The sequence below is a fragment of the Cognatiluteimonas telluris genome, from assembly GCF_011320095.1.
Taxonomy (GTDB): Bacteria; Pseudomonadota; Gammaproteobacteria; order Xanthomonadales; family Xanthomonadaceae; genus Cognatiluteimonas; species Cognatiluteimonas telluris.
The window spans coordinates 173015-218307 of the sequence record NZ_JAANOY010000003.1; the positions used below are offsets into that span (position 1 = coordinate 173015).

Genomic DNA, 45293 nt, shown 5'->3' on the forward strand with positions numbered 1-45293 from the left:
CTACAGCGCCTTCCTGCAGCACCTGGGCATCGCTTCGCTCAACATCGGCTTCAGCGGGGAGGAGGACCAGGACGGCGTCTACCACTCGCGCTACGACACGTTCGAACACTACGTGCGTTTTGGCGACCCGGGATTCGCCTACGGCGTGGCGCTGTCGAAGGTGGCCGGGCACACCGTGCTGCGCATGGCCGATGCGGACCTGTTGCCGCTGCGGTTTGTCGATTTCAGCGACACGCTCGATCGCTATGTCGCGGACCTGCACCAGGCCATCGATTCCACGCGCACGCAGACCGGGCAGCGCGACGCGTTGATCGATGCGGGCGCCTACCGGCTGGCCGCCGATCCCACCCGTCCCGTTGGGCCACCGGTGCGTGACGCCGAGGTTCCGGTCATCGATCTTGCGCCGCTCGATGCGGCGGCCACGCGGCTCGATCGCAGCGCCAAGGCATTCCAGGCGGCCTATGACGCCCGCATGGCGACGCCGGGACGGATGACGCCCGCGCAGCAGCAGGCGGTCGATGCGGCGATGGCGCGGATGGAGCAGGGATTGACCGACCCAAGTGGCTTGCCCGGCCGTGGCTGGTACAAGCACATGATCTACGCGCCCGGGCTGTTGACCGGCTACGGGGTCAAGACCGTGCCGGGCGTGCGCGAGGCAATCGAGCAGCGGCGCTGGGACGAGGCCGGTCGCTATGCGGTCGTCACCGCCCGGGTGCTGGACGGGTATCGCACGCAGCTGGATCGGCTGACGGCATTGCTGGAACAGTAGATGCATCGCGGCGGTCGGCGGCCATGACGTATCCTTCCCGCCGTGTCCGCATCACGACGGGGCAACGCCGGCTGGCGTAAAAGCATGCGTACACCGGCTGCAGGAAACCGCCATGGGAAACGACCACGAGCAACGACGCGCCGACACGATTCCGGCACTCGATCGCAGCACGACGGGCAACTCGCCCAATTCGCGTAGCGGCAAGATCGAAGACACCCTGGACCGCGATGCCAGGCGAGCGGACCGGATGCTCGGCAGCGTTGACGAAGGCGGGGAGAGGCACCGCGGAGATCCCGTCGGCTGATCCAATCGCCCGATCCCGTCGCCCGATCCCCTCGGGTGAGGGCGGCTGATCACGTTGGCTGATCTGCGGCGGCGGTAGAAGGCTCGGGCGCCCGGTACCCCGCGAGCGAGCCGTTCCGCGCCGCTCCCACCACCGGACGTCGTTGGACAACCGCCGGGTTGGCCCGCGCGCACCGCCGATCGGCCTGCAGCCCAGGTTCAAGGCAAAGGTGCGAAGATGCGCCCCGTTTGGCGCCGCACCCTGCCGCGCCGCGCCTGCTGCGAATTCCCTTGAAAACTCCCCTCGGCCTCCAGGCGCTGATCGACGACGGCGTCATCGATGACGTGCTGCGTCCGCTCAAGAGCGGCAAGGAGGCAGCCGTCTACGTGGTGCGCAGCGGCGGCGAAGTGCGTTGCGCCAAGGTCTACAAAGACATGGCCCAGCGCAGTTTCCAGCAGCGCGTCCAGTACCAGGAAGGCCGTAAGGTGCGTGGCAGCCGCGAGGCGCGCGCCATCGGCAAGGCCAGCAAGTACGGCCGCAGGCAGCAGGAAACCGCCTGGAAGAACACCGAAGTCGATGCGCTCTACCAGCTGCGCGACGCGGGCGTGCGGGTGCCCGAGCCCTTCGGCTATTTCCATGGGGTGCTGGTGATGGAACTGGTGACCGATGCGGAAGGATTTTCCGCGCCGCGCCTGGGCGAGGTGGAGCTCGATCCAGGGCAGGCGCGCGAGTTCCACCAGGTGCTGATCCGACAGGTGGTGCGCATGCTGTGCTGCGGGCTGATCCATGGCGACCTGTCGGCGTACAACGTGCTGGTCGGAAGCGATGGCCCGGTCGTGATCGACTTTCCGCAGGTCGTCAGTGCCGGTGGCAACAATGCCGCGCGCACCATGCTGCTGCGCGATGTCAACAACCTCACGGCGAACCTCGGGCGATGGGCCCCGGAATTGCTGGACACCTGGTACGGCGAAGAGATGTGGGCGCTGTTCGAAGCCGGGGTGCTGCAGCCGGAGACCGGGTTGACCGGGCGTTTCACCCCCGATGCGCGGATCGTCGACCTGGATGGCGTGCGCGATGCGATCAACGACGCGCGCCAGGAAGCGTTGATCCGGCAGCAGGGCCGCGAAGCGGCAGCCGAAGCCGACTGATCGCCACACCGTGGCTCGCGTCGGCCAACCGGTACTGCAACAAGGCATCGAAGGCACCGCCGCAGGCGCGTGCGGGTGCTACATTCGCCCCCCTGCGCGACCGGCGCGGACCGCGGGCGATACGATGGCGAACGACGATTCCAACTATCCGATCGGCACCCCCGGCGTTCCCTGGGGCACGCATGAGGTCGCGCAGTGGCGGGCGGGGCAGGTCCGTCGGCGCAGTTACCAGGGCGAGGTCCTGGACGCGATCGAACGCCTGCGTTCGCGCTTCGAGGTCGAGGCGTATGGCGAGCTGGACTACGGCGCCGACGGGCGCTATCCGCTCTTCTCGGTCCGCAGCCGCGACTGGAACGACGACCTTCCAGTCGCGTTGGTCACCGGCGGCGTGCACGGCTACGAAACCAGCGGCGTGCAGGGCGCGCTGCAGTTCCTCGACCGGCATGCGGCCGACTACGCCGGGCGCATCCGCCTGCTGGTGGCGCCCTGCATCAGCCCCTGGGGCTACGAGCGCATCCATCGCTGGAATCCGGATGCCATCGATCCCAATCGCTCCTTCCGGCGCGAGAGTCCTGCGCGCGAGTCGGCCGCACTGCTGGACCTGGTCGCTCCGCTGCGCGATCGAATCCTGTTGCACATGGACCTGCACGAGACCACCGACAGCGACGAAACCGAATTCCGCCCCGCGCTCGCGGCAAGGGAGGGCGAGGCATTCCTGCCGGAAGGCATTCCCGACGGTTTCTACCTGTGCGCCGACAGTGCCAATCCGCAACCGGAATTCCAGCAGGCAGTCATCGCCGCGGTGGCCAGGGTCACCCACATCGCACCCGCGGACGAGAAGGGCGAGATCATCGGTTCGCCGGTCGTCGCGCCGGGCGTGATCGAATACGACTACGCGCAGCTGGGGCTGTGCGCCGGGATCACGCCGGCCAGGTACACGACGACCACCGAGGTGTATCCCGACAGCCCGCGGGCGACACCGGAGCAGTGCAACGCGGCGCAGGTGGCCGCGGTGCGCGCGGCGATCGAATACGCACTGGGCCGCGGGCGGTGACTTCGGCGCGACGGCCGCACGCTCGCGGGGACATGCCAGTGCCGCCCGGGCCGGCGAAGCGCCCCCGACCAGGCCGAACGCCTACTTCGCCAGCGCCTCCACGGCGTCCAGCGTCTGGGTGACGTGCTGTTTGGGATCGAGGTTGGAATAGACGTGGACGATCGTGCCCGACGGCGCGATCACGTACGACGTGCGGTCCGACCAGCCGGGCTTCAACGTGAGCAGTGCGTCGTATTGCCCGGCGATCTTCGCGCCCACATCGGCAGCGACCGCGAACTTGCCGCTGCAGTGCTCGGTTTCCTTCGAGAAGTCGGCGAGTTGCTCGGTATTGCCGGCAGTCACGCCGATGACCGTCGCATGCTGGGCCCGGAACTTTTCGATCGCCTGCGAGAACAGGTGCGCCTCGATGTTGCAACCGGCGGTGTGTGCGGCGGGGAAGAAGTAAACGACGACCGGTCCCTGCTTCAATGCATCGGCCAGGTTGAAGGTGAACGGCTTGCCGGCGAGATAGGCAGGCGCGCTGAACTCCGGGGCCTGCGCGCCGACCTTCAGTGCGGCGTGCGCCGGAAGCGCGCACAGGGCGGCCAGCATCGTGGCAAGGGCGATGGTGTTGAACCTGGATGTCATGGCGTTGCTCCGTGGGGCTGGAGGCCTTATACACCCGGCGTAGGCGCGTCGCGTCACGGACAAGTCGCATCCGCGTGATAATCGGCCGATGACGACCCTCCTCCAGCGCAGCGCCCGGGCGCTGCTGGCCAGCATCGTGCTGGCAATTTCGAGCCTCCCCGCGGCACGCGCGGCCGACGCGCCGTCCGCCCACACCATCGTGCTGGTCCGGCACGGGAACTACGTCGACGATCCACGCGCCGATCCCCGCCTGGGCCCCGGGCTGTCGCCGCTCGGCGTCGCCCAGGCGCAGCTGGTGGGCGCGCGGCTGGCGGGATTGCCGGTGCGGTTCGATGCCATGCTCGTCAGCCCGCTGCAACGGGCGCGCGACACCGCCGCGCTGATCGCCGTGGGTTTCCCGGGACGGCATTTCGACATCATCGACGACCTGGCCGAATGCACCCCACCGACGCGACGGCACGAGGTCATCGCGAACGAGACGCCGGAGGACCTGGCCGCCTGCGCGGCGCAGCTGGACCGTGTGTTCGCCCGGTATTTCAAGCCTGTTGCCGGGCACGAGCGGACCGACCTCATGGTCTGCCACGGCAATGTCATCCGCTATCTGGTGACGCGCGCGTTGGGGGTGGACACCAGTGCATGGCTGGAGATGTCGCCCGGCCACGCCAGCATCACCCGCATCCGGGTCGAGGCGGATGGGCGCTTCAAGGTGCTGTCGGTCGGCGATGTCGGGCACATTCCGCCGGCCCTGCGCACCGGGTCCACCGGCGATCCCGAGCGCAGCCTGGCGATCCCCGCGCTGCCCCTGGGCGCGCCGGATGGCGGGCGGGGTGCCGCGCCCGGTGTCGCCACCGCGTTCTGAGCTTCGATCCCGGGGAAGCCGATGCCACGACTCCAGCGCCTCATCGCGGTCGCCTGCCTCTGCATGGCGTGGGCCACGGGTGCGCATGCCGGCGACGACGACGCGCCGGCGGGCACCGTGTACACCGGGCGGCTGGGCGCGCAGCCGATCGTGCTGGCGCTCGATCCGGTCGCCGACGACGCCGTGAGCGGCCGCTATTTCTACGTCCGCCACCACGCGGACCTCGTGCTGAGCGGGCCGGCCGGCGACCCTGACCACCTGCACCTGCTCGAAGGCAGCGATGCGGAGCCCGGCAGCAGTCCGCACCTGGATCTCACCCGGCAGGATGACGGCGGCTGGCGCGGGACCTGGCAGGGTCCGCACGGCAAGCCCTTGCCCCTGATCCTGCATCCGGCCGCGGCACCGCCCATCGCCGGCGACGCCGCACCGTACCTGCGCCAGCGTGCGCGCACGAATGCCTACGACGCCTGGCGCCTGTCGGGCCTGGGCCTGCGGCGCGGTGCGCGCAGCACGTTCATGGGACACACGCTGCAATGGTGGCGACAACCCGAATCGAAGATCGAGCTGTTCCAGATCCTCGACGGGTATCCGGCCGCACGCCGCGACCGCATCAACGCAGTGCTGTTGGATCGCCTTTGGAGTGAGGTGAGCGCGTATTACGACTGCATGGCCACGACCGGGCCGCTGGGCGGCGACTACACGCAGACTGTGACGCCAAGGCTGCTCTCGCCATCGCTGGTCAGCATCAGCGTGTTCACCGAATACGACTGCGGCGGCGCGCATCCGGATTTCGGCGACTCGCCGATCAACCTCGATGCGCGCGATGCCCGCGCGTTGACGCTGGAGGATGTGCTCTGGGTCGGGAAGGGCCATCCGTTCCGCTACACCGACGACCTGGAGCAGGATCCCGCGCAACCAGCGGCGGCGACGGCGGTAGACGCGGATTTCGACACGTTCTCCGACTATCGCGAAAAATTTCTCGCGCCGTGGCTGGCCGCTCGCCTGGCCGCGTTGTATCCCGGCCAGGTGGCCGGCGAAGGCGATGGCGACGACTGCGGATACGACGATCCGTCCATATGGCAGTTTCCCGACTGGTACCTCACGCCCGATGGGATCTTCTTCACGCCGTCGGTCCCGCGCGCCGCCCGCGTTTGCGAGGCCAACGACGACTGGTCGCTGCTCCCGTACGCCGAGGTCAAAACGCATCCGGGCGGCGTGGCACTGTCGCTGCCCTGACCGATCCGGGTGCCCGCGCGTCGCAAGGGCGGCTCAGCCGCGAGCCCTGCAGGCCGCTGCAGCGGAGGCGAAGGGTTCAATGCGTCGAAGCCGCGCAGCCATCCGTGCGGGCTGTTGCACGCGCTTTGATCTGGATTTCCGGCCGACACGTTAGGCTGCGCGACCCACCGGATCACCCGACGCCATGACCGACCAACCAGCAGCACCCGCCGGCAATGCAGGGCACGCCATGATCTACAGGATCGTGAGCCCCGAGCATGTCTGTCCCTTCGGCGAGCGTGCGCTGGCCCTGCTGCAGGGAGCGGGCTTCGAGGTGGACGACCGCTGGCTGGAGACGCGCGCGCAGGCCGATGCGTTCATGGCCGAGCAGGGCGTGAGCACCACGCCGCTGGTGTTCGTCGATGGCGAGTGCGTCGGAGGTTGCGACGACCTCGTGCGATGGCTCGGCCCGCGCGAATAATCGCACCACCGCTGCACACCACACGCACCGACGACGGATACCCCCACGCAATGTCGCATCTGTTCGATCCTCTGACCCTCGGCGACCTTACCCTCAGGAACCGCATCGCGGTGTCACCGATGTGCGAGTACTCGGCGGTCGATGGCCTGCCGGGCGACTGGCACCTGGTGCACCTGGGCAGCCGCGCCGTCGGCGGCGCCGGCCTGGTGTTCACCGAGGCCACGGCGGTGTCGCCGGAAGGCCGCATCTCGGCCGGCGACACCGGCCTGTGGAATGCGGCGCAGCAGGTGGCGTGGGCGCGCATCGCCGCGTTCATCGCCGGGCAGGGCGCGGCGCCGGGCATCCAGCTCGCGCACGCCGGCCGCAAGGGCAGCACGCACGTGCCCTGGCGTGGTGGCAAGACATTGCCGATCGAGGAAGGTGGCTGGACGCCGGTGGCGCCCAGTGCGATTGCGTTCGCCGACGACTATCCATCGCCGGCGGCCCTGGATTCGGCCGGCATCGCGAAAGTCGTCTCCGACTTCGCCGCCGCGACCGTGCGCGCGCGCGAGGCCGGCTTCGCGGTGATCGAGATCCATGCCGCGCACGGTTACCTCTTCCATGAATTCCTCTCGCCGCTGTCGAACCGGCGCGAGGACGGGTACGGCGGTTCGCTCGCCAATCGTGCGCGCCTGCTGCGCGAAGTGGTGGCGGCCGTGCGCGCTGCCTGGCCGCGCCCGGCGCCGCTGGTGGTGCGGGTATCGGCCACCGATTGGGTTGATGGCGGCTGGGATATCGACGAGTGCGTCGAGCTGTGCCGCTGGTTGCGGCAGGACGGCGTCGACCTGATCGATTGTTCCAGTGGCGGCAACGTCCCGCACGCGTCGATCCCGGTGGCGCCGGACTACCAGGTGCCTTTCGCCGCGCGCATCCGCCGTGAGGCCGGCATCGCGACCGGGGCAGTGGGGCTGATCACCGATGCGCGCCAAGCCGATGCGATCATCGCCCGCGGCGACGCCGACCTGGTGCTGTTGGCACGCGAACTGCTGCGCGATCCTTATTTTCCGCGACGTGCGGCTGCGGAGCTGGCGGTCCAGCTTGTGGCGCCGCAGCAATACGCGCGGGCATGGTGAGCCCCGCGGCGCGTCTTTGGCGCGGCATGGCCTGGAAGCGGTGACGGGGCCGGCACGGCTTGGGATATAGTGCGCCCCCTCCGGGCACGCCGTCCGATGGTGGCCCTGTCGCCTGTCTCGCGTAACCCGGGCCGAGCCATCACCCCAGGGGAAAATCCATGTTCATCTCCAAGCGCCTGGCTGCGCTGGTGCTGCTGTCCTGCGCATTGTGGTTCACGCCGACCGGCGCCCGCGGCGCGGAAAGTTTCGACAACTGCACCGGCTATATCGACTCGCTGCCCGCCACGATCACCACGCAGGGCACCTGGTGCATGCGCAAGGATCTCGCCACTTCGATCAACATGGGCAACGCGGTCACGATCGCAACCAACAACGTGATCATCGATTGCAACGACTACAAGATCGGTGGCCTGGGCGGCGGATTGGGGACCAGCGCGGCCGGCATCGTGTCGGTGCAGAACAGCAACATCACGATCCGGCACTGCAACGTCCGCGGCTTCAAGGTCGGGATTTCGCTGGGCTATGACCCGGGAGGTGCCGCATTGACGGCCGGCGATGTCATTGAAGACAACCGGCTCGACGGCAATACCCTGGTCGGCATCCTGGTTCAGTCAGACGGCGCGACGGTTCGCCGCAATGCCGTGGTCGATACCGGTGGAAGCACCTTCGCGACCGAAGCGATTGGAATCTCGGCGACGTCCGGCGTTGACATCGTCGACAACCTGATCGACGGGGTTTCGCCGACCGATGCCTCCGAGGCGTCGACCTACGGCATCTTCGCCATGGACAGCCAGGGCACCGCGATCTCTGGCAACCGGATCCGCAACGTCATCGCCAACAGCACGGCCTTCGGGATCGGACTGGCATCGGACACCGCGGGGGTCGCGGTTCTCGACAACGTCATCTACCTTCCCGACGGGACCGGAACCGGCATCGTTTGCTTCGATCCCCAGAACAGCGACGTGGTGGTCCGCAACCTCATGACCGGCCCGGGGACCGGACTGTCGAACTGCCGCGACGGCGGCGGCAATATCGGCGGTTGATGGCTTCCGGAGGCATGGCTTGAAGTTCCCTGGGGCGATTGACGGCGGCATGCATCGCTGAGTCGCGCGCTGGCATGTCGTAGGACAGCGTCAGAAGGTCGACATGGTCGGCCGGGATCGCACGGCAGCCCCGGGGCCGGTCCTGCGCGATCGGATCGCCCACCGCGGGGACGGCGGCGACCGGCGGCGCGCCACCGGCCGGCACTGCAGGCTGGGACGGCGTCGCGTCGGGCAGCGCCAGCGCAGCAGCGAGCGTCCAAGACAGCATCCGGCACCGTCACCGGGGAAGATCACATCCGGCAGTCGAGGGCGAACACGCTCGCCGGAAACCGCCCGGCCCACACCCGGTTGGCGGGCGCGTCAGTGCAGGTTCACGTGGGCGACGTTGTCCCTGGCGTCCTGTTTCGGATCGCCGCCCAGCAGGATCCGGATCCCGGCCAGCAGGCTGCCCGTGTTGCGCCAGATTTCGGCATGGGCTGGATCGAAACGCAGCAATGCCAGCCTGGGGTCGTCCTTGCCGCCCTCGTACCAGGCGGCGGCGAATGGATTCCACAGCCGGTCGATCGTCGCCCGGTCCTGGTCCAGGGCCAGGCGGCCTTCGATGCTGGCGAACAGGTCGTGGTCCTTGGCCACGTAGGCGACGACGGCGCCGTCGCCGCGGTCGAGTTCGCGCACCAGCGCGTTGTCCGTCGCGGTGAAGAACCACAGCGGCCCGCTGTCGCCTTCGACCTGCGCCGTCATCGGGCGCAGGTGGCCCCGTTCGGCGCCGCCAAGCCCGAGCATGACCGTGCGATCGTCGCCCAGTCCCTTCCACAACGCCCGCTGCAGATCCTGTTCCGTCTCGACGGTCATCGCCTTCTCCCAGCCCAAACAGGCTGGCAGCGTAGGCCGCCAATGCGGAACATCGCGTCAACATGCACGCCGCACGGCGCCGTGAATTGCCGGATCAGCGCTCGAACCACGCGCCGCTATCGGCGAGGCCGGCTTGCATCGAGCGCAGCGAGCGCGTGTCGGCATTGACGATCCGCAACCCGTACCTGGGTTGCGTCAGCGACGGGTCCAGGAAATCGCGGCGCGTCGCAAGCACGTGGACGTTGTCCTTGGACCACTGCGCGGCGATGTAGGCATGGTTGGCCGTGCGTGAAATCGTCAGCATCCGCAGGTTGGAGCCGTCGGCATTGATCACGTACAGCGGTTCGTAATGGCAGCTGCAGCTTCCGGCCGTGTCGTAGACCTCGCCGGTGAACGCGATGCGCCGACCATCCGGCGACCAGCGCGGGGAATACCCCGTCCCGAGCTCCATGCTGGCCCCGGTGGCGAAGTCGACCCGGGTCATGGTTTCGGCATACGGGTAGAAATTCGCGTACACGCCCTGGCGGCCATCAGCGGAAAATTCCAGCCGCTTGGGCTCGTCCACCACGCGATCGTCGAGCACCGTCGCCGCACCGGTCGTCGCATCGACGCGATACGCCAGCGAGCGCCACGTGGGTTCCAGGCTGCCGGTGTAGTAGCCGGCCTGCACGAACATCGCCTTGCCATCGCGCGACCACGCCGGTCGCTGCAGTTGCGCCGGGCGCGGTGGGCAGAACAGATCGCGGTGGTGGCCGTTTTCCTCGATGACCGCCAGGCAATTGCGATCGCTGTAGTTGGCGATGTAGCCGATGCGGTTGGTCGGCCCCCAGACCGGCAGCACGAAACTGCCGGCGGTGAAGGTCAGGCGGGTGACGTGTTTCGTGCGCGGATCGAGCGTGAACAGGTTGAACCGCGTGTCCCCGCGGCGCGACCGGGTGACTCCGTGCTCGAAGACGATGCACGTTCCATCGGGCGACCAGCTCGCGCTGTCGTCGATGGTGGCATCGCCGAGCTTGGTCAGCGCCAGGCTGCGGCTGCCCGATCCGGCCAGCAGGAGACTGCTGCTTTGCAGCGTCCCGTCGGCGTTGACCTTCGGTTGGCTGAAGACGATCCGGCTGATCCCGGCCGCCTGCGCCGGCCATGCGGATCCAGCCAGCGCCGCGGCAGCGGCGAAGACCAACGCAATGGCGTTGCGGGCGAATGGCATGTGCATGGCGGTTTTCCCCTGCGTGATGGACAACACGATTTGTCGCGTCGCATCGTTGCCGCGCCATGGCTCACGATCAGGTGAAAAACGCCGGGGAAAATGCGTTTGGGCGCAACCGCCGATGACTCGTTCACGCGATTGCGCGTGCGCACGGTGAAGCCATCGGGCACGGTGCGTGCATCGTGATGCGCGTTGGATGCGATGGCTGCATCTCCACCTTCACCCTGGAGTCATGACGCTGACCAGGCGACAGCTCCGGCGTTTGCGTATGCTCGTCGCGCGCGTTCATCATCGGTCGGCGGCGTGGCTGGCCATCCGCTGACTGCGCGCTCACGAACGCGCTGGCATGTTCGGCCAGTGCACATCATCCAGCCGCCCATCGCGAGCGAGGCCTGCCCATGAACCTTTGCCTGAAAGTGTCCGCGGCGGCGTTCGCCGTATTGCTGGCCGGTTGCGTGAGTTACCCGGGAGACCCGGGCTACGGTGGCTACCCGGGCAACGGCTATCCGCCGGCCAACGGATACCCCAACGGCTATCCGCCACCCAACGGTTATCCCGGCGGCTATCCGCCACCCAACGGCTATCCGCCTGGCGACGCCTATCGCGGCGCCACCATCCGTTGCGAATCCACCGACAACAACACGCGGCATTGCGCGGTAGGTACCCGCGGGGGCGTGTACCTGAGCCGGCAACTGTCCGATTCGCCCTGCACGCAGGGACGCACGTGGGGCTATGACAATCGCGGCATCTGGGTGACCGGTGGCTGCCGCGCCGAATTCGTCGTCGGCGCCGGCGGCTATCCGCCCTACGGCGCGGGGCCCTACGGTGGTGGCGTCGGCAATGGCGGCGGCCAGGTCGTGCGCTGCGAATCGCAGGACGGGCACTCACGCCATTGCGATGCGCCGGTCTATCGCGGCGTGCAGTTGCAGCGGACGTTGTCCGATTCGGCCTGCATCGAAGGCCGCACCTGGGGCTGGGATCGCACCGGCATCTGGGTCGACCGCGGCTGCCGGGCGGAATTCCGCGTCTACTGACGGCCCATTGAATCCGGGCGCCGGAATCACCGGCGCCCGTGCAACTCAGTCGGCGGCATCGCGCACGTCGTCGGCAGCCTTGCCGACTTCGCGCTGTACCTTGCCGGCGTTCTTTTCGATGTTGCCCGAAAGCTCCTTCGAGCGATCGCCGGTGACCTTGCCGACGCCTTCCTTGACCGCGCCCTTGAGTTCGTGCGAAGCGCCGTCCTTTCGGTTGTTGTCCATGGGGTTCTCCTGTTAGCCGGGATCGGCAGTGACAGCTTTACGCCATGCCGGGTTGCCGCATCGTGAGCAGTCGCCTCCGAGACGCGCAGCCGGATGCCCGCATCGCGCATTCATGCGAGCATTGCGCCCTCTGAAGGCAAGGATCTCCCATGCGCGCGTCGATGACCGGAAGTTGTGCGTTGTTCATGTACCTGCTCGTTGCGCCGCCATTGGCGCGCGCGCAAACCGCCCCCGCGCATGCGCATGCAGCGCCCAGCGCGGCGACCGCCACGCTGGCATCGGCCGAAGCATTCTCCAAGGCCCATCCGCGCAACGCCGATGGCTGGGTGGCGCTGGCGCGTGCACGCTTGATGGCCGGCAAAGCCGAGCCGGCGATCGCCGCTGCGCAGAAGGCCACCCAGCTCGCGCCGGGCAATGCGCAGGCGTTCTTCATGCTGGGCAACGCGTACGGCATGCGCATCGGGCAGGTAGGCATGTTGTCGAAGATGAGCATCGCGCCGAAGCTGCGCGATGCCTTCGAGCGCACGGTGCAACTCGATCCGGGTCAACTGGAGGCGCGCGGCGACCTGATTTCGTATTACCTGCAGGCGCCGTCGATGCTCGGTGGCGGTATCGAGAAGGCGCGCGCGCAGGCGGTCGAGATCGGCAAGCGCGATGCCGCGCAGGGCCTGCTGGCGCGGGCCGGCATCGCCCGCTTCGAGCACAAGGCCGACCTTGCGCTCTCGCTGTACCGCAACGCGCTTGCCGCAAAGCCGCACGATCGCGATACCCGGCTGGCCGTGATCATGGGCTACGAGCAGATGGAGCGGTGGGCGGATGCCTTCGGCCTGCTGCATGCCTGGACCGTCGAGGATCCGTCCACGGGCGCCGCTTGGTACCAGACTGGCCGCGCATCGGCCTTGTCCGGGTTGCATGCGGACGAAGGCATCGCCGCACTTCAGCGCTACCTGGCGATGCCGCACGCCGCCGACGACGTCGACAACAAGCATGCGCTGTATCGCATGGGGCAGATCCAGGCCAGGGCCGGCCGCAAGGCCGACGCCCGTGCCAGCTGGCAGCAGGCGCTGAAGCTGGATCCGGACTTCACCGAAGCGCGAGAGGCGTTGGCGGCCTCGTAAGGAACGCGGGCTTGTGCAAAGCCGGCGGCGTCGCGTCGTGACGCGCGCTCAGCGGAACACCAGCACCAGCATAAGCACGACGTTCACCAGCAGCAGCGGCAACGCGGTCGGTACCTGCGCGCGGATCACGCCGTTGGGATCGTCGAGCTCGAGCAGCGCGGCGGGAACCAGGTTGAAGTTGGCCGCCATTGGCGTGAGCAGCGTGCCGCAGTAGCCGGTCAGCATGCCCAGCGATCCGAGGATCGCCGGATCGGCGCCATGGCGCTGGATCAGCAGTGGTAGTCCAATGCCCGCGGTCATCACCGGGAACGCCGCGAACGCATTGCCCATGATCACGGTGAACAACACCATCCCCGACGCGTAGGCCAGCAGGCAGGCGACGCGGCTGTCGGTCGGGATCACTGCCGAGACCAGCGCGGCGACGGCGTCGCCCACGCCACTGGCGGCGAAGACACCACCCAGCGTGGCCAGCACCAGCGGCAGCAACGCGGCCCAGCCCATGGTGTCGAGCAGGCGACGGCCTTCCGAGGGTGCGGCCAGCAGCGGCTCGCGGGTCACTAGGATCGCCGCGGCCGCCGCGATCACGCTGGCCAGCGCGAGGCCGATCAGGGTCGCGCTGCCTTCGCCGAGCAATGGTCGTCCCGCCAGCGTCAACGCCGGTCCCGCGATCGCCACCAGCACCGTCAGCAATGGGATCAACAGCGCCGGCACGAACAGCCAATGTCCCAGCCGCAGCGCGGAAGCCTGGCGTTGTGCTGCGGGTGCTTCCTCGTGCGACGCGCGGCGCATCCGCACCGCGAGCAGCGCCAATGCGATCACGCCGATGCCGGCCAGTTGCGCCGGTCGCGGATCGCCAGACTTGCTCGCGGCAAGGATCGCGTCGCCACCGGCGAACAGCAACGCCAGCACCGCCCAGAACCCGGCATGCATCCAGCGCCGTTCGCGCGCGTTGCGCCACGCGGCGTACAGCAGGAAGGCCGCGAGCAGCCAGTAGAAGACGCCGATGTCCAATGGCAACAGGCGCATCAGGAGCCCGCGTTGCCGCGTTTGCGCAGCAGCGCGCGCTGGAACAGCACGATCCGGATCGCATGGATCACGAACGCCGCGATCGCCGTCGGCAACGCCCATAGCGCGATGTGCAGCGGCTCGAGCACGATGCCGTTCTGGGCGAAGAAGCCCTGGATCAGCAGCACCGCACCCAAGGCGACGAAGACATCCTCGCCGAAGAACAGGCCGACGTTGTCGGTGGCCGCATCCAGCGCCAGCAGGCGTTGGCGCTCCTGCTGATCGATCGCGCCGAAGGTCTTCACCGCGGCGGCTTCGCTCATCGGCGCCAGCAGGGGCCGCACCGTCTGCGCCGGGCCGGCGACGTTGGTCAAACCGAGCATGCTCAGCAGCTGGCGCAAGCCGAGGTAACCGATCAGCAGGCGCGCCAGGGTCATGCCGCGCAGGCGCAGGATCCAGCCATGGACATGCTCGCGCAGCCCCGCGCGCTCGAGCACGCCGATCGCCGGCAGCGTCAGCACGAACAGCAGCAGCGCGCGATTGGAGACGAAGCTTTCGCCCAGCAACGCCAGTAACGCGCCGACCGACTTGCCCGCGAGCAGGCCGCTGGCCAGGCCCGCGGCGACGACCACCGCGACCGGATTGAAGCGGATGACGAAGCCGATGACGACGATCGCGATGCCCAGCAGCGGCCAGTAGTTCATTGCGCATGCCCCGGCGCGCGGATGTCGACGCCTTCGTCTCCCAGCGCGGCGCGCAGCGCGGTGGCGAAGGCGACCGCATCGACGCGGTCGCCATGCAGGCACAGTGTGTCCGCGCGCAGTGGCACGCGCTGGCCATCGCGCGCGATCACGTCGCCCTCGCGCAGCAGGCGCCGCACCTGCGCCAGCGATGCATCGAGATCCTCGATCATCGCGCCGGGCGTTCCACGCGGCGCCAGGCGGCCATCGGCCTCGTAGGCGCGCTCGGCGAACACCTCGTGCGCGACCCGGAGTCCCTGCGCGCTGCCTGATTCGGTCAGGTGCGATCCCGACAGACCGAATAGGATCAATGCCGGGTCGACATCCCGCACCGCGGATGCGATCGCATCGGCAACAGCACGGTCGCGCGCGGCGACGTTGTACAGCGCCCCATGCGGCTTGACGTGGTGGAGCGTGGCGCCGGATTCGTTGCAGGCCGCCTGGAGCGCCCGGACCTGGCGGATCACGGATGCATGGATTTCGTCCATCGACAGCGCCAGCTCGCGCCGCCCGAAGTGCGCCCGGTCCTCATAGGAAGGATGCGCGCCGATCGCCACGCCGTGTCGCTGGCACAGCGCGACCGTTTCGCGCATCGACCCGGCATCGCCCGCGTGTCCTCCGCAGGCGATGCTGGCCGAGCTGACCAGCGGCACGATGGCCGCGTCGTTGCCGCAGCCTTCGCCAAGGTCGCAGTTGAAATCCAGCCGGACCACGGCGACGGCGGGTCAGGGCGCCGGTGCCGGCGCCGTCCCGGTACTGGCCGGCATCGGCGCCGCGACGGTGGACGCGGCCGCCGGTGCGCTGCTGGCATTCGCGGCGGGCGCAGCGGGGGCGGGGGCGGTCCACAGCTTGGTCTCGGGCTTGCCACCGAGCATCTGCGCGCGCACCAGCGGGATCGGCGGACCGCCGTAGCTGAGGAACTGGTCGTGGAAGGCCTTCCAGCCTTCGCGGCCGCCGTGGGTCTTCGTCCAGTCCTCGCGCAGCTGCATGATCATCAGCTTGCCCAGGGTGTAGTTGAGATAGGCCGGGTCGTAGGTGCCGCGCGCCGCCTGCTGGCTGGCGTTGCCCGGATCCTGGAAGGCCTTGTCCTTGAACATCTGCTCGGACTGGGCGACGGTCATGCCGCCGGTATGCAGCCCGATCGCGGAGATGAAGCGCACGTCGCGCAGCAGCGCTTCGCTGAGCTGGCCGATATGCGTTTCCGGCGTCGCGCCGCCCAGCCCGGCGTCGAACATCATCTCCTCGGTGTAATGCGCCCAACCTTCGGCATAGGCGTAGCCGACGTACAGCTGGCCGAACTTCCACTGCGCGCGGTTGGCGTGCAGGAACTGCAGGAAGTGGCCCGGCCAGACTTCATGCGCCGAGGTGAACAGAAGCACCGACTTGCCCGGGATGTAGGCCTGCTGCTCGGCCTTCGGCCAGGTCGGATCCGGCGGCGCGATGTAGTACACCGACGGCAGATTCTTCTCGTACGGGCCGGGAATCTCGATGTAGGCGAAGTTCCAGCGGTTGAACGGCGGCGCTTCCTCGACCTTGGCCTGCTCGGTGCCCGGGATCGTCACCAGGTCCTTGTCGACGATGAACTGCCGCAGTCCCGCGAGTTGCGCGCGCGCGCCTTCGACCGCGCCGCCCTCGGGCTTGTCGGCATTGACCTTGGCCACGCAGTCGGTGAGCGATTTGCCCGCCGCGTACTGGTCGCAGGCGGCCTTCAACGCATCGAGGTTGCGCTGCAGGTCGGCTTCACCGGCGGCCTTGAGCTGGTCCAGCGGCATGTCGACCAGTTCGGTCGCGTGCAGCATCTTCGAGAATTTCCCGGCGCCCAGCGCGAAGGCCTGCGTCTGCGTCGGCTTCTGCGCCTTCAGCCAGTCGGCCAGGTCCTGGGTCGCCTTGATCGCGGCGGCATTGCTGGCGCGGAAGCGCGCCTGCAGGGCGTCATCCTTGACCCCGGCGAAGATGCCGGGCACGTCGTTCTTGAAGAACGTCGCGTAGCCGCCGAACGAATTCACGCCAAGGTCGATGTAGGTCGCCGGGAGCGGCGGCTTGAGGTTGGCCTTGATCTGCTCGATCGCCTTGGGCAGCGCCTCCTGGTAGGTCACGAAGGCCGCCATGCGCTGCGGCAGCGGCGCGTACGGACGCGTCAGGTACATGCTCGGCGAGAGGTCGCCGGTGTAGAAGGCCGGGTTGCTGTAGGCGAAGCCCGAATCCTCCAGCCAGAACAGCTGGCCGTCGATCACGGCCAACACGTAGTCGCGCTGGAAGCGGCCGTTGGCATCGAGCGCGTCGTCGCCGAAGCCGGCGAACTTGTCGCGTTGCGCGTGCAGCCAGGTGGCGGTGGCCTTCAGGCCTTCGGGGCTGTAGTCGGGCAGCTTGCCGTCGAACTCGTGCTTGCCGGCGTTGGCGGCGAACACCGGATTGTGTTCGAACGCGCCCTGGATGAAGGCGTCGACGGCGGTGTCGAGCGCCGCCTGCTGGTTGGCGGTGGCCGTCGTTTTGGGCGGCGTGGCGGCGGGGGAGGCGGTGTCGGCGGAAGGCTTGCAGCCGGCGGCGGCGAGCGCCGTGGCGACGAGGACGGACAGCGTGGCGACGCGGGCGATGCGCATGCGGACGGCTCCGTGGGGCGAAACGCCGAGCCTAGGCGCTGGGCCCGGTGCGCGCAACGCACCTTGGTCACGATGCGGGAGCGTCCCTCGGCAGGAATCCCCGGTAGGAGCGGCTTCAGCCGTGAGCTCTTTCCACACCTGGGATTCCCACAGAGCTCGCGCCTGAAGGCGCTCCTACGAAGGGCGCTGTGCCGCGCGCGCGGCGATCGCCAGCGCGATCCGCGCCAAGCGCTGGGCCTGCGCACGCCGCGCCTGCCACGCGTCCTCGCGCGAGCAGGCTTCGAAGCGCAGGCGATCGCCGGGGCGCAGTTGCGCCAGCCGCGGCCAGTCGGCCTGGATCGCGTGCGCGATGCGCGGATAGCCGCCGTGGGTCTGCGCATCGGCGAGCAGCACGATCGGCTGGCCGTCGGGCGGCAGCTGGATGGTGCCCGGCGCGACCGGTTCGGAAATGCGTTCGCGCAGGTCGGCTGGTCGTAGCGGTGCCTCGCCGGTCGAAGCCCGCGTCGTCGTCGGCTCAAGGCGCAGTCCCTGGCGATTGCTGTCCGCGGTCACGCGCCATTCGCGTGCGAACAGGCCGTCCTTCGGGACGCAGGCATCCGCACCGGCGATGGCGTGGATCCGCGCGGGTTGCCCGAACGCAAGGTCCGGTGATCGATCGATCCACCAGCGCGCGACGTCCATGCCATCGGCATCGCGGATGTTCATGGCGACACCGGCGTCGCCGATGTCGAGCACATCGCCGGCAACGAGCGCGCGCCCGTCGATGCCACCAAATCCGCCGCGAAGATCCGTGCTGAGGCTGTCCATCCGCCGCGGCGCGCGAAAGCCGCCCGAGATCGCGAGCCAGGCGCGCGCGCAGCGACGACAGCCGCCGATGGCCACGGTTGCACCCGCCGGCACCGTCACCCGCCGCCAACCGGCGACGGCCGTGCCATCGATGCGCAGGTCGAAGTCGCCGCCGCACAAGGCGATCCGCGCTGCCTGCGACAGCCGCAACTTCGGCCCCGACAGGGTGATTTCCAGCGTCGCCGCAGCGACCGGATTACCGACCAGCAGGTTCGCGATCGCGCTCGAATACGGATCCAGCGCACCGGCCACGCCGACGCCGAGCGCGCGGCTGCCGACGCGGCCGCGATCCTGCAGCGTGGTCAGCGCGCCGGGCGCCAGCACGAGCACGCTCATGACGCACTGTCGATTGCGACGAAACGCACGCGGTCGCCGGCCGCGAGCAGCGACGGCGCCGCGCGCAACGGATCGAACAGCGAAAGTTCCGTGCGCCCGATGATCCGCCAGCCGCCTGGTCCGCGTCGCGGATAGATGCCGGTCTGCATTCCGGCGATGCCGACACTGCCGGCAGCGACCTCGCGCCGCGGCGTCGCCAGCCGCGGCATCGCCAGCGCCGGATCCAGCCCGAGCAGGTAGGGGAACCCCGGCGCGAAACCAAGCATCGCCACCGTGTATTCGCGGCCGGCATGGCGCGCGATGACCGCGTCGGGCGACAGTCCGGCATGCGCGGCCAGCGCGTCGAGGTCGGGTCCGTCGCTGCCGCCGTAGTGGACGGGGATTTCCAGCAGGCGGCTGGTTTCCGGCACGCGTGCGTCATCGGGCAGTCGTGCCTGCAGCCAGTCGCGCGCCACCTGCAGCGGATCGCGCGCGGGGGTGACGGCGACATCGACGAAGACCGCCAGGCTGGCGTACGCCGGAACGATGTCGACCAGCCAGTTTGGGCGTTGCGCGCCGATGCGATGGGCGAAGGCCTGCACGCGTGCGTTGCTGTCCGGGTCGATGGTGTCGCCGAAACGCAGCAGCAGCGCCTGCTCGCCGAGCGCTTCGATCGTCGGCGCAACCCGGGGCGTCGCGCGCGCGGATGGCGACTGCGACGGCGCGGGCGATGCGGCCGCGGCCGATGCAGGCGGGCGGCGCCCGGAGGTCATCAACGCGCGGGCACGCCCTGTAGCGGCGCGCGTGGATCCGCGACGTCCTGCAGCGTGGCCTGCAGCAATCCGATCCGCTCCACCAGCGCCTCGGGCGTGTACGGGCGCGCGGCGACCCGGCCCCAGACCGGCGACGGCCACGCCGGGTCGTGTTCGAAACGCGCGATCACGTGTACGTGCAGCTGCGGCACCAGGTTGCCCAGCGCGGCAATGTTGAGTTTGTGCGGGCGGAAGGCATCGCGCAGCGCGTGCGAGGCGCGGTCGATCTCGTCGGTGAGCGCATGCCGCTGCGCGTGGTCGAGGTCGAGCATTTCGCGCGCCGCAGCCACCCGCGGTACCAGTACCAGCCAGGGATAGTTGGCATCGTCCATCAACCGCAGGTCGCACAGGCCGAAAACCGCGACCGGATGGGTGTCGGCGGCCAGTTGCGGATGCAGCTCATAGCGGACGATGGCGTGGCGACGGCTCATGGCGGGCTCCGGGTCGGCGGCCGGGATCAGTGCAGGGCGCGATCAAAGAAGGCGAGGGTGCGCGTATGCGCCAGCCGCGCGCTGTCGGCATCGAATACCTTGGGATCGACCTCGCGATCGAACGCATGCCCGGTCGGATAGACGTGCACCTCGGCGTCGGGCAGCTTCTGCCGATGCAGCTCGACATCGCCTGGCGAAATGCTGCCGTCGCGCTCGCCGAAGTGGAACTGAATCGGCGCCCGCAGCGGCTCGTCCAGGAAGGCGACGTTGCGCGCGCCGTAGTAACTCACCGCCGGCAAGCCAAGCCGCAGGTTGGCGAGCAGCGCCACCGTGCCGCCCCAGCAGAAGCCGACCACGCCCACGCGCAGGCTTTCCTGCTGCAGCAGCCGCGCGGCGGCCGAGGTCACCGTGATCGCGCGTTCGAGTCCCAGTGCGGTGATCAGGTCCCTGCCACGGGCGACGCCGTCGGCGTCGTAGCCCAGCTCGACGCCGCGTTCGACCGGATCGAAATACGCCGGTGCGAGTGCGACGAAGCCTTCGGCGGCAAAGCGGTCGACGACGCCCCGCATGTGCGCATTCACCCCGAAGATTTCCTGCACCACCACCAGCGCGCCGCGTGGCGCGCCGATCGGGTCGGCCCGCCACCCACTGACGCTGCCCAGCGGCGTATCGAAGGCGATATCGCGGCCCATGGCGGTGTCCTCGCGGCGTCGGTTCAGGAACCGGGATTCTAGCGCCGCGGCACACGCTTATAATTCGCGCCCGCCACGCGCCCGCCACCCATGTCCCCGCACGCCACCACGGCCGAGTTCGCCGACGCCCCGACCGCAGACCGTGCCCCAGCCACGAGTGGCACTGCCGCCAACCCGAAAGTCGGCTTCGTCAGCCTCGGCTGCCCGAAGGCATTGGTGGATTCCGAGCGCATCCTCACCCAGCTCAGGGTCGAGGGTTACGACCTGGTGCAGAGCTACGACGCCGCCGACGTGGTCGTGGTCAACACCTGCGGCTTCATCGACTCGGCGGTGGCCGAATCGCTGGATGCGATCGGCGAGGCGATGGCGGAGAATGGCAAGGTCATCGTCACCGGTTGCCTGGGCAAGCGCGCCGATGTCATCCGCCAGGCGCATCCGGGCGTGTTGTCGATCAGCGGCCCGCAGGACTACGGCAGCGTGATGTCCGCCGTGCATGCCGCACTGCCGCCCGCGCACGATCCGTTCACCAGCCTGCTCCCGCGTCGCGCGAGCGACGACAACGACGTCGGCATCAAGCTCACGCCGAAGCACTACGCCTACCTGAAGATTTCCGAAGGCTGCAACCACCGCTGCAGCTTCTGCATCATCCCGTCGATGCGCGGCGACCTGGTGTCGCGCCCGGTCGCGGACGTGCTGCGCGAGGCCGAGAAGCTGGCGATGAACGGCGTGCGCGAATTGCTGGTCGTCTCCCAGGACACCTCCGCCTATGGCGTGGACACCCGCTATGCCGAAGGCAGCTGGCGCGGCAACACCTACCAGGCGCGGATGCGCTCGCTGTGCGAGGGCCTGTCCGCGCTCGGGCTGTGGACGCGGCTGCATTACGTGTATCCGTATCCGCATGTCGACGACGTCATCCCGCTGATGGCCGATGGCCGCCTGCTGCCATACCTGGACATCCCGTTCCAGCACGCCAGCCCGCGCATCCTCAAGCTGATGAAGCGGCCCGGCGCGGTCGACCGCACGCTCGAGCGCATCCAGCGCTGGCGCGTGCTGTGTCCCGACATCACCATCCGCTCGACCTTCATCGTCGGTTTCCCGGGCGAGACCGAGGACGAGTTCGAGCAGCTGCTCGACTTCCTCGACGAAGCGCAGCTCGACCGCGTGGGCGCCTTCGCCTATTCGCCGGTGGAGGGCGCCAGTGCCAACGCGCTGCCCGATCCGGTGCCCGAGGCCGTGAAGCAGGAGCGCCTGGCGCGCTTCATGGCCCGGCAGGCGGCGATCTCCGAGGCGAAGCTCGCGGCGAAGGTCGGCAGCATCCAGCGCTGCCTGGTCGATGCGATCGACGGTGACCTGGCCATCGCGCGCTCGCAAGCCGATGCGCCCGAGATCGATGGCCTGGTGCAGATCCAGAACGGACTGGAAGCGGGGCTGGTGCCGGGCCAGTTCATCGACGTCGAGATCCTCGGCAGCGACGAACACGACCTGTATGGCGAGGCGCTGGTCGCGCAGATTCCCTGAGCGTCGGTAACCGCGTGGTCGCGTGGCCTGGGGCGGCCCTGGCCTGGGCCGCGATGCCCCCGACTGCCCAGCGGCGGTTCGCCGCCGTCACGTCGCGCATCCGGGTCGCCTGGACGCCCGCCATGGACGCGTGCCGCCGCCGTCCGCCGGCCTGCCACGGAGTGGGAGCCGCCCGATTCGGGGCGTACCCTGCGCGGGGCGGAGGAGGGCTGTATCGATGGCATCGATGTCGATCGGGTTGGAACCTGTCGCGGTGGACCGCGCCGAGCCGGACACGGCCGCCGGGTCGGAAGGCGTCGGCCGCTTCGAATGGCGCACCGTCCTGCGACACCGCCTTCCGCTGCGGGTGATGCACTGGATCAACCTGCTGTGCATGCTGGTGCTGGTCGGCAGCGGGCTGCAGGTCTTCAACGCGCACCCGGCGCTGTACTGGGGCGCGCAATCGACGTTTGCCGCGCCCGTGTTCGCCACCACCGCCGTGCGCGGGCCCGATGGTCGCGCCAGCGGCATCACCACCGTGGGCGACCATCGCTTCGACACCACCGGCGTGCTGGGCGTGTCGCGGCGCGCGGACGGCATGCGCGTGAAGCGCGGTTTTCCGGAATGGGCGACGATCCCCGGGCCGCGCTCGCTGGCGCTGGGGCGGCGCTGGCATTTCTTCTTCGCCTGGCTGTGGGTGATCAACGGCGCGTGTTTCCTGCTGTGGTCGCTGGCCAGCCGCCATCTGTCCCGTGACCTGGCGATGCAGGCGCGCGACTGGCGCGGCATCGGCCGCTCGATCGTCGAACACCTGCGCTTCCACCATCCGGTGGGCGAGGAAGCCACGCACTACAACCCGCTGCAGAAGCTCGCCTACCTGGGCGTGATCTTCGTGCTCGCGCCGTTGGCGGTGCTGACCGGCTTGTCGATGTCGCCTCAACTGGCCAGCCTGCTGGGCTGGTGGCTGCAACTGGTGGGCGGGCGGCAGTCCGCGCGCACGATCCACTTCATCGTGATGTCGCTGTTCGTCGCCTTCACCGTGGTGCATGTGTTGATGGTGGTTTACGCCGGGCCGATCAACGAGATGCGCTCGATGCTCAGCGGGCGCTTCCGCGTGCGGGTTCCGCGCGGCGAAGGAGCAGGCCATGAATGATGCTGTCGTGCCGTCGCGCCGGCGGCTGCTGCGCGCGGCCATCGCAGGCACCGGCATGGGCCTGCTGGCCGGCTGCGACGCGCTGTCGCGCAACGCCGCTTTCGTCGACGTGCTCAGCCTGGCCGAGCCCCTGAGCCAGCGCGTGCAGCGCGGCCTGAGCGGGCAGCGGCTGGCGGCGGAATTTCCCGAGTCGATGATCTCGCCGGTGTTCCGCCCCAACGGCTCGATCGATCCGCGCACGCCCGAGTACCTGGCGCTCAAGGCCGAAGGGTTCCGCAATTACCGCCTGCAGGTCGCCGGGTTGGTCGAGCGGCCACTGGAGTTTTCGCTCGACGCACTGCGCGCATTGCCCACGCGCACCCAGGTCACGCGCCACGACTGCGTCGAAGGCTGGAGCGTGATCGGCAAGTGGAGCGGGGTGCCGCTGGCGCACCTGCTGGGCCTGGCCCGGCTGAAGCCGGGAGCGCGCTACGTGGTCTTCCACTGCTTCGACGACCTCACCGGCGACGGCTCGCGCTATTACGAAAGCGTCGACCTGCTCGATGCCTTCCATCCGCAGACGATCGTCGCCCACAGCCTCAACGGCGCGCCCCTGCCGGTCGCCAACGGCGCGCCGGTGCGGCTGCGGATCGAGCGCAAGCTCGGTTACAAGCAGCCCAAATACGTGCGCCTGATCGAAGTGGTCGATGGCTATCGCCGGTTCGGCGGCGGGCAGGGTGGGTACTGGGAGGACCTGGGCTACGACTGGTACGGCGGCATCTGACTCGCGCGCGGCGACGGTGCCGTCGCGCCGGGTCTGCTACATGTGGCTCGACTGCAGGAGCGGACCGTGCACAAGACCCATGCCTTCACCCGCCTTGCGAAGGGCGCCGCGCGCTTCACCGGGCGACCGTCGTGCTTCGGCCTGGCGGCGCTGGCGATCGTCGCCTGGGTGGTGACCGGTCCGCTCTTCGGCTTCAGCAACACTTGGCAACTGGTGATCAACACCGGCACCACGATCATCACGTTCCTGATGGTGTTCCTGATCCAGAACACCCAGAACCGCGACACCGAGGCGATGCAGATCAAGCTCGACGAGCTGATCCGCGCCACCCGCGGCGCCAACAACCGCCTGCTCGACCTGGAGGAACTGGAGGATCGCGAGCTGGAAGCCTTTCGCAGCAGCTACGAGTCGCTGGCCGAATCCGCGCGCCAGGCCGGGGGCGAGGAGCTGCGCTCCGGCAGCCCGGATGTGTCCGTCCCGCCGGAACGGGGATAGTCCACCGACACGATCACGAACCGCGCCGGACCCGCCGGCAGCGTCGCCTCGAAGTCGTCGTCGACCCGCTTGCGCAGCATCGCGCGCGCCAGCGGCGAGTCGATGCTGATCCAGCCGCGGCGCGCATCGGTTTCGTCCGGCCCGACGATGCGGTGCGACGCGCACGCGCCGCTGGCGAGATCCTCGACCTCCACCTGCGCGCCGAAGAACACCGCGCCCGGATCCGACGGCGGCGCGTCCACCACGCGCAGCGTGGCGAGCCGCTTGCTCAGGTAACGCACGCGCCGGTCGATGCCGCCCAGCTGCTTCTTGCGATAGGTGTATTCGGCGTTCTCCGAGCGGTCGCCTTCCGCCGCCGCGGCGGCCAATGCCTTCACCACCTCCGGCCGTTGCACGCGCCACAGGTCGTCGAGCTCGGCTTTCAGGCGCGCATGGCCTTCGGGCGTGATCAGCGCGGTGCTCGATTCGGCAGGGGGGCGCCAGCGACTCATGCGACAACATCGGCCTCGGGCCGGTGTTATCGCAGAGTCCAACCCACCGCTCAAGCAGTTGCGCTTCGGCGCGCAGCCGCAGCCGGCGAGCTCAGGGCCGGGTGGCTTCCTGCACGAGTTCGGCCGCGGTGCTTGGTCCGGACACGTAGGTGTCGGTGTGCGAGGCCATCAACTCACGCAGTTCGAGCCCGGATTTCATGCCAGTCGACTGTCCCTGCGCGCGCGCGGCGGCATCGGCTTTCGCGCGCATCGCATCGTCCATGGCGGGGGCGATGGCGATGTAGTCCCAGCTGTCGCCGTCCAGGTGCCGGTACCACTGCGTCGGCGGCGCTCCGGCGCTGGCGGCCGCCGCTTCCTGCGCCGCCATCCATTTCAGGAAGGCCAGGTGCTCGCCCGGGGCGATGCGATAGATGCCGACGATCGAGGTCCTGGGCGCCGCCTGTGCCAGCACGGTCGGAATGCCACCCGCCATGGCGGCGACCGCCACCAGCGTGCACAACATGCGATTGAAACGGGACATCACAGGCTCCAGGCGCCCACGGCGCGTGACCGGGCCCTTGAAGAGCGTCGTCGGATCCCGGTTGTCCGGTGCCGGCGCTGCCGGCGGCCAGCCGCCGTGCGCAAGGAGCAACGCCGCTGCCGGCCTCCAGCGGCCACGGCCTTCGCGACCGGACGCGCGCTAGCGCCTGCCGCCGAAGATGCCGCCCAGCACCCCGCGCAGGATCTGGCGCCCGACCTGGCTGCCGACGGTGCGCGCGGCCTGCTTGGCCATCGACTCCACCATGCCCTGGCGGCGGCTGGTGCCGAAGACGGCGTCGCGCATGGATTGTCCCAATCCACGGTCTTCCGCAGGCCGCCGAGCGGGCGCGGGCGGGTTGCCCTGGCTTGCGCGCGGGGGGGCGTCGCCATGCCCTGCGGCCACAGCTGCGTCGGCATGGCGCGCCTGCAGCATTTCGGCCGCCGATGCGCGATCCACCGCGGTGTCGTATTTGGCCCCGACCGGGCTGCCGGCGCGCACCTGCGCGCGCTCGGCGTCGGTGATCGCGCCCATGCGGCAGCGCGGCGGCGCGATGAGCGTACGTTCGACCGGCTGCGGCACGCCCTTGTCGCCCAGCATCGACGCTAAAGCCTCGCCGACGCCGAGCTGGGAAATCGCGGCGACGACATCGAGTCCTGGATTGGGCACGAAGGTTTCGGCGGCGGTTTTCACCGCTTTCTGGTCGCGTGGCGTGAACGCGCGCAGGGCGTGCTGCACGCGGTTGCCGAGCTGGCCGAGGATCGCATCAGGCACGTCGTCGGGGAACTGCGAGCAGAAGTACACGCCCACGCCCTTGGAGCGGATCAACCGCACCACCTGCTCGATGCGCTGCTGCAGCGCCGGCGGCGCGTCGTCGAACAGCAGGTGCGCCTCGTCGAAGACGAACACCAGCTTCGGCTTGTCCAGGTCGCCGACTTCGGGAAGTGCCTCGAACAATTCCGACAGCAGCCAGAGCAGGAAGCTGGAATACAGCCGCGGCTTGAGCACGAGCTGGTCGGCGGCGAGGATCGAGATGACGCCCAGTCCATCGGGCGTGGTGCGCATCAGGTCCGCCAGTTCCAGCGCCGGTTCGCCGAAGAACCCGTCGCCGCCCTGCTGCCCGAGCTGCAGCAGCGCGCGCTGGATCGCGGCGATCGACGGTGCGCTGACCAGGCCGTATTGCGCGCCGATGTCCTTGCGGTGTTCGGCGACGTGGTTGAGCAGCCCGCGCAGGTCTTCCAGGTCCAGCAGCAGCCAGCCGTTGTCGTCGGCGAGCTTGAACACGATTTCCAGCACGCCTTCCTGGGTATCGTTGAGCTCCAGCATGCGCGCCAGCAGCGTGGGGCCGATCTCGCTCACGGTGGCGCGCACCGGATGGCCGAGCCGGCCGTACAGGTCCCAGAAGATCGTCGGGTTGGCTTGCGCGCGGTAATCGACGACGCCGATCGTGGCCGCGCGGGCCAGCAGCTTCGCGTCGGCGCTGCCGGCGACGGCCAGGCCCGCGACGTCGCCCTTCACGTCGGCGAGGAACACCGGCACGCCGATCCGCGAAAAGCCTTCGGCCAGCGTCATCAGGGTCACCGTCTTGCCGGTACCCGTGGCGCCGGTGACCAGGCCATGGCGGTTGGCGTAGGCCGGCAGCAGTTCGACCAGGCGGCTGTCCGGGGTGGTGGCCTTGCCGACCAGGATCGGATTCATGCGCGACTCCACGGGGGAGCGCCGATTCTATGGGTTGTCCGGCTGGGATGTTTCCCAGGACTCGCGCCGCGTGCGCACGTGATCCGGTGGCGCCTGGCGGGAAGCAGCTGCGCCCTCGCGCGGTGAGCGCGACGCGACCAAGGCCATGCATCATTCGCGGCACCTCGCGCATGGGTGCGTAACTGAATTGGCGGCGCCGCCGGTTTACTTGCCGCGGGTCCAGTGATTTTTGTAACCGCGTCGGTGGAACTCGTCGTCGAAGGTTGCCGCGGGTGCTGTCGCGGCCTAACCTGTAACTGTCTTCACCAGGTCTTGCCGTCGATGAATACTGCTGCCGACAAGGGGTTTCTCGCATCCCTGCTTCCCGTCGCCGCGGGCGCCGCATGCGTGGTCGCCCTGTTCGCGGCCTCGCCGGATGCGAGTGCGCTGTCGCGTCGCGACCAGGCCAACATCGACACCCTCAACCACAACATGGCCGCCGCCGAGGCGCGCTACACGCAGGCGTTGGTGAAGATCGGCAACAACGATCCCGACGGGCAGAAGGAAGGCGACGCCGCGCTCGAGGACATGGAAGACGCCGTGGCCGCCTGCGGCCAGCAGCGGGGCTGCCAGGTGTCGACGCTGCTGGCGACCTACAAGCGCCTGCTCAAGCTCAATGCCGATGCGTCCTCGCCGGCCGGCGACGACGAGATCGATCCCGACGATCCGGATCCGGATCACGCCGGCGACGTGGCCTTCAATGCCACGGTCCCGCAGGCCGCGCAGGCGGCGAGCCTGCTGGACAGCCACAGCCATCGCTTCGACGCGATGGTGCAGTACAACCCGGCGGTGCAGGCCGGGATCCGCCGCTGGCTGACCGACATGCGCGGTGCGCTGCTGCAGAGTTACGAGAATTACGAATACATGCGCCAGCTGATGTGGCCGTCCTACCAGCGGGCGGGGCTGCCCGAGGCGCTGCTGTTCGGGATCATGGCCAAGGAATCCAACGGCAAGGTGCACGCGACTTCGCGCACCGGCGCGGCCGGGCCGATGCAGTTCATGTACGCCACCGGCAAGCGTTTCGGGCTCGGACCCGACGCCACCGGCTTCGACACCCGCTACGACCCGCGCGCCGCGGCGGAAGCCAGTGCCAGTTATCTCAACGAGCGCATGGGCGAGCTCAACCGGAGCATCGAGTTGTCGCTGGCGGCCTACAACGGCGGCGAGGGACGCGCGCTGCGGGTGTACCAGGGGTCGCAGGGCAGGGGATTCTGGGATGCGTCGGTCTACAACCAGTTCCCCGCCGAGACCCAGGATTACGTGCCGATGGTGATCGCCGCGGCGTGGCTGTTCCTGCATCCGAAGCAGTACGGACTGAGCTTCCCCAGTGTCGACGCCAGGCCCGCGCCGCTGCGGTTGGCGCGGCCGGCATCGATCTATGAGCTGGCGATCTGCCTTGGCAACCGCGGCGTGCGCGAGGGCTTCATGCGGCCTTTGCGCAACCTCAACCCGCGCTACGAGGCCGACAGCTGGATCCCGGCCGGCACGACCTTGAACGCCACCACCCAGATCGTCGGCCTCTACAACCGCTATTGCCTGCAGGGGCCGCGCGCGGTGCTGGCCGACCAGCTGGTGCGCAGCGACCCGGACACCGCGATCGTGCGCAATGGGGCGCTCCCCGCAGCGGACGCCGTGCGCACCACGGTCGCAACCGGCGTTCCGGCGCCGAGCGTTCACAAACCGCGCCGGCAGCTCAATTACAGCGTGCAGCGCGGCGAGACGCTGACCTCGATCGCCGAGAAGTTCCAGTGCGATACCGGAGATCTCGCGGTGGCCAACGGCATCAAGGGCCCGCGCTATGCGATCCGGCCGGGACAGCGGCTGAAGTTGTCCGGCTGCCAGGACTAGCGCCCGCGCGCGGTGCAAGCGACGGCGCGCACCGGGTAGCTCGCCCCTCGTAGGGCGACTTCAGCGGCGGGCTTCCCTTGGGTGCCAGCAAGGCGCTCGCGGCTGAAGCCGCTCCTATGAAAGGAAGCGCTCCTGCGAAAAGAGGCCGCACCTACGAAAAAAAGCGCGTGTCACCCGACCAGGGTAGCCAGTCGCTGGCCCAGCCGCACCGGCGATTCGGCGCCCAGGCCATCGGCAAGCCGCGCCACGCCGGCCGGCAGCAGCACGATCACCGTCGAGCCGTAATTGAAGCGCGCCATCTCCTCGAAGCGTTCGAGGCGGATGTCGGCGCCGCGGTAATCCTTGACCGTCACCGCATCGCCGTACCGCGGGATCTCGATCCCGCTCCAGACGGTTTCCACGCCCGACACCAGCAGCGCGCCGACCATCACCATCGCCATCGGCCCGAAGTCGGTGTCGAAGTGGCACACCAGCCGCTCGTTGCGCGCGAACAGCCGCGGCACCGTGCGCACCGCCGCCGGTCCGACGCTGAACAAGCGCCCCGGTACGTGCACGGTTTCCAGCAGGCGCCCGCGCCAGGGCATGTGCACGCGGTGGTAATCCTTCGGCGACAGGTACACGGTCGCGAACAGGCCGTCCTCATACGGGCGCGCCGCATCGTCGTCGGCGAGGAGTTCTGCGGCGGTGAACGACTGCCCCTTGGCCTGGAAGATCCTGCCGCCTTCGATCGCGCCGCACTGGCTGATGCGGCCGTCGGCGGGTATCAGCAGCGCACGCGGATCGGGGTCGGGCACGCGCACACCGGCGCGCAGGCCGCGGGTGAAAAACGCATTGAACGAAGGATAGCTGCGCGGATCCGGCTGCTCGGCCTCGGACAGGTCGACCCCGAACTTCCGCGTCACCGTGTCGATCAGCCATGCACTCGTCCGCGGGTGCCGCGAGTACGCCAGCCGCCGGGCCAGTGACGACAGCGCGCGATGCGGCAGCGCGTAGGTCAGTCGCGTCGTCCAGCTCATCGCATCGCCGCCTGCGTCAGCGCCGCCATGTCGGCGGCGATCGCCCTGGAGTCCAGCGGCGGCATGATCACGCCTGCCATCCGCGCCTGGGGATCGAGCACGGCCAGCGACGCCGAATGGTCGATGCTGTACTGATCGGCCGCGGTGCCTTCGGGCGCCGGCACCTTCATGAACACCATCGACAGCGCGCGGGCGAAGGCTTCCAGCGCCGGGATGTCGGCCGTGGCCGCCAGCGTGTCGCGGTCGAAGGCATGGGCGTATTCGCCGATCGCGTCGGGCGTGTCGCGCTCGGGGTCGACCGACACGAACAGCACGCGTGGCCGGGTGGGATCGGGCAGCGCGGCCCATTGCTTCTGCGCCTGCGCCAGTTGCGCCAGTGTCGTCGGGCAGACATCCGGGCAATGGGTGAAGCCGAGGAACACCAGCGTCCAGTGCCCTTTCAACTCGCCCGGCACCAGTGGCGTGCCGTCGGACTGCTGCAGCGAGAACGCCGGCAGCTCGCGCGGGTGGTCGAACAGTTTCACGGCCTTCAAGGCGGGCGGCGCCGGGGTGCGCGCGTCGAACCAGCGTTGTCCGGCCCAGAGCCCGAGCGCCGCGGCCAATGCCGCGACCAGGATCCAGCCGGTGGTGCGATTGAACATGGGCTCTCGCAGGGGTGTGGCGGCGCAGGCGCGCGTGGGCCGGCATCATAAGCGGGCGGGTGTCGCGGGGGCATGCCGCGGGGCACGTCTCGGATGTCCGGCCCGGGGCTGCGCCGGACCGTCGCTATAATCGCCCGCCTGATCCGACGAGCACCGCGCGCTGCCATGACCGACGAGCTCCAGACGATCATCGACCTGATCCGCTATGGCGCCAGCCGCTTCAACGCCGCGGGCCTCACCTTCGGCCACAGCTTCGACAACGCCATCGACGAAGCCACCCAGCTGACGCTGCACGGGTTGCACCTGCCGCACGACATCGGCCCGGCCTATGGCCAGGCACGGGTGACGCTGGCGGAAAAGGAAGAGGTGCTGGGATTGTTCCTGCGCCGGATCGAGGAGCGCGTGCCGGCGGCCTACCTCACCGGCGAAGCCTGGTTCGCGGGCCTGAGTTTCAAGAGCGATCCGCGCGCGCTGGTGCCGCGCTCGCCGATCGCCGAGCTGATCGAGCAACAGTTCCAGCCGTGGCTCGGCGACCGCGAGGTACGCCGGGCGCTGGACCTGTGCACAGGGTCGGGTTGCATCGCGATCGCGATGGCGCATTACAACCCCGAGTGGCACGTCGACGGCATTGACCTGAGCGACGATGCGCTCGCGCTGGCGGCGGAAAACAAGGCGCGCCTGCACGCCGACAACCTGCGGCTGCTCAAGTCGGACCTGTTCTCGGCGCTCCAGGGCGAGCATTACGACCTGATCGTCACCAACCCGCCGTACGTCACCAACGCCGAAACCGACGCGTTGCCGCGCGAGTATTCCCACGAGCCCGAGCTCGGCCTGCGCGCGGGCGACGACGGCCTGGACCTGGCGTTGAAGATCCTGCGCGACGCGCCGCTGCACCTGACCGACGAAGGGCTGCTGGTGTGCGAGGTCGGCGAGGCCGAGCAGGCGCTGGTGAGGCTGCTGCCCGAACTTCCGCTGGCGTGGGTGGAGTTCAAGGTCGGGCAGATGGGCATCTTCGTCGCCGAGCGGCACGATCTTGTGACCCACCACGCGAAGATCAGGAAGCTGGCCGACAAGCGCGCATAGCGACCAGCGCGAAGCAGTTCGACAGCCGGGGAGGGCTCCCGATGTCGTCATCCCCGCGAAGGCGCGATCCAGCGATCATGATGGTCTGATGCAATGACCCCTGGTTCCCGCTTCCGCAGGAACCACGTGCGAGGGCAGCGGCATTGAATACGTTCGGGCATCTCTTCCGCGTCACCACCTTCGGCGAATCGCACGGGCCGGCGATCGGCTGCGTGATCGATGGCTGCCCGCCCGGCATCGCCATCGCGCCGGAGGACTTCGCGGCAGACCTCGCGCGCCGCGCCACCGGGCGCACGCGGCACACCTCGGCTCGCCACGAGGCCGACGAGGTCGAAATCCTCAGCGGCGTCTACGACGGGCACAGCACCGGCACGCCGATCGCGCTGCTGATCCGCAACACCGATGCACGCAGCAAGGATTACGACGCCATCGCGCGGCAGTTCCGCCCCGGCCACGCCGACTACACCTACTGGCAGAAGTACGGCACCCGCGATCCGCGTGGGGGTGGTCGCAGCAGCGCGCGCGAGACCACCATGCGCGTCGCCGCCGCGGTGATCGCGAAGAAGTGGCTGGCCGACAGGCATGGCGTGCGCGTGCGCGGTTACCTCGCGCAGATCGGCGAGGTGCTGCCGCGCAGCTGCGACTGGGCGGCGATCGAATCCAATCCCTTCTTCTGGCCGGATGCAGCGCAGGTACCAGAGCTTGAGACCTACATGGACGCGCTGCGCAAGTCGGGCGACTCGGTCGGCGCGCGCGTTACCACGGTCGCCACCGGCGTGCCGCCGGGCTGGGGCGAGCCTGTCTACGGAAAGCTCGATGCCGATCTCGCCGCCGCGCTGATGTCGATCAATGCGGTGAAGGGCGTGGAGATCGGCGACGGCTTCGCCGTGGTGATGCAGAAGGGCAGCGAGCATCGCGACGAGGCGACGGCGGCGGGATTCGCGTCCAACCATGCCGGCGGCATCCTGGGAGGCATCAGCAGCGGCCAGGCGATCGTGGCCTCCACCGCGTTCAAGCCGACCTCGAGCCTGCGCCTGCCCGCGCGCGGCATCGATGTCGACGGCAACGAAGTCGAGATCGTCACCACCGGCCGCCACGACCCCTGCGTGGGCATCCGCGCGACCCCGATCTGCGAGGCGATGGTCGCGCTGGTGCTGATGGACCACGCGCTGCGGCATCGCGCCCAATGCGGGGATGTCGGACTGGTGGCGCCGCGGATTCCCGCAGGTGCGCGCGCGTCGTAGCCAAAGGGTGGCTTCCCAAGCGCGATGTCCCCCGGTAGGAGCGGCTTCAGCCGCGAGCTTTTTTCGGGCGCTGCAAGAGCTCGCGCCTGAAGGCGCTCCGACCGAGCCCAGGCGGCCTGCGCCAAAAAGCGCTTCCGCCGGGCATAAAAAGGCTCGCGGATGACGCCGCTCCCATGAGGAGGGCTCGCGCCCCATACAATCACCACTTCACCGGATCAGCGAAGACGCATGGACAGGAAATACAAAGTGGCGGTGGTCGGCGCGACCGGTGCGGTCGGCGAAGTCATGCTGTCGGTGCTGTCCGAGCGTAAATTCCCGGTCGGGGAGCTCGTTGCGCTGGCGAGCGAGCGCTCCGCCGGCGGCCACGTCGCGTTCGGCAACCGCGAGGTCGTGGTGCAGGACCTGGCGACCTTCGATCCGACCGGCGTCGACATCGCGCTGTTTTCCGCCGGTGGCGACATCTCCAGGCAGTACGCGCCGAAGTTCGCCGCGGCCGGCGCGGTGGTGATCGACAACTCCTCGGCCTTCCGCCGCGACGAGGATGTCCCGCTGGTGGTGACCGAAGTCAATCCGGAGGCCATCGTCCGCCGCCCGCGCGGGATCATCGCCAACCCCAACTGCTCGACCATGCAGATGCTGGTCGCGCTGGCGCCGATCCATCGCAAGGCCGGCATCGAGCGGATCAACGTCGCCACCTACCAGTCGGTCTCGGGCACCGGCCGGCGCGCGCTGGAGGAGCTCGGGCGCCAGACCGCGGGCCTGCTGAACTTCCAGCCGGTCGAGGCCGAGGTCTATCCGGTGCAGATCGCCTTCAACGTGATCCCGCATGGCGGCGACTTCACCGACAACGGCTACACCAGCGAGGAGATGAAGCTGGTGTGGGAGACGCGCAAGATCCTCGGCGACGAGTCGGTCCGGGTCAACGCGACCGTGGTACGGGTGCCGGTGTTCTATGGCCACTCCGAGGCCGTCAATGTCGAAACCCGCGAGCATCTGTCGGCGGCCGAGGCGCGCGCGTTGCTGCTGCAGGCGCCGGGCGTGGAAGTCGTCGACGAGCCCGTCGCCGGCGGCTACCCGACGCCGGTCACCCATGCCTCGGGGACCGACGCGGTCTACGTCGGCCGCATCCGCGACGACCTCTCGCATCCCAATGGCCTGAACCTGTGGATCGTGTCGGACAACATCCGCAAGGGCGCCGCGCTGAACGCGGTTCAGATCGCCGAGCGGCTCGTCGCCGAACATCAGGCAAACGCGGCTTGATGCGTTGCGGCCGACGGGCGCGGGCGGCTAGAGTCGGCGCCACGCGCATCGTTGCGGGGCAGTCATGGGGGTGGGCGTGAGCGTGAGCAGCAGGTGGCCGGTCGCACTGGCCTCGACCTTGGCCGTGGTGTTGGCCTTGGCCAGCGGATCGGCGGCGGCATTGGGACTGGGCCAGATCCAGGTCAAGTCCAAGCCGGGGCAGCCGCTGCTGGCCGAGATCCCGATCATCTCCAGCGATCCGACCGAGTTGCAGGGGCTGCAGGTCAAGCTCGCCTCGCCCGATACCTTCCGCCGCGTCGGCCTTGAACCGCCGCAGGGCGCCGCTGCCACCTTGCGTTTCGAGCCTGCGCTGGATGCCGGTGGCCATCCCGTCGTGCGCGTGACCAGTGCGCAGCCGGTGACCGATCCGGCGCTGACCTTCCTGGTCGAAGTCGACTGGGGCCAGGGCCGCCTCGTCCGCGAATACTCGGCGCTGGTCGACATACCGCGCACGGTGGCGGCGACGCCGCAGCCGATCCAGGCACCGGTCGTGGCCCCCTCGAATGTGGTCATGCGTCCGAAGCCGCCTGTCGCGGCGGTCCCGGCGCCGGCGCCAACGCCTGCCGGCCCGCCCCCCCCGGAGGTAGCGACCACCCCCGCGGCCCCGATGGTGGCCACGTTGCCGCCCCCGGCCGACATCGACATCGCGACGCCGGTTGCGACGCCTGCCTTGGCTCCGGCGCCGCTGGATCGCAGCGACGTCTATGGGCCGGTGCGTGCGGGCCAGACGCTCGCAGGGATCGCCGCCAGCCTGGAGCAGGCGCAGGGACACAGCCTCGCGCAGACCATGCTGGCGTTGCTGCGCAGCAATCCCGATGCCTTCATCGGCGGCAACATCAACCAGCTCAAGGCCGGGGCGGTCCTGCGCCTGCCGCAAGCCGACGAGCTGTCCCGGCTCGACCGCCGCCAGGCCGCGGCGATCGTGCACCAGCAGATCGTGCAATGGCGCGATGCGCGTGAGCCCACGCCGCAGTCCGCGCTGGCGTCGTCGACCGCGGCGTCCGCGACGGCCGAGCCGCGCCCCAAGGGTGCCACGGGCAGGCCGGGGCGCAGCATCGAAGCCCGGCTGGAAATCGTTCCCCCTTCCTCCGGCCGTGCGCAGGCTGGCGGGACAAACCAGGCAATGCGATCCGGCATCCAGGCCGGTGGCGAGGGCGACATGCTGCAGCTGCAGGAAACGAAGGAAACGCTCGCCGCGCGCGATGCCGAGGTGAGAGAGCTTAAGACGCGCGTCGCGGAACTGGAAAAGCTGCAGGCACAGCAGCAGCAACTGTTGACGCTGAAGGACAGCGCGCTGGCCCAGGCGCAGCAACGGCTGGCGGCCGTCAACCAGGCGTCGGCCAGGCCGGCGGCCACCACCCAGGGCCCGGCCTCGGCGCCGGCAGCCAGCGGGACCCCGCTCTGGCTCTGGGGCGGTCTGGTCCTTGTCGTCGCGGCGCTGGTCGGCTGGTGGGTCACGCGGCGGCCCCGGGCGGCCGTGGCTCCGCCGCGCCGCGGGTTCGATACCGAGACCCTCGCCGCCGGGATGGCGGCGGCCAAACCCGCTCCGGGCACAGCGTCGGCAGATCGGGCAGTGGCGGGCGAGGTGGCGCGCGACGCGACTGGAAAGCCTGCGCCGGCGTCCGGGGCCGCGCGCCAGGGTCGGGCCAAGGCCGCGCCTGCAGCCGTTGCAGCGGTCGTGCCGCCATGGCATGGGGCGACCACCGACTCCGCCGTTGCCGCAACGGACGCGTCCGTCGCGGTGGAACCCGCCGAGCCGGCGCAGAAGCTCGAGCAGGCGCAGGCGTTCCTGGCCATGGGCGACGAAGACACTGCGCGCGAACTGCTGCGCGACGTACTCAACGGGCGCGACCCCGCAGCGCGCGACCGCGCCGCCCGGCTGCTGCGCGACCTCTGATGCCGTCTGGGGCCGGTCGCCTGCGCGGCAGGCATTAGCGTGATGCGGTTCGCGCTGGGCGTCGAGTACGACGGCAGCGGCTTTTCCGGCTGGCAGCGGTTGCATCGGCCGGGCGAGCCGGACCGCCGCGGCGAGCCGACGGTGCAGGCGGCGGTCGAAGACGCCCTGTCCTTCGTCGCCGGCACGCGGATCGACGTCACCTGTGCCGGCCGTACCGATGCCGGCGTGCACGCCGCCTGCCAGGTGGTGCATTTCGACACCGACGCGGTGCGCGAACCACGCGGCTGGGTGCTGGGCACCACCAGCCGGTTGCCGGAAGCGATCTGCACGCTGTGGTGCGTGCCGGTGGCCGATGACTTCAGCGCGCGTTTTTCGGCCCGGGCCCGCCGCTACCGCTACCGGATCCTCAACCGCGCCGTGCGGCCGGCGCTGCAGCGGCAGGTCCTGTCGTGGGAGCGCCGGCCGCTGGATGCCGGCGCCATGCACCGCGCCGCGCAGGCGCTGGTGGGCGAACATGACTTCTCCGCCTTCCGCACCGTCCACTGCCAGGCGCCGCATGCGCGCCGCGACCTGCAGCAGATCCAGGTCTCTCGCAGCGGCGAGGTGGTCGAGGTCGAGGTGCAGGCCAATGCCTTTCTTCACCATATGGTGCGCAACATCGTGGGTAGTCTGCTGCCGATCGGTCGCGGCGAGCAGCCGGAGGATTGGCTGGCCGGGCTGCTTGCCGGCCGTGATCGCACGGTTGCCGGCCCGACCGCGCCGCCCGACGGACTGGTGTTCGTCGGCCCGCGCTATCCCCCCCAGTGCGGCCTGCCCGCCGAGGTGACGATGTGAGCCCCAGTGACACGCCTTCCAGCTGCCGTCCGTTGTTCCGCACCCGGGTCAAGTTCTGCGGCATGACGCGGCCGGGGGACGTGCGCCTGGCCAGCGAACTGGGGGTGGACGCGATCGGTTTTGTCTTCTCGCGCGCCAGTCCGCGCCGACTGCGGCCGGAACAGGCGCGGCTGATGCGCAACGCGCTGGCGCCGCTGGTCGATGCGGTCGCGTTGTTCCAGGACAACAGTGCCGACGAAGTCCGCGAAGCGGTTCGCCATGTGCGTCCCACGCTGCTGCAGTTTCACGGCAGCGAGGACGACGCGTTCTGCCGCTCGTTCGGCGTGCCGTGGATCAAGGCGGTGCCGATGGGCGATCCGATGGCCGGCTCGCCGAATGCGTTGCAGGCGCGCTACCCGGGGGCGGCCGGGTTCCTGTTCGACAGCCATGCCACCGGACAGCCCGGCGGCAGCGGGAAGTCTTTCGACTGGTCGCGCCTGCCCACGACGCTGACCAAGCCGCTGATCCTGGCCGGCGGGATCACGCCGGCCAATGTCTTCGACGCGATCATCGCCGCCATGCCGTGGGGCGTGGATGTGTCCAGCGGGATCGAGGTGGCGCCGGGCGTCAAGGATGGCGATCGCATGCGCACCTTCGTGGAGGAAGTGCGCCGCGCCGATTGCCACGTCGAGCACGTACCGGCCTGAGCGCGCCGGACACGAAGGCGTGGGCGGTTCGTTACACTGCGCGGCCGTTTCCGCCGTGCGCCACCGATGGATCGCGATCGCGACACCACCATTGATTTCCACGCCTGGCCCGATGCCTCGGGGCATTTCGGCCGCCACGGCGGGCGCTTCGTCGCCGAAACCCTGATCGGGCCGCTTGAAGAATTGGCCGCGGCCTACGATGCCGCGCGCGGCGATCCCGCCTTCATCGCCGAATTCGACGACGACCTGGCGCATTACGTCGGCCGCCCCAGCCCGATCTACTGCGCGCAGCGGCTGAGCGACGACGTCGGCGGCGCGCGCATCCTGCTCAAGCGCGAGGACCTCAACCACACCGGCGCGCACAAGATCAACAACACCATCGGCCAGGCGCTGCTGGCCAGCCGCATGGGCAAGACCCGGATCATCGCCGAGACCGGTGCCGGCCAGCACGGCGTCGCCAGCGCGACGGTCGCCGCGCGGCTGGGGCTGGAATGCGTCGTCTACATGGGCGCGACCGACATCGAGCGGCAGAAGATCAACGTCTATCGCATGAAGCTGCTCGGCGCGACGGTGGTGCCGGTGAACAGTGGATCGGCGACGCTCAAGGACGCGCTCAACGAAGCGATGCGGGACTGGGTGACGAACGTGCGCGACACGTTCTACATCATCGGCACTGTCGCCGGGCCCGATCCGTACCCGCGCATGGTGCGCGACTTCAACGCGATCGTCGGCCGCGAGGCGCGCGCGCAGATGCTGGCCGAATACGGGAAGCTGCCGGATGTCGTCACCGCCTGCGTTGGCGGCGGCAGCAATGCGATCGGGATCTTCCACGCCTTCCTCAACGATCCAGGCGTGCGCATCGTCGGCGCCGAAGCGGCGGGCGAGGGGATCGCCAGCGGCCGCCATGCCGCCTCCTTGTCGGCCGGGCGCCCGGGTGTGCTGCATGGCAACCGCACCTATGTGCTGTGCGACGACGACGGCCAGATCGTCGAGACGCATTCGGTTTCGGCGGGGCTCGATTACCCGGGCGTGGGCCCCGAGCACGCGTTCCTGAAGGACACCGGGCGGGCGGAATATGTCGGCGTCACCGACGACGAGGCGCTCGCCGCCTTTCACCGGCTCGCACGCACCGAAGGCATCCTCGCCGCACTCGAATCCAGCCACGCGATCGCGCAAGCGGTGAAACTCGCGCGCGACCTGCCCAGGGACGCGCTCGTGCTGTGCAACCTGTCCGGCCGCGGCGACAAGGACGTGCACACGATCGCCGCGCGCGAAGGGCTGCAGTTGTGATCGCGTTTTCCGTAGAGGCGAAGATTGCCGCGCGCACGGATTGATCTTCCTTCTCCCGCTTGCGGGAGAAGGTGCCCGAAGGGCAGATGAGGGCGCTTTCAGAGACAGAGAGATTGCGGCTGTAGCCGCTCCTACCGAACAGCTGGACGCATGAATCGCATCGACACCCGTTTTGCACGACTCAAGAGCGCCGGCCGCAAGGCGCTGGTGCCGTTCTTCACCGCGGGTGATCCGTCGCTCGAAGCCACCGTGCCGGTGATGCACGCGCTCGTCGATGCCGGTGCGGACGTGCTGGAGCTCGGCGTGCCGTTTTCCGACCCGATGGCCGATGGCCCGACCATCCAGCGCAGTTCCGAGCGCGCGTTGGGCAAGGGCGCCGGACTGTCGTACGTCTTCGATTGCGTGCGCGACTTCCGGGGGCGCGATGCCGAAACGCCGGTGGTGCTGATGGGCTATCTGAACCCGGTCGAGATCCGCGGTGCCGAACGCTTCGCGCGCGAGGCGGTGGCCGCCGGCGTGGACGGCGTGCTGCTGGTGGACCTGCCGCCGGAGGAACTGGCCGAGTTCCGCGAAGCCTTCGCCAGCCATGGACTGGCGCTGATCCTGCTCGCCGCGCCCACCACCACGGATGCGCGCCTGGGCCTGCTTCGCGAGGCGGCGCAGGGCTACCTCTACTACGTCAGCTTCGCCGGCGTCACCGGCGCCGACCAGCTCGATACCGGCGCCGCGGGCGAGCGCCTGCGTGCGCTGCGGAGCCACAGCCCGGTGCCGGTCGTCGCCGGATTCGGCATCAAGGACGCCGCCTCGGCCGCCGCGATGGCGGTCGAAGCCGATGGCGTCGTCGTCGGCAGCGCGCTGGTCGCGCAGCTCGCACCGGCGGGCGATGTCGCCGATGCCGAAGCGCGAGCCCGGGCCTTCCTGGCACCGCTGCGGGCCGCGCTGGACGGTCGCGACGGAGCGCTGCGCTAGACTTCACGCTGGCCTTGACGGCCCTTGTGTCACAAAGACCGGCGCCGGCGCGCCCATTCCATTCCTGTCCGAGGTGTCGTCCCGGTGAGTTGGCTGAAGAAACTGATGCCCGCGCGTATCCGAACCGAGGCTCCCGCCGGCCGCAAGCGCAGCGTGCCCGAGGGGCTCTGGGAAAAGTGCGACCGCTGCGGTGCGGTGCTCTATCGTCCCGAGCTCGAGGAAAACCTCGAGGTCTGTCCCAAGTGCAACCACCACATGCCGATCCGGGCGCGGGTGCGGCTGCACGCGTTCCTGGATGCCGGCAGCACCAGCGAGATCGGCGCGGGGCTCGGCCCGACCGACGTGCTCAAGTTCAAGGACCAGAAGAAGTATTCCGACCGCATCAAGGCCGCGCAGAAAGCCACCGGTGAGCGCGATGCGCTGATCTCGCTGCAGGGCACGCTCAAGGGCCGGCCACTGGTCGCCTGCGCGTTCGACTTCGCGTTCATGGGCGGCTCGATGGGTTCGGTGGTCGGCGAGCGCTTCGCCCTGGCGGCCGAACGCGCGCTGGAGATCGGCAGCCCGCTGGTGTGCTTTTCCGCCACCGGCGGCGCGCGCATGCAGGAAAGCCTGTTCTCGCTGATGCAGATGGCCAAGACCTCCGCCGCGCTGGCGCGCCTGCGCGCCGCCAAGCTGCCCTATATCTCGGTGATGACGCACCCCACCACCGGCGGCGTGTCGGCTTCGCTGGCGATGCTGGGCGACATCAACCTCGCCGAGCCCGAGGCGCTTATCGGCTTCGCCGGCCCGCGCGTGATCGAGCAGACCGTGCGTGAAACGCTGCCCGAGGGCTTCCAGCGCAGCGAATTCCTGGTCGAGCACGGCGCCATCGACCAGATCTGCGACCGCCGCGAAATTCGCGACCGCGTCGCCGACCTGCTGGCGCTGCTGATGAAACAGCCGCGGCCGGTGGATGAGGTCGAGGTGGCGGCTTGAGCCGCAACTACTTCGGTACCGACGGCATCCGCGGGCGCGTGGGCGAAGGCCCGATCTCGGCCGACTTCGTGCTGCGCCTGGGCAATGCCTATGGCCATGCGCTCAAGCAGCGCGCCGAGCAGGGGCGCGAGTGGCGCAAGCCGATGGTCATCATCGGCAAGGACACGCGCATCTCCAACTACATGTTCGAGGCCGCGCTGGAAGCGGGCCTCGTCGCCGCCGGCGTCGACGTGCAGCTGATGGGCCCGATGCCGACGCCGGCCGTCGCGCACCTGACGCGTTCGCTGCGCGCCGATGGCGGCATCGTGATCTCGGCCTCGCACAATCCGCATTACGACAACGGCATCAAGTTCTTCTCCGCCCTTGGCGAGAAACTCGACGACGCCGCCGAGCTCGCGATCGAGGCCGCGCTCGACCAGCCGTTCATCACCATGCCTTCGGAGCAGCTCGGCAAGGCCGTGCGCACGCGCGATGCGCTCGGGCGTTATGTCGAAGCCTGCAAGAACTCCGTCCCCAAGGGCTTCGACCTCGGCGGCATGTGCGTGGCGATGGACTGCGCCAATGGCGCGACCTACCAGCTCGGGCCGCTGGTGCTGCGCGAACTCGGCGCCCGCGTCGACGCGATCGGCGTGGATCCCAATGGCATCAACATCAACGACGGCGTGGGCTCGACCCATCCCGAAGGCCTGGTCGCGCACGTCGCCGCGGTGCACGCCGACGTCGGCATCGCCTTCGATGGCGACGGCGACCGCGTGCTGTTCGTCGACGCCGATGGCGCGATCTGCGATGGCGACGACCTGCTGTACGTGCTGGCGACCGACTGGCAGCAAAGCGGCCGTCTGCACGGGCCGGTGGTCGGCACGCTGATGAGCAACTACGGTTTCGAGCGCGCGCTTGGCGAGCGCGGCATCGCGTTCCTGCGCGCGAAGGTCGGCGACCGCTACGTGCACCAGGCGCTGCTGCAGCACGACGGTGTGCTCGGTGGCGAGGCTTCCGGGCACCTGCTGTGCCTGGATCGCGCCAACACCGGCGATGGCATCGTCAGCGCGCTGCAGGTGCTGGAAGTGCTGCGCCGGCGCGGCATCACCCTGCGCCAGGCACTGGCCGGCATGCAGCGCGTGCCGCAAAAGACGATCAACGTGCGCTGCGCCAACGGCGCCAGGCCTGCGGAGGCGGATAGCGTCAAGGCGGCGCTGGCGCAGGCGCTGCAGGCGGTCGAAGGTCGCGGGCGGGCGTTCCTGCGGCCGTCGGGCACCGAGCCGGTGGTGCGGGTCACGGTCGAGGCCGACGACGAGGCATTGGTGCGGTCGACGCTGGAGTCGCTGGCGGCGGCGGTGCGGGCGGCAGCGGACGCGGGCTGAGGGTCGTCGCCAAACCGTGAAGCGATGTTGATCGCTTCACGGCGGGTTGAAGCCCGGCTTGCGACAGCGAGCGGGCGGGATTTGGCCGCGGGTCGATGGCGGGTTGGAATCCGCCTTACGCCATCCAGAAAAACACGGCAGCCATGCGCTTGTCGGCCAGCGCGTGGCCGCAGTAGTCACTCGCGCTGTGGATGAGGTTGGCGCGATACAGCAGCAGGCGATTGAACCGGTGCTCGATGGCGACGTCCTCGACGAAGGAATTCATCGCCACGAAGCGCGAGCCCAGCGCTTCGACAAGATTGGCGTGCGGCGGCATCACCGCGTTGCCGCCGAGCTGGCCATTCGGCAAACGCTGGCGGTAGAAGCTGGTGCCGCAGTCCGCCGGTGCCGTTGGATTGAGATAGAGCACCGCGGCGTAACGGCACAGCCTACGCGAGTCGGTATGCGGCTTGGGGCCGGACTCATCGACGCCGACGACCTGCACGCAGTTGTGGTTGAGGTGGCCACCGTCGGGCGTCGATTCGATCCACAGCCGCTTGCTGCCGGTGGCCTGGCGCACCCAGGCCTCCAGCGGTTCCAGTTCGGCCGGTTCCAGCGCCGGCATGGTGCGCATGCCCGGCCAGGCTTCCGGACGATGCGGATAGCCTTGCGTCCAGTCGTCCCGCGCCAGGCAACGTTCGCGCACGGCCACCGGGTCGGGCAGGGCATCGTCGAGCAACCAGTAATCGCGGCCCTGCGTCGGCTTGCGGTAGGGCAGCATGCGTACGGGCGTGGGCTTGGGTTGCATGGTCAATCCGTGTCGCGGAAATGCTTGCTGGGGCCGGCGACCAGCGCGCGCATGGCGGCCGCCGGCAGCAGCCTGCTCATGCCGGCGATGAGCTGGTTGATGCGGCCGACGACGATGCGCGCGTCGCCGCGCTCGACGGCGTCGATGCCGGCGCGCGCGACGGTGTCCGCATCCAGCCACAACCACGGGGGCAACTTCGATACCCGCCCGCGCATGCCGTTGGCGTCGTGGAATTCACTGTAGGTGAAGCCTGGGCACACGGCGGTCACGTGCACGCCGCGCGCCCGCATCTCCTCGGCCAGCGACTCGGAAAAGCGGATGACGAAGGCCTTGGCCGCGCCATAGAGCGTGTGGCCGGCCGAGGCCGGCGTCAGTCCCGCCAGCGACGCGACGTTGATGACGCGGCCATGGCCCACCGCTTCCATCGCGGGCAGCAGGCGCCAGGTGAGTTCGGCGACCGACGTCACCAGCACCTGCAGGAAGTCCGCATGCACGCTCCAGTCCGAGGACAGCAATCGCCCGGGCACGCCGTAGCCGGCGTTGTTGACCAGGTGCGTCACCGCGATCCGGCGCCGTTGCAGTTCCGCGACCAGCCGGGCAGGGGCGTCGCGCTGCGCAAGGTCGGCGGCGATCACCTCCACCGGCACCTGCACGCGCAGTTCGCAGGCCAGGGCTTCGAGCCGGTCCAGGCGCCGCGCGGTGAGTACCAGCGGCACGCCGCGCCGCGCGTAGTCGCGTGCGAATGCCGCACCGATGCCGCTGGAGGCGCCGGTGACGAGGGCATGGCCGGGGTGTGCGGATGGGACCATGCGACTCGCCGCGGGAAGGCGCCCGATTCTAAAGCCACGTTGCCGGCTTCCTGCAGTGGCCCAGGACGCCCGTCGCATCCATCCCGTGGTCGTGGTCGTGCGAATGCGTCGCAACGGCACCGGCGGTGCATGGAGGCGCGCGCCTGCCGGCTGCTAGACTGCGCGCCTTTCACGGCATCCCTGGGTGTGGCATGCGTCGCCGGATCGTGGCTGGCAACTGGAAACTGCACGGCGACCGCGCGTTCGCCCACGGCCTGCTGGATGCGATCACCGCGCGGCCGGCCCCCGCGGGCGTGGACCTCGTCGTGCTGCCGCCGCTGCCCTACCTGAGCGGGCTGGTCGCCGCCTATCCGTCGGTCGCGTTCGGCGCCCAGGACGTCAGCGCCAATGCGCAGGGCGCCTACACCGGCGAAGTCTGTGCCTCGATGCTGGCCGATGTCGGTGCGCGCTATGGGCTGGTCGGGCATTCCGAGCGGCGCCAGTACCACCACGAAGGCAGCGAGCTGGTCGCGCGCAAGTTCCAGGCCGCGCGCGCCGCCGGGCTGGTCCCGATCCTGTGCGTCGGCGAAAGCCAGCACCAGCGCGAGGCCGGCCAGACCGAATACTGCATCGAGCGCCAGCTGCAGCCGGTATTCGACCTGTGCGGCGAGCAGGCCTTCGAAGGCGCCGTGGTCGCCTACGAGCCAGTCTGGGCGATCGGTACCGGCCTGACCGCCACCCCGGAGCAGGCGCAGGCCGTCCACGCGTTCATCCGTGGCGAAGTCGCCGCCCGCGATGCTAAAATTGCGGGCTCGCTGCCGATCCTCTATGGCGGCAGCTGCAAACCCGGCAACGCCGCGGCGCTGTTCGCCCAGCCCGACGTCGATGGCGGCCTGATCGGTGGCGCCTCGCTGGTGGCTGCCGATTTCCTCGCCATCGCGGCGGCCGCCGGCAATCCGCCAGGCGGTCGCTGACCTCCGGTTGTCGGCCTGTCGATGGGCCAGCGTTACCACTGAAGAGATCGTTCAATGCTGTTGTTGATCCTCAATGTCCTCTACGTGCTGCTCGCGATCGGCATGATCGCGCTGATCCTGATGCAGCGCGGTGCCGGTGCGCAGGCGGGCTCGGGCTTCGGCGGCGGCGCCTCGGCGACCGTGTTCGGCTCCCGCGGCGCCTCCAACTTCATGTCCAAGAGCACCAAGTGGATGGCGGTCGCGTTCTTCGCGATCAGCCTGTTCATGGCCTGGTACTCGACCCACAACTCCACCCGCGGCCCGGTCAAGCAGGATCTCGGCCTGATGGCGCAGGTCCCGGCGGCGCCGGCGACCACGGCGCCGGCCACCGGCAACACGTCCGTGCCGAACGCACCGGCGCAGGCCGCCCCCGCGACGCCTTCGACCGCGGCGCCCGACGCCAGCGTGCCGACCGCGCCGATGGCGCCATCGCAGGCGCCT

46 protein-coding genes and 1 pseudogene (1 of these 47 cut by a window edge) are annotated in these 45293 nt (G+C 69.4%); 28 read left to right on the forward strand and 19 right to left on the reverse strand.

The features are described from left to right. From G7B67_RS03860 to G7B67_RS03875, 4 genes are all read left to right on the forward strand, one after another. A protein-coding gene (locus G7B67_RS03860; RefSeq protein WP_207780863.1) for a transferrin receptor-like dimerization domain-containing protein crosses the window boundary here: on the forward strand, positions 1–769 show its 3' end. The gene continues 1556 nt to the left of window position 1, outside the view; only the last 769 of its 2325 coding nucleotides appear in the window; its start codon lies off the left edge, out of view; its stop codon occupies positions 767–769. 112 nt (positions 770–881) lie between these two features. Continuing rightward, positions 882–1073, forward strand: coding sequence for a hypothetical protein (locus G7B67_RS03865; RefSeq protein ID WP_166208098.1), 192 nt, complete (start codon positions 882–884; stop codon positions 1071–1073). 269 nt (positions 1074–1342) lie between these two features. After that, positions 1343–2200 carry a PA4780 family RIO1-like protein kinase gene (locus G7B67_RS03870; protein WP_166208101.1) on the forward strand — a complete coding sequence of 286 codons (858 nt, stop codon included), beginning with the start codon at positions 1343–1345 and terminating at the stop codon, positions 2198–2200. Between the two features lie 124 nt (positions 2201–2324). Then, on the forward strand, positions 2325–3254 hold the full coding sequence (locus G7B67_RS03875; protein WP_166208104.1) for a M14 family metallopeptidase: 930 nt from the start codon (positions 2325–2327) through the stop codon (positions 3252–3254). 81 nt (positions 3255–3335) lie between these two features. On the opposite strand, the gene G7B67_RS03880 is transcribed toward G7B67_RS03875, so the two are convergent. After that, positions 3336–3881, reverse strand: a complete 546-nt coding sequence (locus G7B67_RS03880; protein ID WP_166208107.1) for a peroxiredoxin — start codon at positions 3879–3881, stop codon at positions 3336–3338. Between the two features lie 88 nt (positions 3882–3969). On the opposite strand from G7B67_RS03880, the gene G7B67_RS03885 reads away from it, so the two are divergent. The 5 genes from G7B67_RS03885 (at position 3970) to G7B67_RS03905 (ending at position 8591) form a co-directional block, all read left to right on the forward strand. Next, positions 3970–4740, forward strand: a complete 771-nt coding sequence (locus G7B67_RS03885; protein ID WP_166208110.1) for a histidine phosphatase family protein — start codon at positions 3970–3972, stop codon at positions 4738–4740. 21 nt (positions 4741–4761) lie between these two features. Further along, complete coding sequence (locus tag G7B67_RS03890; RefSeq protein WP_166208113.1) at positions 4762–5976, forward strand: hypothetical protein; 1215 nt, start codon at positions 4762–4764, stop codon at positions 5974–5976. A gap of 184 nt (positions 5977–6160) precedes the next feature. Further along, positions 6161–6436, forward strand: coding sequence for a glutaredoxin family protein (locus tag G7B67_RS03895; RefSeq protein ID WP_166208116.1), 276 nt, complete (start codon positions 6161–6163; stop codon positions 6434–6436). Positions 6437–6486: 50 nt separating this feature from the next. Further along, positions 6487–7548 (forward strand): NADH:flavin oxidoreductase/NADH oxidase, encoded by a 1062-nt coding sequence (locus G7B67_RS03900; RefSeq protein ID WP_166208119.1) that lies wholly within the window; start codon positions 6487–6489, stop codon positions 7546–7548. 158 nt (positions 7549–7706) lie between these two features. Then, complete coding sequence (locus G7B67_RS03905; RefSeq protein ID WP_166208122.1) at positions 7707–8591, forward strand: NosD domain-containing protein; 885 nt, start codon at positions 7707–7709, stop codon at positions 8589–8591. Positions 8592–8951: 360 nt separating this feature from the next. Here the strand turns inward: G7B67_RS03905 and G7B67_RS03910 are convergent, their stop codons facing one another. Both G7B67_RS03910 and G7B67_RS03915 read right to left on the reverse strand, forming a co-directional pair. After that, entirely contained in the window at positions 8952–9443 is a 492-nt protein-coding gene (locus G7B67_RS03910; protein WP_166208125.1) for a pyridoxamine 5'-phosphate oxidase family protein, read from the reverse strand. A gap of 94 nt (positions 9444–9537) precedes the next feature. Then, entirely contained in the window at positions 9538–10656 is a 1119-nt protein-coding gene (locus G7B67_RS03915; protein WP_166208128.1) for a TolB family protein, read from the reverse strand. A gap of 392 nt (positions 10657–11048) precedes the next feature. On the opposite strand from G7B67_RS03915, the gene G7B67_RS03920 reads away from it, so the two are divergent. After that, on the forward strand, positions 11049–11684 hold the full coding sequence (locus tag G7B67_RS03920; RefSeq protein ID WP_207780864.1) for a DUF3011 domain-containing protein: 636 nt from the start codon (positions 11049–11051) through the stop codon (positions 11682–11684). Between the two features lie 45 nt (positions 11685–11729). Here G7B67_RS03920 and G7B67_RS03925 read toward each other — a convergent pair whose 3' ends face one another. Beyond that, positions 11730–11909 carry a CsbD family protein gene (locus G7B67_RS03925; RefSeq protein WP_166208131.1) on the reverse strand — a complete coding sequence of 60 codons (180 nt, stop codon included), beginning with the start codon at positions 11907–11909 and terminating at the stop codon, positions 11730–11732. A 149-nt stretch (positions 11910–12058) separates the two neighbouring features. Here G7B67_RS03925 and G7B67_RS03930 point away from each other — a divergent pair, with 149 nt between their 5' ends. Then, entirely contained in the window at positions 12059–13027 is a 969-nt protein-coding gene (locus G7B67_RS03930; protein WP_166208134.1) for a tetratricopeptide repeat protein, read from the forward strand. A 48-nt stretch (positions 13028–13075) separates the two neighbouring features. On the opposite strand, the gene G7B67_RS03935 is transcribed toward G7B67_RS03930, so the two are convergent. From G7B67_RS03935 to G7B67_RS03970, 8 genes are all read right to left on the reverse strand, one after another. Further along, entirely contained in the window at positions 13076–14053 is a 978-nt protein-coding gene (locus G7B67_RS03935; protein ID WP_166208137.1) for a 5-oxoproline transporter, DUF979 family subunit, read from the reverse strand. Next, entirely contained in the window at positions 14053–14736 is a 684-nt protein-coding gene (locus tag G7B67_RS03940; protein ID WP_166208140.1) for a DUF969 domain-containing protein, read from the reverse strand. Before G7B67_RS03940 ends, G7B67_RS03935 begins: the two co-directional genes overlap by 1 nt. Continuing rightward, a complete protein-coding gene (locus G7B67_RS03945; protein WP_166208143.1) occupies positions 14733–15485 on the reverse strand; it encodes a 5-oxoprolinase subunit PxpA in 753 nt (250 codons plus the stop codon). The genes G7B67_RS03940 and G7B67_RS03945 overlap by 4 nt, the downstream gene beginning before the upstream one ends. 12 nt (positions 15486–15497) lie before the next feature. Further along, a complete protein-coding gene (locus G7B67_RS03950; protein ID WP_166208146.1) occupies positions 15498–17372 on the reverse strand; it encodes a DUF885 domain-containing protein in 1875 nt (624 codons plus the stop codon). A gap of 174 nt (positions 17373–17546) precedes the next feature. Further along, positions 17547–18554, reverse strand: coding sequence for a 5-oxoprolinase subunit C family protein (locus G7B67_RS03955; RefSeq protein ID WP_166208149.1), 1008 nt, complete (start codon positions 18552–18554; stop codon positions 17547–17549). Continuing rightward, on the reverse strand, positions 18551–19306 hold the full coding sequence (gene pxpB / locus G7B67_RS03960) for a 5-oxoprolinase subunit PxpB (protein WP_166208152.1): 756 nt from the start codon (positions 19304–19306) through the stop codon (positions 18551–18553). Before pxpB ends, G7B67_RS03955 begins: the two co-directional genes overlap by 4 nt. Then, on the reverse strand, positions 19306–19776 hold the full coding sequence (locus G7B67_RS03965; RefSeq protein WP_166208155.1) for an HIT family protein: 471 nt from the start codon (positions 19774–19776) through the stop codon (positions 19306–19308). The genes pxpB and G7B67_RS03965 overlap by 1 nt, the downstream gene beginning before the upstream one ends. A gap of 26 nt (positions 19777–19802) precedes the next feature. Continuing rightward, complete coding sequence (locus tag G7B67_RS03970; RefSeq protein WP_166208158.1) at positions 19803–20468, reverse strand: dienelactone hydrolase family protein; 666 nt, start codon at positions 20466–20468, stop codon at positions 19803–19805. A gap of 90 nt (positions 20469–20558) precedes the next feature. On the opposite strand from G7B67_RS03970, the gene rimO reads away from it, so the two are divergent. The 4 genes from rimO (at position 20559) to G7B67_RS03990 (ending at position 24376) form a co-directional block, all read left to right on the forward strand. Continuing rightward, entirely contained in the window at positions 20559–21986 is a 1428-nt protein-coding gene (rimO, locus tag G7B67_RS03975; RefSeq protein WP_166208161.1) for a 30S ribosomal protein S12 methylthiotransferase RimO, read from the forward strand. 226 nt (positions 21987–22212) lie between these two features. Then, a complete protein-coding gene (locus tag G7B67_RS03980) occupies positions 22213–23118 on the forward strand; it encodes a cytochrome b/b6 domain-containing protein (protein ID WP_166208164.1) in 906 nt (301 codons plus the stop codon). Next, a complete protein-coding gene (locus tag G7B67_RS03985) occupies positions 23111–23881 on the forward strand; it encodes a molybdopterin-binding protein (RefSeq protein WP_166208167.1) in 771 nt (256 codons plus the stop codon). Before G7B67_RS03980 ends, G7B67_RS03985 begins: the two co-directional genes overlap by 8 nt. 66 nt (positions 23882–23947) lie before the next feature. Then, the gene (locus G7B67_RS03990) at positions 23948–24376 is read left to right on the forward strand and encodes a low affinity iron permease family protein (protein WP_166208170.1); all 429 of its coding nucleotides are present in this window, start codon (positions 23948–23950) and stop codon (positions 24374–24376) included. Here G7B67_RS03990 and greB read toward each other — a convergent pair. The 3 genes and pseudogenes from greB to G7B67_RS04005 form a co-directional block, all read right to left on the reverse strand. Then, positions 24373–24867: pseudogene (greB, locus tag G7B67_RS03995) on the reverse strand (transcription elongation factor GreB); the annotation flags it as partial. The gene G7B67_RS03990 and the pseudogene greB sit on opposite strands and share 4 nt — an antisense overlap. 91 nt (positions 24868–24958) lie before the next feature. Continuing rightward, positions 24959–25387 (reverse strand): hypothetical protein, encoded by a 429-nt coding sequence (locus G7B67_RS04000; RefSeq protein ID WP_166208176.1) that lies wholly within the window; start codon positions 25385–25387, stop codon positions 24959–24961. 159 nt (positions 25388–25546) lie between these two features. Next, positions 25547–27082, reverse strand: a complete 1536-nt coding sequence (locus G7B67_RS04005; RefSeq protein WP_166208179.1) for a helicase HerA-like domain-containing protein — start codon at positions 27080–27082, stop codon at positions 25547–25549. 321 nt (positions 27083–27403) lie between these two features. Between G7B67_RS04005 and G7B67_RS04010 the strand changes: the two genes are divergently transcribed. After that, positions 27404–28969: a transglycosylase SLT domain-containing protein gene (locus G7B67_RS04010; protein ID WP_166208182.1), complete on the forward strand. Its 1566-nt coding sequence runs from the start codon at positions 27404–27406 to the stop codon at positions 28967–28969. Between the two features lie 170 nt (positions 28970–29139). Here G7B67_RS04010 and asd read toward each other — a convergent pair whose 3' ends face one another. Next, a complete protein-coding gene (gene asd / locus G7B67_RS04015) occupies positions 29140–29985 on the reverse strand; it encodes an archaetidylserine decarboxylase (RefSeq protein WP_166208185.1) in 846 nt (281 codons plus the stop codon). Beyond that, positions 29982–30626: an SCO family protein gene (locus G7B67_RS04020; protein WP_166208188.1), complete on the reverse strand. Its 645-nt coding sequence runs from the start codon at positions 30624–30626 to the stop codon at positions 29982–29984. Before G7B67_RS04020 ends, asd begins: the two co-directional genes overlap by 4 nt. A 165-nt stretch (positions 30627–30791) precedes the next feature. Between G7B67_RS04020 and prmB the strand changes: the two genes are divergently transcribed. From prmB to glmM, 10 genes are all read left to right on the forward strand, one after another. Then, positions 30792–31709 (forward strand): 50S ribosomal protein L3 N(5)-glutamine methyltransferase, encoded by a 918-nt coding sequence (gene prmB, locus G7B67_RS04025; protein WP_166208191.1) that lies wholly within the window; start codon positions 30792–30794, stop codon positions 31707–31709. A 143-nt stretch (positions 31710–31852) separates the two neighbouring features. Next, entirely contained in the window at positions 31853–32953 is a 1101-nt protein-coding gene (gene aroC, locus G7B67_RS04030; RefSeq protein ID WP_166208194.1) for a chorismate synthase, read from the forward strand. Between the two features lie 228 nt (positions 32954–33181). Next, positions 33182–34213, forward strand: coding sequence for an aspartate-semialdehyde dehydrogenase (locus tag G7B67_RS04035; protein ID WP_166208197.1), 1032 nt, complete (start codon positions 33182–33184; stop codon positions 34211–34213). Between the two features lie 76 nt (positions 34214–34289). Next, on the forward strand, positions 34290–36149 hold the full coding sequence (locus G7B67_RS04040; RefSeq protein ID WP_166208200.1) for a type IV pilus assembly protein FimV: 1860 nt from the start codon (positions 34290–34292) through the stop codon (positions 36147–36149). A gap of 42 nt (positions 36150–36191) precedes the next feature. Then, the gene (gene truA / locus G7B67_RS04045) at positions 36192–36983 is read left to right on the forward strand and encodes a tRNA pseudouridine(38-40) synthase TruA (RefSeq protein WP_166208203.1); all 792 of its coding nucleotides are present in this window, start codon (positions 36192–36194) and stop codon (positions 36981–36983) included. Then, positions 36980–37669: a phosphoribosylanthranilate isomerase gene (locus G7B67_RS04050; RefSeq protein ID WP_279303948.1), complete on the forward strand. Its 690-nt coding sequence runs from the start codon at positions 36980–36982 to the stop codon at positions 37667–37669. Before truA ends, G7B67_RS04050 begins: the two co-directional genes overlap by 4 nt. Before the next feature lie 66 nt (positions 37670–37735). Beyond that, on the forward strand, positions 37736–38959 hold the full coding sequence (trpB, locus tag G7B67_RS04055; protein WP_166208206.1) for a tryptophan synthase subunit beta: 1224 nt from the start codon (positions 37736–37738) through the stop codon (positions 38957–38959). A 150-nt stretch (positions 38960–39109) separates the two neighbouring features. Beyond that, positions 39110–39928, forward strand: a complete 819-nt coding sequence (gene trpA / locus G7B67_RS04060; RefSeq protein WP_166208209.1) for a tryptophan synthase subunit alpha — start codon at positions 39110–39112, stop codon at positions 39926–39928. 84 nt (positions 39929–40012) lie between these two features. After that, positions 40013–40903 carry an acetyl-CoA carboxylase, carboxyltransferase subunit beta gene (gene accD, locus G7B67_RS04065; RefSeq protein WP_166208213.1) on the forward strand — a complete coding sequence of 297 codons (891 nt, stop codon included), beginning with the start codon at positions 40013–40015 and terminating at the stop codon, positions 40901–40903. After that, positions 40900–42264 (forward strand): phosphoglucosamine mutase, encoded by a 1365-nt coding sequence (gene glmM / locus G7B67_RS04070; RefSeq protein ID WP_166208216.1) that lies wholly within the window; start codon positions 40900–40902, stop codon positions 42262–42264. The genes accD and glmM overlap by 4 nt, the downstream gene beginning before the upstream one ends. Before the next feature lie 115 nt (positions 42265–42379). Here glmM and G7B67_RS04075 read toward each other — a convergent pair whose 3' ends face one another. Continuing rightward, complete coding sequence (locus G7B67_RS04075; protein WP_207780865.1) at positions 42380–43051, reverse strand: DUF6445 family protein; 672 nt, start codon at positions 43049–43051, stop codon at positions 42380–42382. A gap of 2 nt (positions 43052–43053) precedes the next feature. Next, complete coding sequence (locus G7B67_RS04080) at positions 43054–43860, reverse strand: SDR family NAD(P)-dependent oxidoreductase (protein ID WP_166208219.1); 807 nt, start codon at positions 43858–43860, stop codon at positions 43054–43056. A gap of 191 nt (positions 43861–44051) precedes the next feature. Here G7B67_RS04080 and tpiA point away from each other — a divergent pair, with 191 nt between their 5' ends. Both tpiA and secG read left to right on the forward strand, forming a co-directional pair. Next, complete coding sequence (gene tpiA, locus G7B67_RS04085) at positions 44052–44813, forward strand: triose-phosphate isomerase (protein WP_166208222.1); 762 nt, start codon at positions 44052–44054, stop codon at positions 44811–44813. A 54-nt stretch (positions 44814–44867) separates the two neighbouring features. Further along, on the forward strand, positions 44868–45293 hold a 426-nt coding region (gene secG, locus G7B67_RS04090), incomplete at its 3' end, for a preprotein translocase subunit SecG (RefSeq protein ID WP_166208225.1).

What these genes read in the sequence shown, in the direction of transcription:
- G7B67_RS03865 (WP_166208098.1), top strand. Translation starts at nt 882, where the DNA reads ATGGGAAACGACCACGAGCAACGACGCGCCGACACGATTCCGGCACTC.
- G7B67_RS03875 (WP_166208104.1), top strand. Translation starts at nt 2,325, where the DNA reads ATGGCGAACGACGATTCCAACTATCCGATCGGCACCCCCGGCGTTCCC.
- G7B67_RS03880 (WP_166208107.1), bottom strand. Translation starts at nt 3,881, where the DNA reads ATGACATCCAGGTTCAACACCATCGCCCTTGCCACGATGCTGGCCGCC.
- G7B67_RS03885 (WP_166208110.1), top strand. Translation starts at nt 3,970, where the DNA reads ATGACGACCCTCCTCCAGCGCAGCGCCCGGGCGCTGCTGGCCAGCATC.
- G7B67_RS03890 (WP_166208113.1), top strand. Translation starts at nt 4,762, where the DNA reads ATGCCACGACTCCAGCGCCTCATCGCGGTCGCCTGCCTCTGCATGGCG.
- G7B67_RS03895 (WP_166208116.1), top strand. Translation starts at nt 6,161, where the DNA reads ATGACCGACCAACCAGCAGCACCCGCCGGCAATGCAGGGCACGCCATG.
- G7B67_RS03900 (WP_166208119.1), top strand. Translation starts at nt 6,487, where the DNA reads ATGTCGCATCTGTTCGATCCTCTGACCCTCGGCGACCTTACCCTCAGG.
- G7B67_RS03905 (WP_166208122.1), top strand. Translation starts at nt 7,707, where the DNA reads ATGTTCATCTCCAAGCGCCTGGCTGCGCTGGTGCTGCTGTCCTGCGCA.
- G7B67_RS03910 (WP_166208125.1), bottom strand. Translation starts at nt 9,443, where the DNA reads ATGACCGTCGAGACGGAACAGGATCTGCAGCGGGCGTTGTGGAAGGGA.
- G7B67_RS03915 (WP_166208128.1), bottom strand. Translation starts at nt 10,656, where the DNA reads ATGCACATGCCATTCGCCCGCAACGCCATTGCGTTGGTCTTCGCCGCT.
- G7B67_RS03920 (WP_207780864.1), top strand. Translation starts at nt 11,049, where the DNA reads ATGAACCTTTGCCTGAAAGTGTCCGCGGCGGCGTTCGCCGTATTGCTG.
- G7B67_RS03925 (WP_166208131.1), bottom strand. Translation starts at nt 11,909, where the DNA reads ATGGACAACAACCGAAAGGACGGCGCTTCGCACGAACTCAAGGGCGCG.
- G7B67_RS03930 (WP_166208134.1), top strand. Translation starts at nt 12,059, where the DNA reads ATGCGCGCGTCGATGACCGGAAGTTGTGCGTTGTTCATGTACCTGCTC.
- G7B67_RS03935 (WP_166208137.1), bottom strand. Translation starts at nt 14,053, where the DNA reads ATGCGCCTGTTGCCATTGGACATCGGCGTCTTCTACTGGCTGCTCGCG.
- G7B67_RS03940 (WP_166208140.1), bottom strand. Translation starts at nt 14,736, where the DNA reads ATGAACTACTGGCCGCTGCTGGGCATCGCGATCGTCGTCATCGGCTTC.
- G7B67_RS03950 (WP_166208146.1), bottom strand. Translation starts at nt 17,372, where the DNA reads ATGCGCATCGCCCGCGTCGCCACGCTGTCCGTCCTCGTCGCCACGGCG.
- G7B67_RS03955 (WP_166208149.1), bottom strand. Translation starts at nt 18,554, where the DNA reads ATGAGCGTGCTCGTGCTGGCGCCCGGCGCGCTGACCACGCTGCAGGAT.
- pxpB (WP_166208152.1), bottom strand. Translation starts at nt 19,306, where the DNA reads ATGACCTCCGGGCGCCGCCCGCCTGCATCGGCCGCGGCCGCATCGCCC.
- G7B67_RS03965 (WP_166208155.1), bottom strand. Translation starts at nt 19,776, where the DNA reads ATGAGCCGTCGCCACGCCATCGTCCGCTATGAGCTGCATCCGCAACTG.
- G7B67_RS03970 (WP_166208158.1), bottom strand. Translation starts at nt 20,468, where the DNA reads ATGGGCCGCGATATCGCCTTCGATACGCCGCTGGGCAGCGTCAGTGGG.
- rimO (WP_166208161.1), top strand. Translation starts at nt 20,559, where the DNA reads ATGTCCCCGCACGCCACCACGGCCGAGTTCGCCGACGCCCCGACCGCA.
- G7B67_RS03980 (WP_166208164.1), top strand. Translation starts at nt 22,213, where the DNA reads ATGTCGATCGGGTTGGAACCTGTCGCGGTGGACCGCGCCGAGCCGGAC.
- G7B67_RS03985 (WP_166208167.1), top strand. Translation starts at nt 23,111, where the DNA reads ATGAATGATGCTGTCGTGCCGTCGCGCCGGCGGCTGCTGCGCGCGGCC.
- G7B67_RS04000 (WP_166208176.1), bottom strand. Translation starts at nt 25,387, where the DNA reads ATGTCCCGTTTCAATCGCATGTTGTGCACGCTGGTGGCGGTCGCCGCC.
- G7B67_RS04005 (WP_166208179.1), bottom strand. Translation starts at nt 27,082, where the DNA reads ATGAATCCGATCCTGGTCGGCAAGGCCACCACCCCGGACAGCCGCCTG.
- G7B67_RS04010 (WP_166208182.1), top strand. Translation starts at nt 27,404, where the DNA reads ATGAATACTGCTGCCGACAAGGGGTTTCTCGCATCCCTGCTTCCCGTC.
- asd (WP_166208185.1), bottom strand. Translation starts at nt 29,985, where the DNA reads ATGAGCTGGACGACGCGACTGACCTACGCGCTGCCGCATCGCGCGCTG.
- G7B67_RS04020 (WP_166208188.1), bottom strand. Translation starts at nt 30,626, where the DNA reads ATGTTCAATCGCACCACCGGCTGGATCCTGGTCGCGGCATTGGCCGCG.
- prmB (WP_166208191.1), top strand. Translation starts at nt 30,792, where the DNA reads ATGACCGACGAGCTCCAGACGATCATCGACCTGATCCGCTATGGCGCC.
- G7B67_RS04035 (WP_166208197.1), top strand. Translation starts at nt 33,182, where the DNA reads ATGGACAGGAAATACAAAGTGGCGGTGGTCGGCGCGACCGGTGCGGTC.
- truA (WP_166208203.1), top strand. Translation starts at nt 36,192, where the DNA reads ATGCGGTTCGCGCTGGGCGTCGAGTACGACGGCAGCGGCTTTTCCGGC.
- trpB (WP_166208206.1), top strand. Translation starts at nt 37,736, where the DNA reads ATGGATCGCGATCGCGACACCACCATTGATTTCCACGCCTGGCCCGAT.
- trpA (WP_166208209.1), top strand. Translation starts at nt 39,110, where the DNA reads ATGAATCGCATCGACACCCGTTTTGCACGACTCAAGAGCGCCGGCCGC.
- G7B67_RS04075 (WP_207780865.1), bottom strand. Translation starts at nt 43,051, where the DNA reads ATGCAACCCAAGCCCACGCCCGTACGCATGCTGCCCTACCGCAAGCCG.
- G7B67_RS04080 (WP_166208219.1), bottom strand. Translation starts at nt 43,860, where the DNA reads ATGGTCCCATCCGCACACCCCGGCCATGCCCTCGTCACCGGCGCCTCC.
- tpiA (WP_166208222.1), top strand. Translation starts at nt 44,052, where the DNA reads ATGCGTCGCCGGATCGTGGCTGGCAACTGGAAACTGCACGGCGACCGC.